This is a genomic window from Undibacterium sp. RTI2.2, assembly GCF_035018705.1.
In the GTDB taxonomy this organism is placed as follows: Bacteria; Pseudomonadota; Gammaproteobacteria; order Burkholderiales; family Burkholderiaceae_D; genus Undibacterium.
This window is the reverse complement of sequence record NZ_JASJXN010000022.1, coordinates 1-57,671: the sequence shown is the minus strand read 5'-3', so window position 1 is coordinate 57,671 and position 57,671 is coordinate 1. Positions and strand designations below refer to the sequence as shown.

Below are 57,671 nucleotides of genomic sequence, written 5' to 3'. Positions count from 1 at the left end.
TACACTGATCTGAGAGACAGAAACCGCCAATACGGCCGGTCCCATTTGCCGCAAGATACGACGCACACCAGGGTCGCGCAAACCAAACAAAGGATTTAAATGAAAACGTGGCAACATCCCGATCCGCACCAGGGACGGTACTTGTATCGCCAGTTGCATTACACCGCCGACAAATACCGCAATTGCTAAAGCATAAATCGGCTGCGCTAATAAAGGTGCCAGATACAATGAACCTAGAATCGATGAGACGTTCAATAGCACTGGAGTAAAAGCTGGGATTTTAAATTCGCGCCACGTATTTAAAATCCCGCTCGCTAATGCCACTAAGGACATAAACCCAATGTAAGGGAACATGATGCGCGTCATCATCACCGTGACATTAAATTTAACAGGATTGTCAGCAAATCCCGAGGCAAACAAATAGACTAAAACTGGCGCTCCGACCACGCCAATGATGCAAGTCAAAAGCAATGCCCACGTCAAGACAGTAGCGACATCATCCACCAACTCTTTAGTCGCCTCATCCCCTTTTTGATTCTTATATTCGGCCAGAATTGGCACAAAGGCTTGCGAGAACGCACCCTCAGCAAATAAGCGCCTGAAAAAATTAGGAATACGAAACGCAGCGTTGTAAGCGTCAGTCAAAGCATCTGCACCAAAAGCACTATTAATCAGTACCTCACGAAGCAAGCCAGTGATCCGCGATAGCATGGTTATGCCACTAATAGTGGCGAGCGTTTTGAGTAAGTTCATGGAGCGGCATTATAACGGTAGCCTCAGCAAGAGGCGCATCTACTTGGCATAGAAATAATTTAGCAATCGGAATCTGACAATAATCATAAAAAAACAAGCGTGGAGCACGCCAGCTAAAGTTGCCTCCCTATGACAGAGGGCGCCAGAACAAAACATTTGCTGCCAAAACTTTATCTGCTATAATTGCGAGCTTCGCAAATGAGCAACAATGCGAAATCCGGAGAGATGGATGAGTGGTTTAAGTCACACGCCTGGAAAGCGTGCGTAGGTTCATAGCCTACCCGGGGTTCGAATCCCCGTTTCTCCGCCAGCATAGATAAAATAAGGCTCTCCTCGTGAGAGCCTTATTTTTTGCCGTTCAAACTGAATGTGCTATTCAATTCAATTTCCACAGTCCGCACTAAATTTTACTTTTAGAGTAAATTGAGTGATCAACAGCTTACCTACCACCTTAGGTCAGTTGCCTTTTGACCTCTGAAGTCTTCAACCAATTTGACTAAATCCTTGAGAGAATTTGTTAATTCCTCATGACCATTATCTGAGGAGTATTCCATAAATTTTAACCGCATAGATTCCGACGCAACTTCTAGCACGGCGGGATGAACTTCGTCTCTCGGTAAAGTCATGTAATGGAATGGCATGCGCCCATGAGCAAACTGAACATCTTCAAACAAAAGACGTATATCTGGATCGTCAGTACCACAGCCAACAAACAAAAAAGTATGTGTTAACACTAATGATTTAAGAATTTCATAAAAAAGTACGTATTTTGTACGAGCTTTCGCATAATCATTTCTTGTAAAAATTATCTCCTGGGGAGTGTTCGCAGATCCATGGGTTTTAAGAAGCAATCGTACGTCGCCCCCCAACAAATAATTCGCAATGTCCTGACTAGTGTGATCTTTTATTATGATTGTGCTCTTGGATGTGTTTGAGGCATAAGTATCATAAATATTGTCAAAATTTGGACTCGCCACTATTGACGCGTCTAAATTGAATATATGTTCATGGATAGCTGCGTGGCCGTATCCTTGACCTTGATATTCTTTTTGCACTAGGTCAATAAATTGGTCTGGCTTAAGCCTTTTTTTGATTAGTTCACAAGCCGTTAGGAAGTCTTTCCTATTGATTAATTCATCGATATGCTCTGTATTGTCAAGAGTTTGAGAGCATCCTTTTAAAAATTGCTCCCACGTTGCGGGTCTTTTTCCAGCTATGTTTTGTGAATTTCTCGAAACACCTGCACCAATGACTATTACGCAACGTCTTCTACCTATTGCTTGCACTAATTCAATTGGCCAATGAATCATTGAGAAATTCTTTCATAGAATTTTTGGGAAATACTATGAAAAAATTCACCTGCCTCTGTAACCCGTGAATATTGAGAACCAACAATTCCGTCTTTAGATCCAAGATCAAAAATCGGTGCATGCGCTTGTTGCGATAACGGGACTACACTACTTAATGTTGGTATCACACCTAAATCAACCATTTCTGGATTCACATTGAAAAATAAGCAAAGATTATTAATTTCTTTTGTCTGCTTTTCGATTATTCGCTCGAATGCCATGACGGGTTGGCGAGTTCCACCTTTGCTTTTCGCCTGATATTGCTGCATTACAAATCCTAAAAATTTTAAACTCCAACTGACATCATGATTTTGAATTTGAAATGCACAACCTTCTTGCTTTTGATGCCGTTCAATTGCATCGTTTAAACCAGTCATCCAATTTTGAAATGATTTAATTATATTTTCTACTGCCATCAGACTAAAAATATCAACTGAAAGCGGCATGACGAAATAGTCTACGGCTAACAATACTGACCTGTTCAATGCACCTAAAGATGGTCCCATATCAACAAGCACGAGATCATAGTTTCCCAAGCGACTAATTAATTCTTTGATCGCGTATGTAGTTTGAAATCCTCTAGGATCTCCATTTTTTGTTGACGCCCAATCGGTAGCTAATAAATCCTCACGAATTGACAACTTAGGATCGCCAACGATTAAATCAACGCAGAATCTAGTACTTCTAACAATTGTAGGCAGTTCTGTTGGATATCCTTGCCCACGACGGACGGGTTCATAAAACGAATCTAAACTATAGTGGGTATCGTCTAATAAAATCCCCTCCAATTCATCATCATTAAGCAAATACGCCGAAGCATTACATTGTGGATCTGCATCAATAATTAATACCTTCTGATTTTTTACCTTTGACAATGATGCCGCCAAATTACATATCAAAGTAGTTTTACCAACTCCACCTTTGTTATTAAAAAATCCAATACTTTTCATGACGATCCTTCAAAAACGTTCTGATTGATTTGGTTTCTATTTTCAGAATCACCTACGAAAAACTCAGTAGAAATCGCGAAAAAAAGAATTGAGATAAATATATTTCATGAAATTATAGCAATGATTTTGATTTCGCCAGTAGATCCTTTTTGGCAAATCTCAGCTATGAGCTTACCAATACATATTTCTTAAACCGCAATAAAAATCTCAACAATCATATTTTTATTCCAGTGGTTCAACAAATTCTGATTTTTGCCTACAGACACTCCCAGTAATTTTGCTGTCAATATGAAATGAAAGAGTTGCAGTATGCTCCAAAGTTTTTGCGTCATTGGCACATTTAGGAGCATAAATCATGTTCCGTAAATAGTTCGATTACTTTGATTAAGCCCAGCACCCGGGTAAAAGTCGGTCTTCCAACGCAAATCCAAAGTTGCGTCGCGCATTGCGATGTGACATAGTAATCGGGACATAGTTAAACTATTTTGAGTAAGACGATCAATTGTCACTCCGGATATCAAATGGCTCTTTCCCGAATATCACTGCTCACCCTGTTCCTTCTCTTTGCTAAATTTGCCGCGCCTGCCTTTGGTGGCGAGTTGGTGGTCATTGAAAAAGAAGAGATCACCAAAAAAACAGCCGATGGTGCATTTGTCGGACGCTTTCAGACCGATCTTGGGAAGCTATTGGCAGAGCAAATGGGGCGTACTCTCATAGTTCTTGATCTGCCTCGTAAGCGATTTTCTCCTGCGTTAAAATCAGGTAGTGGTGATATTCTTTGCGGCTTTATTCCGCCTTGGATGCCGGGTGATTTTGATTGGAGTCAGTCATTTATTCCCATGGCGGACATCGTCATATCTGTCAGTAGTGTGCCTAAACCTGCTTCTATCCAAGATTTAAAAAATAAGCGTATAGGTACGGTATTAGGCTTTACTTACCCCGAACTAGAAAATGAATTAGGTAAAAATTTTTTACGTGATGATGCCCCGTCGATTGACTCATCTTTGCGCAAGTTAATGGCTGGTCGCTTTGATTATATGACGACGACCATGTCAAATTTAAATGAACATCTCAGGCTGGGCGATCTTTCTGTTACGCTCAATCCCCCTTTAATCATTAAGCAGTTCAACACAAAATGTGCTGTCTCTAAAAACGGTCGGGTCAAACTGAGTGAGCTTAATAAAGCGATTGATGCGATTGTGAAGAACGGGGAATTTGCTAAGCTGTTAGCACGCTACCGACCAGAACATTAATAAGAAAAATCTTAACTGGGATTAAATTCCGGTTAAAAAACTCCTCCTACAATGATAAAAATTACGCCACCATCAGGCACGGCCAATAGCAGCCATCACTTGCACCCACGGAATCGACATCAAGGTCACTATGACTTTGCCAGATTGACGCCATTGGATGCTGAGCTGGCAATGCTGGTGAGCACCAACGCGCATCAAAAAACACCGCAACAACCGCAACAGCAAACACATCAACAAACCACCATAGACTTTACTAATCCTGTCGCAGTAAAAGCCCTCAACCGAGCGTTGCTTAAGGATTATTACGGTATTCAGGGCTGGGATATTCCGGCACATAATTTATGTCCACCTATACCAGGGCGCGCGGATTATCTGCATTATCTTGCCGATCTGCTGGCATCTGGCAACGCTGGAAAAATACCAAAAGGGTCAGCGGTACAAGTGTTAGATATTGGTGTGGGCGCTAGCTGTATTTATCCGCTGATCGGCAATAAGGAATATGGCTGGCATTTTGTCGGTACTGATATCAACTCGGAATCAATCACCAATGCGCAGACGATTTTAGAGGCAAATCCTGCGATGAAATCAACAATACAATTGCGCTTGCAAACCTCGGCCAATACGATTTTTAAAGGCGTCGTTAGCAATGATGATTGGTTTGATCTGAGCTTATGTAACCCACCTTTTCATAGCTCCGTCAAAGAAGCTAGCGCCGGGACGCAACGTAAATGGGAAAATCTTGGTAAAGAAGCTGCAAGTACGCCCACTATAACCTCAGTAAACATAGCAAACTCGCTAGCATCTACAACATCGCCATTACTCAATTTTGGTGGGCACGATGCCGAGCTCTGGTGCCCAGGTGGAGAACTGGTATTCATACAGCGTATGATTAAAGAAAGCGCTCAGATACCAACGCGCTGCTTTTGGTTTAGTAGTTTGGTGTCCAAATCAGCCAACCTGCCGGGTATTTATGCAGCACTAAAACAAGCTGGCGTACATGACAGTAAAACCATCGCGATGGTTCAGGGGCAAAAACAAAGTCGCTTTGTTGCATGGACTTTTCTTAACACTAGCCAACAGACGGCCTGGCGCAAATTACGTTGGTCAAAAGCGTGACTGATTTTTCTCTCCACAAATACCAGACGCTTGATGGCATACGCGGTGTTGCCGCCTTGCTGATTGTGTTATTTCATACTGCGGATTATTTTGGTCAGGTGTACTTCCCTGAGAGCTATCTGGCGGTAGATTTATTTTTTGTCTTAAGCGGTTTTGTCATCGCTAAAGCCTATTCGCAACGGCTGGCCGATGGTTTATCCGCCGGCGGGTTTATGCGATTGCGACTGATCCGGCTTTACCCTTTGTACGCGTTAGCCACTGTGCTGGGAATTGTGTCGTTCGCGGCTAGTGTGTTGGCAGGGAAGAATGCCGCACAGTGGAGTACCAGCGATTTAGTGATTAACTCGGGGTTGGCGATATTGCTGCTGCCCTCACCTTTTACACCCCAGTTATATGCGATCAATGCGCCATCCTGGTCGCTATTTTTTGAACTTATCGCCAATGCTTTGTATGCGGTCTTGCACCGTTTTTTGAACACGAGCATCTTGCTATTAACGATCGCCATTTCTGCCATCGCTTTGCTAGCTTGCACGGTACATTTTGGCAGCCTCGATGTAGGTTACAAGTGGACCCATGCGGTGGGCGGAATACCCCGAGTACTGTATTCATTTTGTATGGGTCTATTGATTGCGCGGCTGAGTGGTGTACAAGGCGGTGTGCAAGGTGGTGCGCAGGGTAACGATGCTCCTTTGCGCGATGCATCAAGGCGTGTATTGGCGGACTTTAAACTTCCATCATCCATACTACTTTTATTGACGCTGCTGACTCTGTCCGTGACACCGACTGACGCCATCCGTCCCTGGTATGACTTGGGTGCGGTGCTCATTTTATTTCCCTTGATTGTTGTGCTCGCCGCCAGATCCGAACCTCGCTCTCTTGGTCTGAAAAAAATCTGCGTTTTTCTCGGGGCAATCAGTTACGCGATATATGTTTTGCATGTGCCGATATTTATTTTAGTCACCATCGCTAGTAAAAAAATGGGGCTACATGATCTTGCCGACTTTGCGCCATTCTCTGGTGTGCTGTTGTTACTGGTGTTGGTCTGTTTTGCCCGGATCGCGGATCGAGTGTATGACCAGGCGATGCGGCGATGGCTGGGGCAATTTCTGACGAGAGACTAGATTAGAAAGCTAATTCAGAACTAGATTCAGCGATCAATCTGATCGTAAACATGATCAAGCATCTAGCGATTTATTAAACTTCAGCATTAACAACGCAACTCGCACAAATATATACTCCTATTAAGTATATTTAGATCGTCCATACAATTACTGGTCTGGCGGCTATTTTTAATAAAATTAATGGGGAGTATATTCTGCCTCATCTGCAAACATCACCTTTAAACTTCAGCTTTAAACTTGGCTTTATTAGCCGTCGGGATGATCCACATTAACGGCATACGGACTTTTCCCACCTTCTGCAATAAAGCGATCAATCCGTGCTTCCAATACCGGCAACGGCACCGAGCCAAGTTGTAATACCGTGTCGTGAAAAGCACGCAGATCAAACTTATCTTTTAAGGCCGCCTCTGCTTTGTGGCGAGCTTTCCAGATCGCCATCTCTCCCAAATAATATGACAGCGCCTGTGCTGGCCATGAGATATAACGATCAACTTCGGTTTCTATTTCATGTTCGGATAAGGCGGTGTTCTCATGCAAATAGCTTTGTGCCTGCGCCCGAGTCCAGGCTTTGGCATGGATACCCGTGTCCACCACCAAACGCGCGGCGCGCCAGGCTTGGTAGCTGAGCATGCCAAAGCTTTCGTAAGCAGTTTCATACATGCCCATCTCTGTACCTAAACGCTCGGCATATAAAGCCCAGCCCTCGCCATAGGCTGAGATATAGCCTTGCCGAAACTTTGGACGATGCTTTTGCTCCATCGCGATCGGCATTTGGAAGGCGTGGCCCGGAGCGGATTCATGCAAGGTCAGCGCCGGCAAACTATACAAAGCCCGCGACGGCAAGTCGTAGGTATTCACCAGATAAATGCCAGGGCCACCACGACCCGATGTATAAAACGGTGCCTGATCATCTGGTACGGGAGTAATTGCAAAACGCATACGCGGCAAATAACCGAAAAAATTAGCCGCTTTGCCGTCAAACTTTTTAGCGATATAGGCAGCGCGCATTAATAAGTCTTGCGGCGTCTTTGCATAAAACTGAGGGTCGGTACGTAAAAAAGTAAGGAACGCAGGCAAGTCACCTTTAAATCCTGTTTGTTGAATGACGGCTGACATTTCCTGGCGAATTTTTGCCATCTCGGTCAGTCCGATTTGATGTATCTGGTCTGGTGATAAATCCAGTGTGGTGAACTCTTGTATCTTTGCTTGGTAATACGCCTTGCCATCTGGCAGGCTCTCGGCACTCAGCTCATTACGCGCTTTGGGGAAATATTCTGTCTGCAAAAAAACTAGTAGCTCTTTATGGGCAGGAATCACCAAATCCTGAATCACCTTTATACCTTCAGCACGTAGCTGATTTTGCTGATCCGCGCTAAGTGTCGCAGGCATGTTCTTGAACGGCGTGTAGAACACCGTGTCTTGTACCGTCTTGGCGTCGATCACGGACGCAACCGAAGCATCGCGTCCCAGCAAAGTCACTTTAGGTGGCGTAAAGCCACGCTGCAATCCTGCCCGCATATTGCTAATATTTTCTGAAAAATAGCGGGGCACATCTTTTAACTGGGCGATGTAATTACGATAGTCAAGCAAGCTGAATAAAGGTTTTCTGGCGGCGTAGGTCAGGTCGGACCAAAAGGCAGAATCGGCGTTCAAGGGTTTTTGATATTCCATCAATATCTGGTCATTCAGCAAGGCTTTGATCTGGGCGCGATATACGGCGTAATTGATCTGATCTTCCGTCGATAAGGCTAGAGGATTGATCTTGTCTAACTGGCGTATAACATCCGACCAATACACCAACTTTGCGTGCTGTACCACAGCACCGACCTTGGGTAAACCTGAACTGACACCACGATCGTTATCTTCGTCAAACTCACCAGTCTGCGCCTGCCGCCACGCAGCTTCTTTTGTGTAGATTGCTTTGAATTGCTGTGCGATTTTAGAGTCGGGCTTAAGGTCAGGCTTGAAGTGAGGCTTGAGGTTGAGCGTGGTCAACTGATCTGCGGCAAACGATGGTAGTGATGTCGCTGATAATAGTGAAGTCGATACCAGATAAAAAAATGCAACTGAAAAACGGTTCATTATTTCTCTCAAAAAAGGTGCTACCGAGAATTAGCGCCCGGCAATATCAAAATAAAACAGGGTTGCGGAAAAATAGAGAGGGGAAGAAAACATACTCAGCATCTGTGTGTCTGTGTGTTCTTACATCCCCAGATATCTACACCTCTGAGGTAAGGTCTTTTTCTAAACTTGCACCAGATTTAGCATCATCAAATATCATATACTCCCCCGCGTTTTATGGAAAATACCTGAATTGACCAGTAATTACTTGGACAAATAAATATACTTACCATGAGTATATTAATATAAGCAGAATATAGCCGAATTAGCTAAGCAAATAAAATAGACGAATAAGCTGCCTGAAAAATGTGTGAAAGAGGTACGAGATGTGTGACTTAAAGATCAATCACTTCCGGCTCTACATCAGAGGACATCGCTGGTGCGGACAATGGCAGCAAGATAGTAAAGCTAGTTCCTTCACCGACTTTGCTATCGAGGTGGATAGAGCCACCCAGGACACCTGTCACCAGGTTGTACACAATATGCATACCAAGTCCTGATCCGCCCTGCCCTAATTTAGTGGTAAAAAACGGATCGAAAACGCGCTTTTGATCTAGCTCCGGAATACCAACGCCGTTATCAGCAAAAACAATTTCAACATGCTGATCGTCTACCAGCCGGCTGGTAATCTGTATTTCACCCTTAATTTCACCTTTATCTATTCCATCAAAGCCATGGTTGAGCGCATTGCTCATAAAATTAGTTAATATCTGTCCTAGTGGTCCGGGAAAACTATCCATAACAATGCCCGGACTAAACTCAGTCAGCAGACTCAGCTCCTGCTTATTAAACATCGGTGCCAGGGTTGTGATGACTTCATCCAAAGAAGTTTTTAGATCAAATAACCGTCGCTGATTACTCGCCTGATCAACTGCGACTTGCTTAAAGCTGCGTATAAGTTCGCGCGCGATACCAAGGGTTTTCATTAGCAGTGCAGTGCCCGTGGTTGCGCTTTGCAAATACTCGTCCAAACCAGAGCGCCGCAATTTTCCTGCCACTACCTCATTCAATAGTTCTTTAGTTTTATCCTGTAAGGTGCTGGCGACAGTGACGCTATTACCGATAGGCGTGTTGAGTTCATGCGCGACACCGGCAACTAGAGAACCCAGGGCGGCCATTTTCTCAGAGCGTATCAATTCATCTTGCGCATATCGTAATGATTCCATAGCTTCCGCCAATTCGATATTGGCTTGCTCAAGCTTCAAGGTTCGCAACCGGACGCGGGCCTCTAACTGCACGGTCATGTCACGTATCTCTTGCTCTGCCTGATACTGTCTGGTAACGTCCAGTAAACTAAAGATGAAGACTTTATTACCCGCCATATCAAACAAGCGCGCAGATAACAGGCAAGTCAACACTCGACCATCGTAACGCCGGTGCAACATCTCAAAACTATCTACCCGACCCTCATTTAACAAAAGCTGCATCATTACAGTACGTTGCTCAGGCTTATCCCAAAATGATAATTCAACTGCAGTGCGTCCGATCACCAAATCGCGCGGGAACCCAAACTGCTTGAGCCAGATATCATTCACCTCAATCACTGTCTTAGCCTCAACATCGACCAAGCCAAGAGGGATTGGTGACAACTGAAAAATCGTCGAATATTTATGTTCGTTTTCACGTAATAAGCGTTCGGCATCAGCTCGTGCATGTTCGGTTGCGAGTTCCTGCTCAATATTTTGTGAGGCTATTAATAAATAGGTTTCATTTTCAGATTCAAATTTAGCACCAGAAACGCGGCATTGAAAAATGTGCCCATCCTGATGACGAAAGGATATGTGCATATTCCTTACTTCACCATCTCGATTAATCAGCTCTACTAATTTATTCCTTTGCTCAATCTCTGCCCATAAATTGATATCGGCAGACGTTACACCGATGACTTCATCTCTGGACCAGCCGGAAAGCGACTTCCAATTACGATTGACGTCAATGTAATAACCATCTCTCATCCTAGTCACGGTCAAGGTCACAGGTACCAGTTGGAATACTTTCTCAAACAGCGCCTTGCGTTCTTGCAAAACACTTTCTGCATGCTTGCGCACATCCATTTCTATTTGCATCGCGTGCAGGGCTGCTTCAGTATTTTTTTGCTGATCGACAATTGCGGCGATCAGCAACATCATCCCAATACTGAGATCGATCAAACTGGTCGCAGCAAGATCCCAAAAGATAAAAATATCTTCCATCGAAAAAACAGGAAAACCAATAAATAGAGTACCTCTTATCAAGATCAGCAAAAAGAGAATAAGGTGACCCAAATTAGACCTAATCTGATGCATACGCAAAAAACTAAGTGCGGACGCAAAAAGTAATCCACCGCAATACAAATGCGTCAAAAAGTCAGGCCAGATCAATTCAGGAAAAACTAATTGGGTACCAATACTCCAGATCGAAACAACGCCAGAACAAACGATAATCCGCTTACTAAATATGGGCAGATCAATAAACAGACGGGTGCCCATCCAGAAAAAACTAGCGAACCCGATAAAGAAAAAATCGACACCGGTCGCGCTGATATAAGTTTGAATTACTGTGGGCTGGAATAAAGAGTCCTGAAACAAAGAGAGCTTAAATACAGCAGGTTGAAATACCGCAATCAGTCCGAGAAAATATCTAACGCCGACACATGCATAAGCAATCATCCAAAAACGAGTCGCACGCTTACAAACTCCAATATGCTGCAAGTACATCAGTACCAGCACCATCAATGCACTGATACTGACTGATAGAAAGCTAGTAACTGTTAAAAGAGAGAGTGGCATAAAAATTCTGCGAAGAGAAATATTAACCAGAAAAAAATGAATGCCATCAATAAAGATTGATAGTCAGATATTGATCGAACAAGTACGGCGCCTTCTAGTAGCAAACTTAACTGAGTCTAAACGGGTGAAGAGGTAGAAGCAAGTCGCACCGCAATGCAACAGTCGCTGGCGACAACATATGTTCGGATCCTATCGATCAATCTTCAGCTGAATTATCACGACTGACGCTTTAATAAGATAAATCATATTTTTACACCTGCGTCACAGCTGGTTTAAGTACCTCAGCTATGTCAGTACCATGTTCGTTACCCTATCGCCGCTCCTCGCAGCTCCATTGATAATGTTGAATCAATGCTAAAAATTTGATGCTAAACGCGAAATTTAGTTGTCATTTTAAAAAAAAATGTACTTACTCTTGATTATCGTCATTGCTTCACATAAGATGAAGTAAGAAAAAAATTTAACCCAAGCAACAGGGAGAAAACTGATGAAGTCTCAACACAGTAAGATGCCCGGCTTGTTGGCTCAAATGCATGTTCAACCCCACATGCAAACGCCAATACCTTATCAGTGGCTGGTCTCTGGTATTGGATTAGAAGAAGTAAAAAAAACAGATGTCGGCGCTTACTTGTTGGATGATTTGATATCTAGCTGCTCTGTGAGCAAAAGCGATGATGACTTGATCGACTTCCTTGATGAAGATAGCGACGTCGAAGACCCCAAATTGGGAGCGATTCCCTGGAAAATTCTAATCGCCGATGATGACAGCAACGTGCATGACACAACCTTGCTCGCGCTGAGCGGAGTGCAAATACATGGTAGACCGCTAGAATTTTTACACGCGTATTCGGCAAGAGAAGCAAGACAAGTAATTGTTGATCACGGCGATATCGCGCTAGTGTTGCTTGATGTCGTAATGGAGACCGTGGATGCGGGTCTGAAGCTGGTGAGCGTTATCCGTAATGAGCTGGGAAGAGATAATCTGCGCATTGTGCTGCGAACCGGGCAACCAGGTTATGCGCCAGAAAAAGTAGTCAATCATGAATTGGCAATTGATGGCTATACCACCAAATCAAAACTGACCCGCTCTATTTTGATTTCGGTTCTGACAGATACCTTGGGAGTAGCCTTCCCCAAGCAAGACCTGCCAAATTAAGCTGTATAGATAACGGCCTCAATAAAAAAAGACTGCTGAGTAAATCAGCAGTCTTTTTTTATTTCCCGACCAATAACGAGCCAACCCAGACAGCCATGCTATTTAATAAAACTATTCAGCGTCTGGCTGCATCGCTGGTGATGCATCGATAAAAGCGGGGATACTGAGGCAATGCTGATTGATTTTTGTCAAAGTAGGCATTTGACTAAGATCGCAATTGAAACGCTGTGCATTAAAAATCTGCGGTATCAGACAACAATCTGCCAGCGTTGGCGTATCACCAAAACAGAACAACCCGGTACGCGGATCGCCTGCTAATTTTTTTTCTAAGACCATCAATCCAGGCTCGCACCAATGTTTGTACCAAGCCGTCTTTTGCTCATCGCTCACGCCTAAGTTTGCACTCAAATATTTTAGTACCCGCAAATTATTTACGGGGTGGATTTCACATGCGATTGCCAGCGCGAATGCACGTATATGGGCACGGGCTATAGCCTCTTTTGGTAATAGCGGAATCGCGGGATAAACCTCTTCCAGATATTCTATGATCGCCAATGACTGTGTAAGCGAGTTTGTCAGCGAGGATGCAGTGTCCCCGCTGTCGTCAGTCGATTGATCTGGCAAAAAAGCGGGTACTAAGGCATCGGGATTCAGCGAACGAAATTGTTCAGAAAATTGTTCACCACCGTTTTTTACCAAATGCACAGGTATCGATTGGTAATCGAGTCCCTTGAGATTCAATGCAATCCGCACCCGATAAGATGCAGAACTGCGAAAGTAGCCATATAGTTTCATGAGATATCGGATTGGATAATCAGTTTGATATTAAGGTTGATATTAAGGTTGATATGAAGGTTGAATATCAAGGTTGATATTGAGATCGATGTTCGTTTAGGCAGCTTACTCACCCTAATCAGCTTTAGCCATGCGTACTTTGAGGTCGCCCAGACCCTCAATACTTGCCTCCATCAAATCTCCAATCTTGACCGGACCGACGCCTTCAGGTGTGCCAGAGTAGATCAAGTCACCCTCTTGCAACTCATAAAACGTAGACAGTGTCGAAATCACTTCAGCGACATTCCAGATGAGTTTTTTGATATCGCTGTCTTGCTTTTGTACGCCATTTACATCCAGATGGATATTGCCCTGCTCAATCCAGCCAGTGTCGGCAATCGGATGCAACGGTGAGATTGGTGCAGAGAAATCAAATCCTTTTGCGGTATCCCAAGGGCGCCCTTGGTCTTTGGATTCTGCTTGCAAATCGCGTCTGGTCATATCCAAACCAACGGCGTAACCCCAGACATGTCCGGCAGCGGCTTCGACTGTAATATTTTTACCGCCTTTACCAATAGCGACCACCAGCTCAACTTCATAATGCAAATTATTGGTCATGCCGGGATAAGGCATCTCGCCGGTTTGTCCATAGGCGACTGGCAGCACGGCATCGGCTGGTTTCATAAAAAAGAATGGTGCTTCGCGACCAGTCCAGCCCATTTCTTTGGCATGCTCAACATAGTTACGGCCAACACAGTAAATTCTATGAACAGGAAAAAGCAGCTCAGAATTAGCGACAGGTACGCTCACAACTTTAGGTGGAAATAAATAAGACATGATTTTTCTCACTAATAATTAATCAGGCAATCTTAAATTAGGTAATCTCAAGTAAGGTTAAGCATCAACAGCTTATCCAGGCGCTGCCGTTGGGTTTGGTCTAACAGTACCGGCAAACTACACAAACGGTGCAACTGCTCTTTGGCAGCATCTGCGTTATTGCCAGACCTGAGCGCTGCTTGCAATACATCTACTTGAATTTGCAGGCGTGTTCTCGCCAGTTCTGGTGGGCTATCAATACTATTTAAAATCTCTAATTGCAAAATACTTTGTGCTGCCGAGTCCGCATTTTTTTGCAGCAGATTGGCATAGGAGGCGTCACTATGTTGTACTGCCTGACTAATCGCCGCAAACCGCTTATCTAATTCTGAATCTAATTTACCTGGTAACTTAGTTGATGGCTTTGCTGTCAGTGTTGCCTGAGATGATAATTGCTGCCATTCCGCCGAGAGTTGTGACATCAGCGTTTGTGCCTTACTCGTATCCTCTACAAAAGCTGCCTCTAGCTGCTGACACAAACGAAGCTTCACTTGTAGCAGCTTTTTACCAGCTTGACTTTTTTCATCATGTGCTTGCTGTAAAAGTCGTTTTAGTTGCGCGACGGCGTTCTCATAACGGCGGTCAATTTCATTCTCTTCACCACGCGGCACATACCCGATTGAGCGCCAGGTATTTGCCGCCTCTTGCAATAATTGTTTGATTGCTGATTCGGACAAAGCGTCTGCCGACGGCGCTTGCTCTAAGCTCGTACACAAAGTTTGTTTGGCTTGTAGATTAGCCTTACGTTCCGCATCTGCACTGTCAGACACCGCTTTGCGTTGCGCAAACAAGCCATCGCAGGCTGCGCGGAATTTCTCCCATAATGCTTGCTCATCTTTACGACGCAAAGGCAAAGCTTGCGCCTGCTCTTGCCAGCGCACTTGTAAGGCACGCAACTGATCAACCGATTCACGCTGCTGCGGATCGAGGGCGGAGACTTGCGCAATTAATTGCTCACGCGATGCGATTTCCGCTTTTCTTTGCTGCTCCAAGGGCTGTGATAAGGACTGATAAATTGCATAAAATTGTCCATCAACCCGAGCTTTATTTTTGCGATCAACCGCAGATAATGTTTGCCAGGTTTGCTTCATCTGCATCGCAGTTTGCGAGATGACTTTCCAATCTGGTGCTGTCTGTATTGTCTGCAATAAGGCATCAGCAGTAATGCGCCACTCGCTTAGTTGCAGTTCAGCCTTTTCCAAATTAACTTTGCGCTCTTCTGCTAATTGCTGAAAATAAGCAGCAGCCGGTGCATAGGCCAGATTGCAGGCGGTATCAAAGCGATCCCAGATTTCTCTAGCCGCACCGCCAGTGCTAGCTTCTAAAGACTTCCAGCGCTCACGTAAGCCGCTCACTTTTTTTGCCAGATCATCAGGTTCCAATTCTTTTGATGGCAATTCTTCTGCCGCTTTGATCAATTCATCGCGGGAGATACTGCCCCCCCATTTGGCCCATGACAGTAATCGTCCAAGCTCGCTCTGGACTTTGAATAAACGCTCTTTTTGCTCTGAATTTAAGCCAGTGTGTTTGAGATCAACGCCTCGCAACACCTCACGCTCCAATTTTTGCGCCAGCAATGCACTACCCTGCTCTAAGGCTGCCTCCATATCTTGGATTGCTGCCAAAATTTTCTCCGTACTGACCTGCACCAGCTTGACAGGTTTAGTCTTTGATGAAGGCATCGTAATTTGCCCAGGTTTTTCGGTCGATGTTGGATCAGTATGCATTGCATTAGCAGACGCTACCTCAACGCTGTCTGAAGTTTCAGCAGCGACAAATTCTGTGCTTGCTTCAATCGTCGTAGCCACAGGTGCTGACACTGGTGCTGATATGGTGGTTTTAGCCTCTGCTACTTTTTGCTTTTGCAGTTGCGTCCATTGCTCACGTGCGGCCTGCATTTTATACGTGAAGTCTGCCAGCAAATTTTTAGGTAAAGCCACAGCTTCTGGCTGTTGCAAGCATAAATCAAAGGCTTGCTGCCATACATCCAACTGAGCGCCATGGGCGTCGTCAGCAATCCCTTGGGATATGGTCAAATGCTGTACCAGATCCAGCACCTGTCTTTGCAGCGTCGTCTGTGCCTGCAAGCGTGTTTGCAATATCGTGTAGTGGGCATCAAATTCTGCTTTTAAAGCATCGGGAAAATGTTTGAGGCCTGCCACCAACTTATCCAGATCAGCAATTTGCTGCGGAATCAAACTAGCTTGCAAACCCAACTGCTGCGCTTGATTGATACAGCGCAAAGCTAACTGTTGCTGCTGATCTGCTTGCGCCAGCACATCCAAACGTGCCTGCATCAGTTTGGCAACACGCTTATCTGTATTGCGCATTGCGCTCAGTACTTTTTGCAGCGCGGCTGCGCTGTGTACGTAATTAGCCGCTTTAAAACGACCGTCAGCAAAATCACATGCTAATAACAAGCTAACGATTGCGTCTTCTGCACCGGGATTGCTTGCCAGGCTCTCTATCTTAGCCAAGGTAGCGGCACGCGCCTGGACAATTTGTTGCTGTTGATCTGCTTTGGCAACGCTCGCCAGGCTGGCAGCGTTAGCGGCGGCTAAATTGCTATTGGCAGAGGAAGATGTTGCTTTAGGTTTGCGCTTAAAAAGGAAATCGAACATGAGTGTTTGGATTGGTAGGTGGGCAAAAACTGCATGATAGCAAGATTCGGCCGAATTCGGCTAGATTCGACTGGGGGGCTTGGGGTTAGGCTAGATGAAGCACTCACTCTGCCAATTCAGTATTTTCAGCAATTAAGCTTGCACCAACATCTGTCAGTTGTTGTAGATATTCTCACCACGCACGAAAGAAGGGATTTAAACCATTTCTCTGCACATATTTGTAGCAAACAAATCCAAGCTTTTGGTCTATATGGTGTTGAGTAGCTAGTAGTGAACGTAGCGCACAAGCTGGCACATAAACTGCTATTTATTTTCATTGCGTACAAATAATTCCTACTTTTAGGAAGTCCGTCACCGTGATACTGCTACATAAAAATGGCAAAGTAATTATCGCAGCAAGTATTTGCAATGTCGTGGCTCAGTACGATGATGTTTTGCTGCGATTGTCTCTCAACCAAATAGGAATTAGTCACACACTTATACATACCCAAATAAATTAGTCATCAGGCTCTCAACTACGCTCATTACTACACGTCTATTACTTCAACACCAAGGAGAAATTATGTCACGTCGTACCGTACTAAAAGCGACCGCACTCGGCGCTATGGCTTTGACTGCATCAACCTGGATGGCACAGGCATTGGCAGCAGATACGATTAAAGTCGGAATTTTACATTCGCTGTCGGGCACGATGGCAATTTCCGAGACTTCCCTCAAAGACGTGGCATTAATGACAATCGACGAGATCAATGCTAAAGGTGGTGTGATGGGTAAAAAGCTGGAGCCGGTGATTGTCGATCCTGCTTCCAACTGGCCACTGTTTGCGGAAAAAGCACGACAACTGATTTCTCAGGATAAGGTATCTGTCGTATTTGGTTGCTGGACATCGGTATCCCGCAAATCGGTCTTACCGGTATTTAAAGAACTTAATAGCCTGCTGTTCTACCCTGTGCAGTACGAGGGTGAAGAACTAGAGAAAAACGTGTTTTACACTGGTGCCGCTCCAAATCAACAAGCGATACCAGCGGTGGAATATCTGATGTCAAAAGAAGGCGGCGGAGCCAAGCGCTTTGTTCTGCTAGGCACTGACTATGTTTATCCACGCACTACCAACAAAATCCTGCGGTCCTTTTTGCACAGCAAGGGCGTGAAGGATACTGACATCGATGAGGCCTACACTCCGTTTGGTCACTCTGATTATCAGACGATTGTTGCCAATATCAAGAAATTCTCCGCCGGTGGCAAAACAGCCGTCATCTCCACGATCAATGGCGACTCCAACGTACCGTTTTATAAAGAGTTGGGTAATGCAGGTCTGAAAGCAACTGACGTCCCAGTCGTCGCCTTCTCAGTCGGCGAGGAAGAACTACGCGGTGTTGATACCAAGCCCTTAGTCGGCCATCTGGCAGCCTGGAATTATTTTGAGTCGGTAAAAAATCCGGTCAACACCGAGTTCATTAAAAAATGGAAAGACTACGCAGTCGCCAAAAAATTACCGAATGCAGCTACCGCTGTGACCAACGATCCGATGGAAGCAACGTATGTCGGTATCTATATGTGGAAGCAAGCAGTAGAAAAAGCCAAATCCACCGACACCGACAAAGTAATTGCAGCCATGGGCGGACAAACCTTTAAAGCACCGTCCGGCTTTGTCTTAAGCATGGATGCAACCAATCACCACTTGCATAAGCCAGTGATGATTGGTGAAATCAAAGCGGATGGTCAGTTCAATGTCGTTTATAAAACGAAAGAAACCATTCGCGCACAACCTTGGAGTCCGTACATCCCTGGTAATGAGGCAAAGCAAAAAATGTAATAGCGCGATAGTGATAGCGGGGCTTCAAAAAAACTATCTGCTTGTCCGTCGCTCCTGCTAGGCAGAACTCAGAGACGTGTTGTGATTCACGTACGTCTCTGGATTCCTGCTAAAAGCACGCAGGAATGACGTGCATCGTTTTAAGTCTTTTTTAATTATTGTGTCGGGTTCTTAATTAAAAGGTTTTTAGAAGCTACCAATTTTTCAACGTCCAATGATTATTGGGCTCCCAGACCATAATTGGCCTGGGAGCCTCACAAATAATGGACATTCTTCTTTGGTAACTTCTACAAATCCCCTTTTGCACTTTTGTACCTTCAGATCACATCATATGTCTCTGGAAGTTTTGTAGTAGGCAAAATCGACCTCAAAATATCCTATGAAAATATTCAAATTCAGTATTTTGACTGTCCTGTTTTGTATGAGTTGCACGGCGCAGGCTGCGATTGACGCCAAACTTTTACAAGGCTTAACTAGCGACGATCCGGACGCCCGCATCGCTGCAGTCACAGAGATAGCAGCACTGGCAAATGACGATAGCAGCAAAGTCTTAAATGCGCTAAAAAGCGAATCGCTATACACCACAACCGATGGCTTAGTTTTAATCGTCGATGGCGACAATGCCTACAATCCCGCCACCGAGAAATCTAGCAAGTTGCCCGACGGTAGCGATGTGATCAGTATCAACAATCGCTTGCGCGGCGCTATCGATAATGCTCTCTCAGCCCTAAAGTTATTTTCCACGGACAAATCTGTGCGTCTGGCAGCTGCCACCACCTTGCAAACCGACGCCAGTCTGGAGCAACTACCATTGATCAGCAAAGCCTATGCAAAAGAATCAGACCCCGAGGTGAAATCACTTTTACAACTGGTGATTGCCACTGCTAATCTGCAATCCCCAGATGCAGCGCAGCGCAAAGCGGCTGTCACTTCCTTAGTTGGCAGCAGCAATGCCAAACTCAATCCGCTGTTGCAAAAGATGCTGGATAAGAATCTCGATGGGAGCTTTATCGAAGCCGACGCCAGCATCCGGACAGAGGTCCGTGCAACGCTCAAAGCCATTGACTCCCGGCTGGCACGTACCGAATTTATCGGCAATTTGTTCTATGGCGTATCGTTAGGCAGCGTCTTGCTGCTAACAGCGCTGGGATTGGCGATTACCTTTGGTTTAATGGGAATCATCAATATGGCGCATGGCGAGTTATTGATGATCGGTGCTTATACTACTTACGTAGTGCAAATGCTATTTCGCAAATTCATCCCTGGTGCGCTAGACGCCTATCTGATCATCGCACTACCTGCCGCTTTTATTGTCGCAGGTGCCGTGGGGATATTTTTAGAGCGTACCGTCATCCGTTGGTTATACGGTCGCCCATTAGAAACTTTGCTCTGCACCTGGGGCATTAGTCTGATGCTGATGCAAACAGTACGCACCATTTTTGGTGCACAAAATGTCGAAGTCGCCAATCCGTCCTGGATGTCTGGCGGCGTGACGGTATTAGGATCGCTGGTCTTATCCTACAACCGGATATTCATCATTGCCTTCGCCTTCATTTTGGTATTTGCGGTCTGGCTGATTTTAAATAAAACCAGAATGGGTTTATTCGTTAGGGCTGTAACCCAAAATCGACGTATGGCAGATTGTGTGGGTGTCGCAACCGGCAAAATTGATATGCTGACTTTTGGATTGGGCTCCGGCATTGCTGGTCTCGGAGGTGTCGCCTTGTCGCAATTGGGCAATGTTGGCCCAGACTTAGGCCAAAGCTATATCGTAGATTCATTTATGGTGGTGGTGCTTGGCGGCGTTGGCCAACTGGCAGGTACCGTCATTGCGGCCATTGGCTTGGGCGAAGTGAATAAGTTTTTAGAACCTTTTGCCGGAGCTGTGATGGCAAAAATCGTCATACTCGTATTCATCATTGTTTTCATCCAACGCCGGCCACAAGGCTTATTCGCGCTGAAAGGTAGGAGTGTCGAATGATCAGCGCCCCAACAATGAGCTATCACACCCCCTCTTTCTTCTCACGTCCAGCCTGGGTCGGCATCATCGTATGCGTCATCATCGCTGCCTTGTTACCAATACTTAATTTAAGTTTTCCTGCGAGTCATCCTCTACATATTTCGAGCTTTACCATCACTCTCGTTGGTAAGTTCATGTGCTACGCAATGGCAGCGTTGGCTCTGGATCTGGTCTGGGGGTACACCGGTATTTTATCGCTGGGGCACGGCGTCTTTTTTGCATTGGGCGGATATGCGCACGGCATGTATCTGATGCGAGCGATTGGTCGTGACGGTGTCTATCAAAGTAACTTGCCAGACTTTATGGTGTTTCTAGACTGGAAGACCTACCCGTGGTACTGGTCGATGACCGACAATTTTTGGTATTGCATGGCATTGGTGGTTCTGGTGCCGGGAACGTTGGCATTTGTGTTTGGTTTTTTTGCTTTCCGGTCACGAATAAAGGGAGTGTATTTCTCCATCATTACCCAAGCCATGACCTTTGCTTTTATGCTGCTGTTCTTCCGCAATAACACCGGGTTTGGTGGCAACAATGGCTTCACCGATTTCAAACGCATTCTCGGTTTTAACGTCACTGCGCCAGGTACCAAGGCTGCTTTATACCTGATTACGTTGGCCGCGTTGTTTGGGGCACTGATGTTATGTCGCTGGATCGTGACCTCGAAATTGGGTCGTGTGCTTCAGGCGGTAAGAGATTCAGAATCCCGTCTAATGTTTATAGGTTATAACCCGTTGTGGTTCAAACTGTTTGTCTGGACCTTATCAGCCGTGTTGTGCGGCATTGCCGGGGCCTTATATGTACCGCAGGTGGGCATCATCAATCCATCCGAAATGTCTCCTGGCAATTCAATAGAAATGGTGATCTGGGCCGCCGTCGGAGGACGGGGAACGTTGCTGGGACCGATCATTGGCGCCTTCACAGTGAATGGCTTAAAGAGCTGGTTCACCGGTGCCTTCCCCGACCTATGGCTATTTGCACTGGGACTCATCTTTATTCTTGTCACTCTGTTTATGCAACAAGGAATCTTAGGTTTAGCAAAACAGGTACGCACTAAATTGAATCATCATAAGGAGGCAGCATGAGCGAGCGTAGTAGTGTGCTGCAGCCAGGCCAAACTTATGATGGTGCAACTGGTGACGCTGCCGCATCATTCGGACGTGTTAAATCTAATCAGGTTGATACCAGCCATGGTGCAATATTGTATCTGGAAGATATCACCGTATCGTTTGACGGCTTTAAGGCAATCAACAATCTCAATCTCGATATTTCAGTCGGTGAATTACGCTGCATTATCGGCCCCAATGGCGCGGGAAAAACTACGATGATGGATATCATCACAGGAAAAACCAAACCGACATCAGGCAAAGTTTTTTTTGGTCAGACGATGGATCTGACCAAAATGACTGAGGTCGAAATCGCCCATGCGGGTATCGGTCGTAAATTTCAGCGCCCCACCGTTTTTGAGCAACACACCGTCTTCGACAATCTGGAACTAGCGATGAAGATGGACAAGCGGGTCAAGACCACGCTATTCGCTAAATTAAATAGCGAGCAGCGCGACAAGATTGACAGCATCTTGCAATTGATACGCCTGAACGGACAAGAAAACAGACTGGCAGGCCTGCTGTCTCACGGCCAAAAACAATGGCTAGAAATCGGCATGCTATTGATTCAAGAGCCACAATTGATTCTGCTCGATGAACCCGTCGCTGGGATGTCTGACGCTGAAACAGCCCGCACCGCGGAGCTGCTAAACGAGTTACGTGGTAAGCATTCAATTATGGTGGTCGAACACGATATGGGCTTCGTCACTGAGATTGCACAACAAGGCAAAGTCACCGTACTGCACGAGGGATCGGTACTGGCGCAGGGAACCATGCAACAAGTACAGGCGGACGAAAAAGTGATTGAAGTGTACTTGGGACGTTAAGTCTAAGGCCCTATATATCCGCTCAATTTCAAGTGTATTAATACCGGAATCAGACATGCTACAAGTCGAACAAGTACATCAACACTATGGCTCATCCCATACCTTGCGGGGCATTTCTCTCAGCGTCAAAAAAGGGGAATGTTTGTCGCTACTCGGACGCAATGGGGTTGGTAAAACGACGCTATTAAAATGTCTGATGGGTGTACTTCCATTGTCCCAAGGCAGCGTAAAACTGGACGGCAAAAATATCAGTAAATTATCTCCGCACGAAAGGGCAAAACTAGGCATCGCCTACGTGCCGCAAGGCCGTGAAATCTTTGCCCGGCTCACCGTCGAAGAAAATTTATTGATGGGCATGGCAACACTATCGAGTAAAAAAGCATCGATGATCAAAGGTGAGGTCTACGAGCTTTTCCCCGTTTTAAAAGAAATGCTGCAACGTCGTGGTGGTGATTTATCGGGCGGCCAACAACAACAGTTAGCGATAGCGCGGGCCTTGCTAGCAGAACCAAAATTGATCATTCTGGACGAACCGACCGAAGGCATTCAACCCTCCATCATCAAAGACATCGGCCGCGTCATCCGCCTGCTTCGCGAACGTGGCGATATCGGGATTTTATTATGTGAGCAATATTTTGATTTTGCCCGCGAACTGGCCGATCATTTTGTGATTTTAAATCGTGGCGAAGTAGTCGCCTCTGGTGATAAAAATTTAATGGATGGGGATGATGTCAAGCGGCACTTAGCGGTATAGTAAAGGCATGATACTTACTGACATATCTCCCTCCATTATTCACGATCATGCCCCTGCTAAAAAGCAACATTGGCAAGCCAAATTGCAAATTGCTTTTAGTGATGATCAAGGCGTTACCCGACTGACCGAGCGCGACCATACCGGTCCATTGCGAGTACAAAAGCCCCTGTATCCCGAAGGCCAAAAAATTTGCCACGCCATCATCATCCATCCGCCCGGCGGCGTTGTGGGTGGCGATGAGCTAAGCATTACGGCAAAACTGGGGACAGCCAGCCACGCGCTCATTACCACACCCGGTGCGGCAAAATGGTATCGCAGCAACGGCTACACATCGCAGCAGCATATTCATTTGTTGGCAGAGGCAGGTAGCAAGCTAGAATGGTTGCCACAAGAGACGATATTTTTTGACGACGCACAAGTCGATTTGCATCAGACAATTCAACTGGCGCAAGACGCCTGCTATATCGGTAGCGACATCCTGTGCTTTGGCCGCACCGCATCGGGCGAAAGCTATCGTAGCGGAAAAATAAAACAACACACTCGGATAGAACGCGCAGGCAAACTGATCTGGAATGAACAAGGCAGCATACGAGGCGGTAGCGCAGCGATGTCCAGCCGAATGGGCTTATCAGGCAACACCGTCTGCGCCACAGTGATAGCCAGCCCGGTACCTCTTCATGCGGCAGGATTGCAAGCAATGCGGGATCAAACTCACCAGTGGTTGCAACAAACCGAAGCAGGTGCACAATGTGGCGTGTCACAATTAAAATCTTTATTGGTGGCACGCTACCTCGGCAATTCGAGTGAAACTGCCAAACAATGGATGACCATGGTCTGGCAACATTTACGCCCTTCTCTGATGCAAGAAGACGCCATCGTGCCGCGTATCTGGAACACATGAAAAATCAATAGAGAATTCGCTAAAAAATTAGCGCGAACTACTCAAGCAGCAACCGAAAGGAAAATACATGGATCTCACTCCCCGCGAAAAAGATAAGCTGCTCATCTTTACCGCTGCATTGTTAGCAGAACGTCGCCAGGCACGCGGCCTCAAACTTAATTATCCAGAGGCTGTTGCACTGATCACTGCCGCCATCATGGAAGGTGCGCGCGATGGAAAAACCGTTGCGCAACTGATGTCTTATGGCACGCAAATCCTGACCCGAGCCGACGTCATGGACGGCATCCCCGAGATGATCCCCGATATTCAGGTAGAAGCGACCTTCCCTGACGGTACCAAACTGGTTACCGTGCATCACCCAATTCCATAGGAGCCCGACATGAACCCAGGCGAAATGCTGATAGAACCCGGCGAGATCGAACTCAACGTCGGACGGGCAACTGCCACGCTGGTCGTTTCGAACAGCGGTGACAGGCCGATACAGGTCGGCTCCCATTTTCATTTTTTTGAAACCAATCCAGCGTTGCAGTTTGAACGTCAGACGGCTTACGGTATGCGACTGAACATTGCCGCAGGTACTGCAGTCCGGTTTGAACCAGGTCAGCAACGCACTGTTGAACTGGTCGCGCTGGCGGGGGACCGCAAGGTGTATGGCTTCAACGGTAAAGTGATGGGGGCATTATGAAAATTTCCAGACAAGCCTATGCAGAAATGTTTGGCCCCACGACTGGCGACCGTATACGCCTGGCAGATACCGGTCTGTTTATTGAAATCGAAAAAGACTTCGCCATCTATGGTGAGGAAGTCAAATTTGGCGGCGGCAAAGTGATCCGCGACGGCATGGGGCAATCGCAGCGCCCGCATGCAGAGGTCATGGACACCGTCATCACCAACGCAGTGATTCTGGATCACTGGGGTATCGTCAAAGCGGACATCGGTTTAAAAAACGGCCTGATCGCCAAGATCGGTAAAGCAGGCAATCCGGATATCCAGTCTGGTGTTGATATGGCCATCGGTGGTGCGACTGAAATCATTGCGGGCGAAGGTATGATCGTCACCGCAGGCGGAATCGATTCGCATATCCATTTCATTTGTCCGCAACAAATTGAAGAAGCATTGATGAGCGGCGTGACCACGATGCTGGGCGGCGGTACTGGCCCAGCAGTCGGCACCGCAGCTACAACCTGTACGCCAGGACCGTGGCATTTACATTCGATGCTGATGGCAGCAGATGCCTTCCCGATGAACCTCGGTTTTTTGGGGAAAGGTAATGTCAGCCTCCCCTTGCCTCTGGAAGAACAAATCCTGGCAGGTGCAATCGGTCTGAAGTTACATGAAGACTGGGGAACTACGCCCGCGGCAATCGATAACTGTCTGAGCGTGGCAGACCGCATGGATGTACAAGTAGCGATCCATAGCGACACTTTGAATGAAGGTGGCTTTTTGGAACACACGCTGGCGGCGTTTAAAGACCGGACTATTCACACCTTTCACACAGAGGGTGCAGGCGGTGGTCACGCGCCCGACATCATTGCAGCAGTGGGAGAAAGCAACGTGCTCCCCTCCTCCACCAACCCGACGCGTCCTTACACGGTCAACACGCTGGACGAACATTTAGATATGCTGATGGTCTGCCATCATCTCGACCCTGCAATTGCAGAAGATATCGCCTTCGCCGAATCTCGCATCCGGCGCGAGACCATTGCCGCTGAGGACATTTTGCATGATATCGGCGCGATCTCTATGATGTCATCCGACTCGCAAGCCATGGGGCGTGTTGGCGAAGTCATTATGCGTACCTGGCAAACCGCCGACAAGATGAAGCAGCAACGTGGTTCTCTGCCAGAAGATAACGAGCGCAATGACAACTTCCGCGCCAAGCGCTATATCGCCAAATACACGATCAATCCCGCCATCACCCACGGGATTGCGCATGTAGTTGGTTCGCTGGAAGTCGGAAAAATCGCCGATATCGTACTCTGGAAACCCGCCTTCTTTGGCGTCAAACCATCGATGATCGTCAAGGGTGGCATGATCGCAGCAGCACAGATGGGTGACCCCAACGCGTCTATCCCGACACCACAACCGGTGCATTACCGCATGATGTTTGGTGCGTTTGGTGGCGGCTTAAAAAAATCCTTCACCTTTGTGTCACAAGCAGGATTTGATGCAGGTCTGGCAGAGCAACTCAAGCTCAACAAGACCTTAATTCCGGTTAAAAACACCCGCAATATCCGCAAAAAAGACATGATCCACAATGGCTTAACACCCAAAATGGAAGTCGATTCAGAAACTTATGAAGTCCGTGCCAATGGAGAATTGTTGGTCTGCGAACCGGCAAAAATTTTGCCAATGGCGCAGCGGTATTTCTTGTTTTAGGTTTGGTTTTGGTTTTAGTTTTAATTTGAGTTTGGTTTAGCGTTTGATAGCCTAGGTTGGACTGCGCCTTACCAGCCTAACAACTATAAAATTTCAAAAACACGATTATGCCATCCGCTGTAGAAGATGTAATACAACTAGTGCGACCTATTTCTTATTGTTATGAAATCACTTTTGCTATTGACTCTTTCAAGCTTATACCTAGGTATAGCTATACCTTGCCTTGCCCAAATTGATTATCAAACCAAATGGGTACATGGATCATGGGTAAATGTGCACTCAGGTTCTAGTGCGGATACGACAGTGATTTCCCATCTACCGGCGAATACGCTGGTGCAAATGGAAGTTACACAAAATCATAATACCTGGGGCAATGAATTCTGCCCAATACACTGGGCGAAAGATCAACATGGCTTTATCGTATGCAATTTACTGGGAGACCAAGCGCTACAGATTGACGATATAGGTGAGCTGTATTTGACGAACGTGCCCTCATCTGCTTCTCGACTCATTGAAAACCCGCGCTATTCAGCTACGCAAGCGTTTTGGTTGCAGCCTAGTTTTTTGCGATTACGCAACGCAGGAATGTTTTTTAACAATACTATGCTTAGTGAAAAAGAAAAGTCTTTAGAAAATGTAGATCAGAATTTTGTTTGGGAAAAACGTCCGTCATTACGTCGCTTTGCTATTCCTGAGTTTGAAGCTATGAAACAAGTGATGGAAAAGGGAGTTGTCGAACCGCAGAAATTACACAAGAATAAACTCGGCTCGTGGAAAGAGTTAAAAGCGCTTGCAGATGCTGATGCCACGGCGTCGGATAAGACTTTAAAATACGCCTCTGCAATTAATAATCGTCTCTTTTATCCTGGCGCTTTAAAAATGGTAAAGCAAATAAATCTGCCAGAAATTAAAACATCGTATTTCAAAAATACTAAGCAGCTATTGCGCCCTCAAGCCGAGGCAGAAGAGCTCAGCGCACACTTCCAAGTTCCTTATTTTTTACGATATCGTGGTGTGCCGTTTTGGAGGAAATCGGAAGCTGCCGGTATACAACTAGCGGGTTGGTGGGATATCGGGAATGTCGATATTGCTCTGCAAAAAAAAATCGGGAAAAATACAATTTATAGCGATGGCAAACTTGTGTCTATAGCCACAATAGAACAACGGTCTTTTTGGAGCGGGAACTGTAATGATGGTTTTCGTTTTAGTGGAGATAAAACACAAAATTTCCCGATTCTGAGTATCTCTGAAAAGCACCTTCAACCTGAAGCTATTCTAAATTTTTTCACACGTGATCCTATTCCGTCAGGCAAAGTAAAAATTACTAATCTGCCCGCACAAGATTTGCAATACGTAGCAAGCAAAATACAAAAGCATGAGCAATTTACACGCGGTGCACTACACACCATCGACATCGATCAAGATGGCATTCCTGATTTCGCCATTTGGGAGGCCTGGCATTACGTCATTATGTCTGATACCAACAAGCCAGAACCTGGGTTTAGAATGTACTTTAGCAATATAGCTGGTGAGTGGCGCTTACTCGATATCGATGAATTTTATGTTTGCGATGGCTAATAAGTTAATATCAAAAAATTAAAAGCAATATGGAACAGAAAATTGTTAAACGTAATCTTGTTTAACAGATACTTCCCTCATCAATCAAATCAAATTCAATCCCCAAAATGACAACTGATACAGACATCCATTTAAGTGGTTCGTTCAAAGCCACGGACTCCAGCGGCACCAATCACGAGATCAAAGCAATTCGTATTTTTGATGAAGGCTACGGCATCATCGATGTCTACATCGACTTTGCTGCACCGATAGAAAACGGTCTCTATAACGATAAAGCGCTGCTCAGCCAGATCATGGCTAAGTTGCGTGAGCTAGGTTATGTCGGCCCTGATTTTGGTCATGGCGATTTGGGTCTGCAAGAAAGAACTGTGATCGCACTGGAAGCGCCGGAAGAATTCTGTGCATTTGCCGCGCGTCATGGCTGGAAAAATCTGGCAGATGAATTTAACGACGAGGAGTAACAAACAATTTTATGTATGCATTAAGAAAATATCTCAACGTATCCAATACGTTGATCGCGATAAGTCTGCTGGTTGCTTTGCTGTCGCGACTGGGTGCATCTCGTGCGGTGTTGTCTCCGCTATGGATCGCCGCCCCGGGCAGTGATGGTATTAATAGTATCTTGCAGGGTGAAGTCTGGCGCCTGATCACTCCGATCTTTATTCATTTTGGCTGGATGCATCTGCTATTTAATATGTTAGCAATGTGGGATCTGGGAAGATTGATCGAGTCTCGACGGAGTAGCGGGTTTTATCTGCTCTTTCTTGTGGTGCTGGGAATCGGGTCGAATCTCGTGCAGTTCTTGCTGACTCAATCACCGTTCTTTGGCGGGATGTCGGGCGTGTTGTATGGCTTATTTGGGTACATCTGAATGCAAGGTCGGACTAACCCACGCTTTGGGATTATTTTGACGCAACAAACGATCGTGATGATGTTGGGCTGGTTTGCCCTTTGCTGGATTGGATTACTTGGTCCGATTGCGAACTGGGCACACACTGGCGGATTAGTTATTGGCGTTGTCTGGGGTTTTTTAGATAAACGATAGCAGTGAGATAGTGCTTCAATGATGCGTCATATCCCACGATGTGCCGCTTGAGTTAATTTCTGATCGTCGATTTAACACGTACTCTCATGATGAAAACCATTCCGTCTTCGATGGCCTTGCTCGCGGCAATCCTACTAACATCGGTCTGCCAGGCAGCGGACAAAGAACCCGGCGTCCTACTCAAATCTGGCGAGTGGGGTCAAGCGATGGGCAGTTATGGTGTACCAAAACCATTTGAGCATCTGGCTCCTGCCAAATGGCCTAAAGACCGGTGGTATAGCCTAGTCATTAAAGAAAATGACTTATTGGTTGAATCGCAATCTCCGCATGATAAAAATCAGAATGGCTAAAAAAAATTATTAGTCAGATTCCAGAAGAAAATGCGCCAGAGGCGAGCTCATCGCTAAATCTGGTGGAGCAAGAAACTGATGATATCTTGCACCTGCGTGTACCGGATTCGCCGATCAAAGAAGGCAAACATCCTTTATACGTATTTAAAAACGGCGGTCATACTCTTAACCCGGAGCTTGACTATCAATATCGTTTAAAACTCGACGATGTCGCTTTTGGCATGCGGGTTCAAAATGGACTAAAGGGAAAAAACGGCGCGCCGTATGGCGAAGGCGCGACATACTTTATTGAATACGACGGCAAGCAGTTTGAATATGCGCTTGGCTATTATGGCTGGGCATCACGCATCATTGGGATCACCGATATGGATGGCGACGGATTCCCCGATTTCATCATTGAAATTGACGGATCTAATAGCTCCGTGAAGATTATTTTACTGTCCTCAACGGCAAAGCCGGGAAAAAGTGCTCCCACGGCGAGCTTGCATTCCTGGGGCTGTTAAGTTTTAAATCCCGTTCACAACAATCCGTACAGATGCCACTGTACGGACCGTCCAAAAGCGATCCTAGATTGATAAATCGGCTCTACCACAGTCTGAGTAGTGTCCAAAAGAGGCGTCAATACAGACGCCCCTTTTTCATTCATGTCGAGAAACTATTCAAATGAATACTAAGGTGGTGAAAGCCCGTCGCCATCATCGGCGTCGCCTTGTTTATAGAGGCACTTGGTACCTCAGCAGCTTTACTATTACTGGACGAGATGGCCGTCACGATTGCGACGATGATCGCTATATAAGATGCTTTATTTCTGCAAAATGATGGCAAGTTCATGGTAATTCTCCTATCAAAAATAAGTTGTTACTTATGTGTGGCGCGGACTACCTATTTAAATCAATCGAATTTGTCTCTGCTTGAAGTCCTTCGTAAACTTAGTCAACGAAGAAAATTTTTTCAATCGGCTGTCCAAATAATTTACTGATCGTAAAAGCCAGTGGCAAGCTGGGATCGTAGCGTCCGGTTTCGATGGCGTTCACTGTCTGTCTCGATACGTCCAATAAATCAGCTAGTGCAGCCTGACTCAAGTCTCTCTGCGTGCGTAATTCTTTGACGATGTTTTTCATTTTTCACGCTCCAGAATTTTGCGGATTCCAATAATCAGACACCAGCTCCCCATAAAAATGCCGTAGGTAACAAATCCGCTCAACTTAGGAAAACCAATACCCTCCAGGAACCCGTAACTGAAGCTAAAGAACGCTGTGATTGCACCGGAGATCGCCACCACTTCAAGCAACCAGACGCGAACATAATCATCCATCCGCTTGAAATTACGTACAATCGCCCAGAGTGCCCCAAACGCAGGAATCACTGGCGTCATGACAATCAAAGTGCGGAGCAGACTGTCCGCCATCGGTTTTGCATAAGTGATTGAAACGAGTAAAACAATCACGTACAGCACGAAAGACAGACTTAATTCCTTGCGGTATTTCTTTGCGATTTCCTTGTCTCGTTTTGAATATGTTGCTTCGTTCATATTGATCTCCCCGATTAATGTAAAGCCTACTTGACACAGATATCGTTAAAGAAAGCAGGGTGAATGTTCACCTTGCTGACCTTATTTCTTACTGCGATGTTGCTCTAAACTGTAATTCCGTTTTTACTACTTTTGTTACCGATTCATACCTGCTTACATCTTTGATTATCCAGTCAAGGAAACTTGACATACACCGGTAAAAAATAAGCAGCGATTGGTCATATTTGCCGCTGCTTAACTTTTTTACATCTCTTTTTGATGTAAAGCATGTTTTACATATTAGATCTCAAAAAAGCAGATGTCAAGCTTGCTTTACAAAATATTTTGTCGATGTGTGTTTTTAGAAAAATCAAAGTCAAATGGTCTCACTGCGTCTGCCCAGTACTGTCCCGAGCTGCACTTGAGCCTATTTGCATACCTCGAATGAACCCCAAGAAAAAAGCCAGGCACGCATTCGTTGCCTGGCTTTTCATTCTTTATGCATCATTTTCAATGTGGCTTAAGCAACCTTAAAATTAGCAATCTCATGTTGCAATGTCTCCGCCTGTTGAGTCAATGCGCCAGATGCGGCTGTCGTTTGCTCTACCAGCGCTGCATTTTGTTGCGTATCCTCGTCTAAGGCATGCACCGCTGCCGCTACCTGCGTCACGCCCAGAGCTTGCTCACGGGAGGCAGAAGAAATATCGCTGAGATAGACATTAATTTGTTTGGCATTGGTCACCATCGTGGTCATTGTGGTGCCCGCTTGCTCAACCACTTTGGTACCGCTGGCAATTTGATCCACGCTATTGGAGATCAATGTTTTGATCTCGGTCGCGGCGGCGGCGCTGCGCTGTGCCAGATTGCGAACCTCGCTGGCAACGACCGCAAAGCCACGTCCGGCCTCACCTGCTCTGGCGGCTTCTACCGCCGCGTTCAGCGCCAGAATATTCGTCTGAAAAGCGATGCCGTTGATGACGCCGATGATGTCATTGATCTTGGAAGACGAAGTGTAGATCTCTTGCATCGTCGTAACTACGGTTGCGATCACCTTACCACCAGCTTCTGCAACCTTGGCATTATCGGCGGCAAATTTGGCAGCAAGGCTGGCCAGTTCTGCTGTGTTATCAACGGTCGAACCGATCTCTTCCATGGCCGCTGATTGTTCCTCCAATGACGCGGCAGCAGATTCTGTTCTGGACGAGAGATCAAAACTTGCTGAGGCAATCTCGGCGCTGGTGGCATGCAATGAGCGGGCAGAATGCCGAACCGTGCGAATTAGTCCATGCAAAGAATCATAGGCATGACGCAGATCGCCGATCACTTGCGCCGGTTCATCTTTACCCCAAGGTTTGGCTGGCGCGCGACGTAAATCACCGTCAGCCATTTCTTGCAGATGCTTACTGATCAAGCGTAAGCCCCCACTGGTGACCAAATAAAACGTATAGAAGAAATAAAATGCGAGCAAGATACCGACGCATAAAATGGCAGAGACTATGTAAAGAGTCGACTTCATTCCTGATACGCGCGTCGCTAGCAAACCGTCCAGCTCATTCATCAGGCGTTGCACCAGCTCATACTGCCCATGAACGGTCTTATTGGCAGCATCAAGATACGTGGCTTGCACTTCAGGCGCATAGTCCTGGCTATCGATCACGCTTTTTCGCGCCAGTGCGAAGAATGCGGTAGTGGCATCCAAGGTCGGCGCAACATTCAATTTATCAGACAAAGTTTTATCCGCAACGAACGCCTTGGCAAGCCCAGTGCGCATATTATTCGATTGAAATTCTGCAATCGGAATCAGCTCACTCAAGGTCTTTTGCTGCGCGGGAGTAATGCTGCCTACTTTTAAGACTGCCAGACCCAGGCCTCGCAGTTTTGCAGAGGACTCAATAATATCGGGGACTCGGGCAAACGCCGCATCCATCACGTAGAAACTGGCAATGTCAGGATCGAGCGTCAGATTGGAGTTGTCTGTCACTAAGTTCAACAAAGCAATCAGCGAATCCACATGCGCCGTATGGGCTTTAAAAACAGCATCTGTCGCCGTCGCCGCATTGGCTTGTGCAAATGCGGTCTGTACGTCAGCATAGGCCTTGGCTGTATCCAGATCGCCACCCAACCGTTTTTCAACTTCCGCTAATTTGGTTTGTGCTGCTTGCAGTTTGTCTTTCACGTCGGCCATCGTGGTTGGCGCAGTGCCGGAGATGGCGGCATTGGTCGCGTCGCGACGTAGCTGCTGAGCAAGCTCTAAGACGGGAAATATCTCGCGGTTGTATTCCACGCCCAGACGTTCTTTGGCGGAAAACTGAATACTCTCCATGGTGCTGGAATAATAAACCCAGCCCAGTACGATCATTGGCACCAGAAACATCAAACAAATGAGTAGCGCTTTCGCTTTAAATCGCAGATTGCGCATCAGCACTACACCCAGTGTCCAGAATCCGTGTACATCAAATGCACTTCCGGAAACTGGTTCGCTGTCTGGTGCGGCGAGAAATTTCTGCATCTCGGGACTGGCTCTTACAACTTTCGTCATGGTTGACTCCGTTTATTAATGTAGTTCTGGGCGCTGTAACTTGAACCGCGACGATTAGAAAAAATTTCCTTAGAGCAAAATATTAAGCGGCATTACCAAAAAAGATTGCAAAACATAGTCAAAGATATGCTTAAATTTTTAGCATGACCCGCTGTAGTTCTGAGCACAACTGCTCTACATCTATAGGCTTGCTGACATAGCCATCCGCCCCTGCTTTCTGCAGGCGAATCTTGTCTCTAGGCTCTGCATGACTTGTCACCATAATAATTGCTTGCCTGGTGCCAAACTGTTGTTCTGCTGCACGGATCGCCGCGAGTGCCTGCAAGCCATCCATCACCGGCATCATGACATCCATGAGCACCAGATCAAACTGTCTCTTCGCCAGACAGCTCAGTGCTTTTTGTCCGTCATCAACCACGACGCCAGAGTGCCCCAAGCTATCGAGCACCATGATCGCCATGCGCTGCATAAAATAATCATCGTCCACCACAAGGACGCTAAGTGGGTCACCGGCACGATAAGGACGAGGTCGTATCATGGTTAAACGATCGCTATGAAACCGCATGAAAAATCAATCGCAATCCATGAAAAACTGGCTTAAATCTATTGGTTGTTGCCAGATCAGAATGAACGCAGTTGGTAGAATGCAATCAAAAAAATTCAGATGACAGCATCACCTTTCGGTCTTGGAAATAAACATGTTGGAAGAGGGTTGGACAATTCAGTGTTGATCTGTAGCTGGCTTTTGTCAACCACTCAATTGATGAATAACGGAGCAAAAAAAATGCTGCCGTCAAAGTCGCACGCGAACGTATCGAATTCATTCGTATTGATGCGAGCTAAATGAATTCGGATTTACGACAATCGCGCCAACTGCGTTGCAGCACATTGCCGTACTGAAGTAATGTCGTCGTTGTTACACGTTACCATGACAATTTTGTATAGGTTCTAGGAATGTAGAAAATCTTCCACGACGGGAAGAGAGATGTGGGATGAGTACGCGAACAGGAACGAGCAATCAAATCGCCCTAAATGTCGATACTCCCCCCTTAATTAAGTAAAATAGGGGCGATCGTCCAATTATTCTCTGGGCAAAAAAATATACTCACGTAGAGTATATTTTTTTGATCGGAACGGTCTTCGTCGCTGCAGCCCGAAATCATCATCGGGCTACAGCGTCAATCTTGCCTTTCAACGCAACCAATGCACGACGAACACGGATGTGACGGCTTAATAGCGAACCTGGGCACGATAGACCAACTTGGTGCTACCTTCTGCCGGCACACTGATTTTCCAGACTGCGGTATTGCTAGCATCTTTGGAGTGAGGATGACTCTCGCTCATGATTTTCCAATCGCCCGGCATCGGCTCTTGAACGGTAACAACGACTGCTTCTTTTTTGGCATTTTTCAATACAATTTCAAACGCACTCTCGAAGTTGGAATTGTATTTACCAGTTCCAGAAATTTTCTTGAAGTCAGTCTGCTTTTTATCCGCAGTGACGTCGAAGGAATCACCCAATTTAATGCGGACTTTTTCGTTTTTCGGCGTGTGATCAATATTGTCTTCGCCGATGAACTGGGTATTACCTGAGCTGTCTTTTTTGTAGACGCGAATCGTGCCTTTAGGAATTGGCATGCCGAGATGCGAACTCTCTTTATTATCAAACTCGACAAAAGCGGCGACTTTGATTTTTTGACCAATATCACCGTAACTGCTTTGGTAATAATAATCGCTGCCGCTCAGCAACAACTCTTTGCGCGCTGGCACGGCACTGCCGGATAACAGAGCGACTTGCTTGGTTTGATTTTCGGCAATGGTCGTCGGGTGGTCTAAGGTGTAGAGATGATATTCAAACAGAGATTCCTCTACCATCGCCTTCCTCATCAACGGCGCGGCAGCAACTGCATTGCCAGTAATTTGTACTCTAGGAGATTGATCTGGAACCTGATGCACATCGCCAGCGACCAGTTGCAATTTAGCGTTGCGATAGGAGGCACCGCTGGTATTGGTCAGTGTGACCCAGCCAGAAATGTCCAGCTTATCTTCCGCCGGATTGAGTTCAACCACATAGTCTGCTTTCCATGCCAGTCCACTCGTAAGATAACTTAACTCTACTGCTTGTTGCTGCGCACCTTTGTTATCCAATGCCATGACCAGAGTTGGCCGGTCGCGCAGATTAGACGGCACATCGTTATACACAATACGGCCCGGCACACCGGTTTCTATCCGGTCACCAATTTTGAGTACGACGCCATTTTTCGCGGAGAGAACCAAAGCGGACTCTGTCGTTTCGGCACCGGTCGCGGTATTGGTGCGGATCACAGTGACATTACGTCCGACATATTTCTCTAATAATTTTTGCGGCGTCAGCAAATCAAAATCAAAATTCTGCTCTTGCACCGACAAGCTGCCTGGCGAGGTAATGCTGCGCAGCAAAGCGGTTTCTGGCCGCATATTGGCACTGACATCACGGAAGGCGAGCGAAGAGACACCACTCTTGAGTTGAATTTTGCGCTGATCTTTAATTAAGGCCAGATTATTGTTATAAATCGTGACGGCAACTTCTTGCTGATCGTTAAGCGTGCTGCGCTGTTCTTCTGTCTGTGCGTTGGCGCTAAGGTTGGTGCTGCCAATTAGCGTCAACAGAAGCAGTGTCGCGGAGAGTGGTGGTCGCATAGGAGTCCTCTTTTTGATCAATAGGAAATACGGTAGTCACTGTATGCCAAGGGCAAATGTGATGCAATGAGTATGACTTGCGCAAGGCCGTGAAGTTCAAAGCTGAAATCTGCACGCTGTCACGCTGTCATTAACCGGGAAGATTTTCGTGTGCTAAAACAGGGCTTCACACAAAGATACAGAGACAGAGACAGGCACACACATAGATATACAGAATTAATATACTCCTCATAATTTATTTAAAAAATGTCCTATTAACCAAATAATACATGGACACTTAATATATACATACAGGGAGTATATATTTAGAAAAAAAAAACAGGTGTCTTAAGACAACCTGAAATTAATCTGTGATGGCCGGCCGTCAAGTTGCAAACTGGCTTTGGCAGCAGGCATCTGGCTGATGACTTTGCCGCGTCGTATGACGGTTAATCTGGCGGCACGCAGGCGTATTGCTTCTATCGTATTGGCGGCGTCAAGTATCACGAGATCAGCATGACATCCGACTTGGATACCGTAGCCTTCTAAACCCAAGATGGTGGCTGGCGTCTCTGTGACGGCGCGGTAGCACGCGCGCATTGCCTCTTGCCCGGTCATCTGCGCTACATGCAATCCCATGTGTGCGACTTCTAACATGTCGCCAGAACCCAGGCTATACCACGGGTCCATCGCGCAATCCTGACCAAATGCGACATCAATCCCGGCAGCCAACATTTCTGGCACCCGCGTCATGCCACGTCTTTTTGGATACGCGTCGTGACGACCTTGCAGGGTGATATTAATGAGCGGATTAGCAATCGCTGCGACACCGGCCTCGCGTATCAACGGCAGCAACTTGCTGACATAGTAGTTATCCATGGAATGCATCGAGGTTAAGTGGGAGCCAGTCACTCTGCCTTGCATACCCAGCCGATGACTGTGATAGGCCAATGTTTCGATATGGCGCGACAAAGGATCGTCGGATTCATCACAATGCATGTCCACACGATATCCGTTGTCAGCAGCGTATTCGCACAGGATTTTGACGGACTCCGCACCATCGGCCATGGTGCGTTCAAAATGTGGAATACCACCGACCACATCAACGCCCATCGCCATCGCCCGCTTTAAATTAGTCAGCGCCGTCGCGCTGCGCAATATGCCATCTTGCGGGAAAGCGACCAATTGCAAATCGATATAAGCTGCGACCCGCTTTTTGACCTCCAGTAAAGCCTCAACTGCCAGCAAACGGTCATCGCAAATATCAACATGCGACCGTATCGCCAGCAAGCCACGCCCGACCGCCCAATCACAATACTGCATCGCTCTTTGCACTAACGCATCTTGCGTCAGCATCGGCTTCAGCTCGCCCCATAATGCAATCCCTTCTAGCAAAGTACCTGACTGATTGACTCGCGGCAGACCATAGCTAAGCGTTGCGTCCATATGGAAGTGCGCATCGACAAACGGTGGCGATACCAGATTGCCACCGGCATCTATTTCTTGCACCGCTCGTGCTGGCAACTTGTGATCTATCGCGACGATACGACCGGACTCAATCGCTATATCGATATTGGTACGACCATCAGGTAAATTGGCGTTACGAATAATCAGATCCATGAGCGTCCTTGCGGTTTGGAGTGGAGAGTTAGATAGAGATTATTATGCCCGATGCGCTTGATCATTGTGAGGAAACTATGGATTCAAATCAGGAATTTGAGAAGCAAGATAAATTGGCCGAGGCGTAGTTTTTGACGTTGGTTTTGAACTAGCTTTTGAAGTTGGAATTCCGCTGTGGCACTGCCGTTTTTATCCGTTAAAAATGGATAAGAAAGGTTCGTTGTCTGAGCAAAGCGAGTTTCGAACTTTTCCCATTTTTGACGGATAAAAACGGGAACCCCGAAGGGGCAGTGACTTCGCGGTCGCCTTTCTTTGCCTTCTTTCTTTGGCGAAGCAAAGAAAGAGGGTAGCCGCCGGTCTACCACCGGTCGGCAATCTCAAAATACCAAATGTCAGTCACAAAAATTACGACCTGATAATAGACGAATTGACTTGTATAAGCTCCGTGGATACCAGCCGGGAGTGACCCGGCAGCCACTTACTTTTCTTTGCTTCGCCAAAGACAAAAGTAACAGCAATCAATCTTTCACTAGAGTTCGGCAAAGGACAAAGACTAGCAATCTCTATGCGTGACATAGCAGACAAATTACTTCTCTGGATACATCACAAACTGTACATAATTATTCAAATTAAAATACCGGTTAGCAGCTTGTTTTATATCATCCAATGTCACTGCATTGACGCGCGCCTCATAACCTAACATCTCTGCCATATCAGTGCCATACAAGATAGAGTCTTGTAGATTACCAAGCCAATAAGTATTCGTACGCATCTGTATTTGTCGTTCTTTAAGCCAGTTCTGTTTTACTTTATTCAGATCCGCCAATAATGGTCCGTCCGTTTTTATTTGCTGTATTTCCGCAAACATAGCAGCGATCACTTTATCCACATTTTCTGGGCCGCATGGCAGAGTGACGCCGATACGATAATTTTGATCAGGGATACGATTGATAGAGCCACCCATGCCTCCACCGTAGATCAAGGTCAATTTCTCACGCAAAATATCCGTAATACGAAGATTCAGTACATCGAGCATGGCGTGAAAACGCATATTTTCTTCTTTAGAATAAGTAGCAGCGCCAGAGAAATTAAGGACGACTCTGCTGTTCTGCTCTGTACCAACTCGCACTTCTTTTTTTACTACGCCAGTAACAATATGCATCCCTAAATCTTTGTAAGTAGTGACAATCTCGGACGTGGGTAAATTTGCTAGATAAGCCGTAATCAGCGGTTTTATTTTATCGATCTCAAAACTACCTACAATGATAAAAGTCAGCCCTTTAGCGCTACTAAAACGGTCGTTAAAAATCGCCATGCTACGATCCAGATCAATCTGACTAAAATCTTCTGGCTTTGCGGAGCGAACTGAGCGCGGGTGATTGTTATACAGCGTCGTGATCAGCGCATCGTTGAATATAGATTCAGGACTTGCCATCGTATTTTTTGTCGCATCCTGTCCTTTTTTAATATACGACTTAAATAGCTCTTCGTCTTTGCGTGGGCTAGTCATTCGCAAAGATAGCAGTTGAAATAAAGTTTCAACATCCGCGCTGCCTGCAGAACCGCTAAAACCCTCAGTATAAAAACCACTACTGGTTTGTAAGTTAGCCGATTTTCCAGCTAAAATTTTTGGAATATCGGTAGATGAAAAAGTCTTTAGACCCATGCTTGAGACTATGCTACTGGCATAGCGGGCATTGAAATTATCTTTATTCTCATATAGGGATTGCCCACCAAAACGTGTGGTACTGATCAATACCTGATCATTTTTAAAATCAGTCGATTTGAGAACGACTTTGACACCGTTTGACAGCGTCAATTCGGTTAAATCCAGTTCCTTATTATATTTTTCAGAAATGATGCTGCCAGATTTTTGTGGGCGCTCCATTAAATTTGAAGCGACTTTTTTCTGCTCGTTAGCAACGACAGGCATTTTCTCAGCTGTGATCACCATTTGCAGCAATGCCGACTCTAAAGGTGCCGGCACATCTGTTTTGCTGGAACCCATATAGGCCACCAGTTTTTGGGTTGCTGCTGGTATGGATTTGCTGACGTACATATTTACCTCAGACAGGGTAATCCCTGGCATCAATTCTGTATTGTAGGCATATTCGTTAACGATTCCCGGGATAGTTTCTTGATCTAAAAAATTACGGATGTACTCTGCTGCATACATGCCGGAATTAGATTTATCGCGCTCGTTATAGCTATTTTCTAAATTACGAAGTTGCGTTTTTTTGGCACGATCTAACTCATCAGCGCTGAAACCAAATTGACGAGCGCGTTCATTTTCTTGTACTACTGCATTGATCGCTGGCTCAACTCCGCCACTTCCAAGAGCGGCAACAGAAGAGAATGATTCGTAACCATGGACTAATTGCCCCATCGAGCTGGACGCGCCTAAAAATGGCGGCGTTGCTTGCTGAGTCAATTCTTGCATACGTTGACCGAGCATTGATGCTGCTAATCTTTTGATCATGCTCTGGCGATAATCAGAAATTATCACGTTAGGCCTAGCAACGCGAACTGGATAACGTATTAGCACGATATTGCTAGTCGCCTCTTTATCAGTAATGACCAAGGCTTTGGATTCTGCCCGATCCGGAATCTTGGCGTAATCGCGCGGGCGTTCTTTGGCAGGATTTTTCAGTTGTGCGAAATGTGCTAGCACCATTTTCTCTGCCTGCTCTGGCTCTATATCACCGACCACAACTACCGCCATCAAATCAGGACGATACCAATCAGCATAAAATCGCTTGACCGCATCGTACTTAAAGTTTTTTATAATGTCTTCTTTGCCGATGGGCAAGCGATCTGCATATTTTGATCCGTTAAAAATCCCGGGCAACAATACCTTGTTCATGCGGTCGTTAGCGCCTTTCCCTAAGCGCGCTTCTTCCAGGATAATATCGCGCTCTTTATCTATATCAGCGTCATTCATCTGCACGCCTTGCGCCCAATCCTCTAAGACCTGGAATCCAGTCTCTAAGTTTTCTTTTTTATCGGTTGGAATTTGCAGGATATAGACGGTTTCATCAAAGCTGGTATAGGCATTCAGATCAGCGCCAAATTTCACGCCAATAGACTGCAAGTAGGAAATCAATTCATGCTTTTTAAAATGGCGTGAACCGTTAAATGCCATATGCTCGGTAAAATGGGCGAGCCCTTGTTGATCATCGTCTTCCAGAATCGAACCTGCTTTAACGACTAAACGTAATTCAACTCGTTTTTCAGGCTTAGCATTTTTTTGGATGTAGTAAGTCAGTCCATTAGGGAGTTTGCCTACTTTAACTTGTGGCCCTACCGGAATTGGATCAGTCAGATTAATCGTGGCATGTGCTGACCAGGAGAGAGTGAGAAAAAATACACTGGCGACTGTGCGTCCCATCAACTTGATCATTGTGGTTTACTCGTAATAAATAGGGATTGCAATAATACAATGATAGCGATGTAAACATGATTTATTTACATTTGATGGCATCTTTAAATATAAAGGAACAGCGCGTGATAAGGTAAGTTTTAGTTTTGGTTTTGACTTTAGAATTCCGCTTTGGCACTGCCGTTTGTGCGGGATAAAAAATGGAAAAAGAAGTATCTGTTGTTTGAGCCGCAGGCGAGTTTCGGACATTTCCCATTTTTCATCCTGCACAAACGGGATCCCCGAACGTGCGGTGACTTCGCGGTCGCCTTTCTTTGACCTCTTTCTTTGGCGAAGCAAAGAAAGAGGGGAGTCGCCGATCTACCACCGGCCTGCAACATCAAAATAACAAACGCTAATAATGAAAAAGTATCCGAATTGACTTGCCTAAACTCCGTGGATACTAGCCGGGAGTGACCCGGCAGCCACTTAGGTTTCTTTGCTTCGCCAAAGAAAATGTAAGGGAAAAAAAGCAACCGCAGACTTGCCCTTCGGGTGCTTACGCTACGCTTCAGCACAATTTGTGCATGACAAAAAATGGGAAAACTTCGAAACTGGCTAAGGAACATCCGCTTACAAGCGGATGCCGTTACGCAGGCGAGATGCATACATCTCGAAATCCCTGCTACACCTCAAATAAAGAAGCTTTCTTATCCATTTTTCTGTCATATACAAATTGCAGCGTCCAAAGAGGTTTAAGATCAAAGTCAACAACAAAGCAATATTAGGCTCAGATATTTCGATATGCGGATACCCTCGACCCAATCCTCTTCCGAATGCGGGAAAGAAAGTAAAAACTCGTACTAGTAATGTACTAGCCCTACCGAACTTTTAAGTCGACACATCGGCTACGATTTTTGCCCGCTCTAACATCGCCAGCAACAACACATTACAACCCGCCTCCAGATGCTCCGATTTAGCGTCCTCAATTTCGTTATGACTAATTCCATCCTTACAGGGTACAAAAATCATCCCAGACGGTGCCAGGCGAGCCGTGTAAATTGCATCATGTCCCGCACCGGATACCACGTCCATGGTGGAATAACCCAGCTTGGCGGTTGCGCTGCGCACCGCATCAACGCAATCCGGATGGAAAGGACAAGGCGGGTAGTAGGAGACGCGTTCGATACTGATTTTCAAACCACTGTCACTCGCCGTTTTATCGACAAACGCCAGAATTTCCTGATGCATGGTGTTGAGCAATTCATCGTTCACATTGCGTAAATCAATACTGAATTTGACCTCGCCTGGAATGACGTTACGACTGTTCGGGAATACTTGCACCATACCGACAGTGCCGCGTCCATATGGCGGATAGCGGTTACCAATATTGACTACCTCTTGCATAATTTTTGTTGCGATTTGCAGAGCATCCTTACGCAGATGCATGGGGGTTGGGCCCGCATGCGCTTCCATCCCTGTGACAACGCAGTCGTACCAGGATAAGCCCATGACAGCTGGTACAACGCCGATTACTTTGTCGGCATCCTCTAGTACAGGACCTTGTTCGATGTGGGTTTCGAAATAGGCGCCAATCGGATGATCACCGGGAGTTTGCGTACCGAGATAACCGATGCGCTCCAGCTCATCCCTCACCGTTTTTCCATCTACATCTTTTGCCGCAAACGCATGCTCGAGAGTAAATGCACCACAAAAAACACCTGAGCCCATCATCACGGGAACGAAGCGAGAACCTTCTTCGTTCGTCCAGAACGCAACTTCAATCGGTGCCTCGGTCTTGATATTATTGTCGTTGAGCGTGCGTACAACTTCTAGCGCTGCTAGCACGCCATAATTGCCATCAAACTTACCGCCGGTTGGCTGGGTATCGATATGACTGCCGGATACAATCGGTGGCAAGCTATTATTAGTGCCATCCCGGCGCATAAAGACATTGCCGATTTTGTCGATGGTGACCGACATACCAGCTTGCTTCGCCCAGCCTGTCACTAAATCGCGGCCTTGCTTATCAAGATCGGTCAATGCCAGACGTTTGACGCCACCTTTAGGGGTTGCGCCGATTTGCGCCAGTTCCATTAAGGATTTCCATAGACGGTCGCCGTTGATTCTTACGCTAGTGATATCTGCACCCATTGTTTTGTCCTTTTTTTAATCTATTGATGTACCTGCTACCAGACGCAAATGATGACCATCATCGCTGCATTGCTTTAGGAGCAGTTTGACTCGCCATACGGCCTAATGCATCATAAATTGGAGAAAATGCGGGTCTGTCGATATGCTGTCCTGCCCCCTGAACCGCACGTAATTCACCCTGTTTAAATACTAGCTTGCCTGCGCTGATGGTATGGCTAGGAATACCGCGTACGGTGCGACCCTCAAATACGTTGAAGCCACCTTTAGCAAATTGGGTTTTAGCGGAAATCGCACGCGTGCCTTGCGGGTCCCACACCACGACATCGGCATCTGCGCCAACCACAACCGCTCCTTTACGTGGATAGATATTAAAAATTTGTGCGGCGTTAGTGGAAGTCACTTTGACAAATTCTGATGGCGTCAATTTACCGCTGTTGACACCGGCATCCCAGATCACTGCCATACGATCTTCAACGCCGCCGCAACCGTTAGGGATTTTGGTAAAGTCGCTTTTTCCTGCAGCTTTTTGCGTATCGCAAAAGGTGCAATGATCGGTTGCCGTTGTGTGCAGATTGCCTCCTTGCAGGCCTTGCCATAACGCAGCCTGATGCTCTTTTGAACGGAATGGGGGACTCATGACATGACCTGCCGCAAAATCAAAATCAGGATGGCGATATACACTGTCGTCTATCGTCAGATGCCCGGCAAGCACTTCACCAAATACCCTTTGGCCTTTACTTCTGGCGCGGGTAATTGCCTCCAACGATTCTATACAGGAGACATGCACGATATAAACCGGTGTATTGAGTACATTGGCAATTGCAATCGCCCGGTTGGCAGCCTCACCTTCTACCATCGGCGGACGTGATAAAGGATGTGCCTCTGGTCCGGTAATGCCTTTTTTTAATAACTCTTGTTGGAGTAAGAAAACCAGCTCGCCATTTTCTGCATGCACAGTAGGCATAGCTCCCAGCTCCAGCGCACGTGAGAAGCTTTTTACTAAAATTTCATCATCGGCCATGATGGCATTTTTATAGGCCATAAAATGTTTGAAGCTATTCACGCCATAGTCGCGCACCAGTGTGCCCATATCAGCATGTACGGTATCGTCCCACCAGGTTACTGCGACGTGAAAACTATAATCACCGGCTGACTTCTCTGCCCAGCCACGCCAGGTTTTATAGGCATCCATTAAAGGCTGTTTAGAGTCCGGAATAACGAAATCAATAATGGTAGTGGTTCCGCCGGCCAGACCTGCGGCAGTGCCGGTAAAAAAATCGTCTGCGGTCACTGTGCCCATAAAAGGCAGGTTCATATGTGTGTGTGGATCAATCCCACCGGGCATGACATATTGACCGCTGGCGTCAATAATTTCAGCATCCGCAGGAACGGATAAATGCTCACCTACTGCAATGATTTTGCCATCCTGGCACAGAACGTCAGCACGGAATTCACGGTCTGCATTAACGACAGTACCGCCGCGTATTAATATGCTCATATTTGTCTCCTGATTATTTAGTAGGTTGCAGCACACCCACTACCTGATCCGATTTACCCTGCATCATGACTAAATAGACTAAGCCTGATAACACCAGACCGATAAACCAAGCGTAGGTATAAATTGTTTTCAATATGCCCGGAACATCAGGGAAGGATGTGGGAAATGCTGCATTTAAAAATCCGGGAATATTGGGCACAACACCGATGACAAAGGCGACAATCGCTGCCATGTTCCAGCCGTTGCCGTAAGAATATTTACCGTTTTCTTGATAGAGCTGAGCTACATCCAGATTGGTTTTACGAATAAAGTAATAGTCGATTATTAATATACCTGCGATTGGTCCTAACAACGCCGAGTAGCCGATCAACCAGGTAAAAATATAACCTTGGGTTGATTCTAAAATCTTCCATGGCATCATGGCAATCGCGATAAACGCTGTGATGTAGCCACCCGTTTTATAAGAAATCAGTTTAGGGTTGAGTGCTGAAAAATCATATGCGGGACCAACCAGATTGGCGGCTAAATTAACGCTGACAGTATCAATCAACAAAATCAACAGAGCGATCAATACCGCAACACCTGTCATACGACTAGCAAGATCAACCGGATCCCAAATCGCTTTACCGTACAAAACTACTGTGGCAGAAGTCACAATCACCGCCAGCATAGCTAACAATGCCATCGGCACTGGCAAACCCACGCTTTGACCGATAAGCTGATCGCGCTGAGTTTTAGCAAAACGGGTGAAGTCGGGAATATTCAATGCCAGCGTCGCCCAAAACCCTATCATCGCAGTCAGCGAAGGCCAGAACGTAGTCCAGAATTGTCCGGCCTTTTTGCCTCCCTCAATAAATTGCGAAGGTTGATCCAGAATCGGCCCAAAGCCACCCGCTTTGTTATATACCCAACCGAGCAGGACAAAACAAATGACGATCTTCAAAGGCGCGGTATAAGTTTCTAATTTACGAATCGAATCCATACCGTGAAAAATGTACCAGAACTGGATCGCCCAAAACGCTAAAAAGCACGCGAACTGCGCCGCATTAATACCAAGGCCAGCGATCTTATCGCCACCCAGCGGATGACCGAGCAAGACACCTGCCAAGGTGTAAATCATCATGCCACCAAACCAGGTTTGAATCCCGTACCAGCCACATGCCACAATCGCGCGCATCAATGCTGGCAAGCGTGCACCTTTGGTACCGAACGAAGAACGAGCCAGCACCGCATAAGGAATACCGTACTTGGTACCAGCATGTCCGATCAGCAGCATAGGCACCAGCACAATGGCATTAGCAAGAAAAACCGTTACCACCGCTTGCGATGCAGACATACCACCTTCAATCAAACTAGCCGCCAACGTATAGGCGGGTATGCACATGACCATGCCAACCCAGAGTGCGGCAAAGTGATACCAGCGCCAGGTGCGCTGGCTCTCGCTCGTCGGTGCCAAATCTTCGTTCCAGAGTGCGCTGCTTGCGGTGGTCTTGTTCACGTTTACCTCTCCTTCAGTTGGACTTACTTAAAATCTTGAGGATGCCTGTTAATGCAAAAGGATTGCGCCTTTAAAGAGCGCAATCCATATGTTAAGACCTGTGTATTTAAACGCTGTATTAAAAAGCTGTATCTAAGAGCTACATCTAAGAGCTATATTTAAAATCAATAAGTGAGAACAGCTTGATTTATGCCTTGACCAGATTCTCCGCTCTAGGATTGCGCGGGTCCTGCATCCAGTTCATATAGGGTTTGCCTGTCTCTTCCGCGACCATCGTAATGCAATTCTCAACGGGGCAAGTAATCTGACATAAGTTACAGCCAACACACTCGTCTTTGATGACTTCGTATTTACGCTGTCCGTTGTCTGCAATCAGTTGTGAAATGGATTGATGTGAAGTGTCTTCGCAAGCGATATAACAGCGACCGCATTGGATACAACTATCCTGGTCGATCTGAGCAATGCTCTTGAAGTTCATGTTCAGATATTTCCAATCCGTCGTATTGGCAACAGCTTTACCGCGAAAATCTTCTATCGTGGCATAACCTTTTTCATCCATCCAGCGAGACAGGCCATCTTTCATGTCTTCAACAATACGAAAGCCATGCAGCATTGCGGCAGTACAGACTTGTACAGAACCAGCGCCGAGGGCTATAAATTCTGCCGCATCACGCCAGTTACCGATGCCGCCGATACCAGAAATCGGCAAACCCTGAGTAGCAGGATCACGTGCGATTTCTGCGACCATATTGAGTGCAATTGGTTTGACAGCTGATCCACAGTAACCGCCGTGTGTACTTTTACCACCCACAATCGGACGTGCCACCATATTGTCCAGATCAATTGAAGTAATGGAATTGATCGTATTGATCAAAGACACAGCATCGGCACCACCGTTGTGTGCAGCGCGCGCAGGCATGCGGACATCAGTGATATTCGGGGTGAGCTTGACGATAACAGGCAAAGAACAATATTGCTTGCACCAGCGCGTGACCATTTCGACATACTCCGGTACTTGACCGACGGCAGCGCCCATGCCGCGTTCTGGCATGCCATGTGGACAGCCAAAATTGAGTTCAATTGCATCGGCACCAGTCGCCTCGACTAATGGCAAAACTGCTTTCCAGATCGCCTCTTCGCATGGATACATCATGGAAACAATCATTGCGCGATCCGGCCAGTCTTTTTTGACTTGGGTAATTTCACGCAGGTTGATGTCCAGACTACGATCAGTAATCAGTTCAATATTATTGAAGCCAATGACTTCGCGATTTTTACCAAAGTGGGCGGAATAACGTGAGGAGACATTCACTGGCGCCGGATCTTCACCCAAAGTTTTCCAGACGACTCCGCCCCAACCTGCTTCAAAAGCACGGATCACGTTATATGCTTTGTCAGTAGGTGGCGCAGATGCGAGCCAAAATGGGTTGGGAGATTTAATACCGGCGAAATTAATGCTGAGATCGGCCATTATGTAGCCTCTTTTTTAGAAAGTGAGTTGGACAATAAGTCTTGATGAATTGCAGCTGCGGCGAGCTTACCGTGCTGTACCGCCTGCACCGTCAAGTCTTGTCCCGGCGCGACACAATCACCCCCTGCATAGACGCCCGAAACTGAGGTGCGGAAGCGATCGTCCACCTGAACTTTATCGCCTCGCTTTTCTAATTCCACAGCCAGGGCATCATTGATCGATACTGCATCTAATGCTTGTCCAATCGCTTTAAAAATCGCATCGGCAGCGATATCAAAGCTTTCTCCTGTACCGACCAGGCGAGCACCATCCATACGGGTTTTTTCAAACCGCACACCGCGTACGCGACCCGTTTCATCCAATAAGATTTGTTGCGGCTGAGCCCATGTCTTCAAACGCACTTGATGTGCCTTGGCGATATCTTGCTCATGTCCGGTAGCGGACATGGACTCCGCACCGCGTCGATAAACTACGGTCACGTCATCGGCACCTAGCCGCGCCATCTGCACCGCCATATCAATTGCGGTATTACCTGCTCCAATCACCAGGCAACGGGAGGCCAGTGGCAATTTACTCAAATCATCGACTTGACGGAGTTCAGCGATATAGTCCACTGCGGAGAGTAAGCCTGCGGCATCTTCGCCTGTCAAACCAAGCTCTCGGCTTGCACCAAGTCCTAGCGCTAAAAATACAGCATCATATTGTTGGCGTAAATCAGAGAGCTTTAAATTACCGCCCAGAGTTTGTCCGTATTGAATCGTGATACCGCCGATTTCCAATAAAAATTCGACTTCGCGCTGAGCAAAATCCTCTGGCAACTTGTATTTAGCAATACCGTATTCGTTCAAACCACCGGCCTTGGCACGTGACTCGAACACCACAACATCGTTACCCAACATTGCTAGTCTGTGCGCACAGGACAGACCCGCCGGTCCGGCGCCCACGACAGCAACCGTGCGTCCCGTTGCGGTTGCACGTTCAAAAGGATGTTCGCCAAACTGCATGTTGTCGATGGCATGACGTTGTAAAAGACCAATTTTGACTGGCTGCCCTTCCGCATCATGATTACGCACACAGGATTGCTCGCACAAAATCTCGGTAGGGCAAACACGCGAACAGCTACCACCAAAGATATTCTCTTGCAAAATAGTTTTTGCCGCGCCATTGATATTTTCATTAGCAATATTGCGGATAAAGCTAGCGACATCAATGTCTGACGGGCAGATACGCGTACAAGGGGCGTCATAACAATACAAGCAACGCTGGCTTTCTATCAGTGCCTGGCGCGCTGTTAGTGCTGGCACCAGATCGGTGAACCGGCCTGCTAACTCTTCTTTGCTCGCACTTGGATGTCCAAGATGTTCTAGCTTAGTCAACCTGCTTAAGACTTCAATCATGATTGCATTCCTAATTGTTTGTACCTAGGCTTTCACTTAGGTCTGTACTCGGTGTTTTCACACGCCATTTTTACTGCAAAAGAGCAGATCGTCGCATCCATCAACCCGCTCCTCATACTCTTTGGTAACGACGAACAAGGAACGTTACCCATCGCAGCAAAACTCTAGAATCAAGCAACTACATACAAGGCAGTGTTATGGTCCAGTTTTGCCAATGATGTTTTTTACAGTGTTAGACAAAGTGCAAGTAAGGTACATACAAAATCTGTTCACGTATCCCGATTTATATCAGATTACTAGCAAACCTCGTGCCAATATTTACCACTTGGTAAAAACAAATACTCTATCGTTTTTCCTCATTCTTACTAGTTTTTTGCTGGTTTTTTGCTTTATTTTGATACATAAACGTTTTTTCTTGCACCAACTGAGCACACTTCTTTTGCACTATTGCTGCACCGCTCATCTATGAACCCCTTGCTGCTTACCAGCTACTTGTCTGCTACTGAACTTCCAGTTACCTAAGATATTGCTGCGCCGCAGGATGATCACTTCATTTGCGGAAATGCAAATTCGGCACCGGCAGTCGCAATACCTTTGTTTGCATCCGGCCAGCGCTGCATAACGGCTTTAGAGCGTGTATAAAAACGCACACCTTCTGGGCCATACACATGATGATCGCCAAAAAGACTGCGCTTCCAACCGCCAAAACTGTGAAAAGCCATCGGTACCGGCAAAGGGACATTCACGCCAACCATACCTACTTGAATTTGACGCACAAACTCGCGCGCCACGCCACCATCACGCGTAAAAATGGCGACACCGTTGCCATACTCATGCCGATTAATCAGATCGATGGCACTGGCTATATCTGGCAACCGCAAAACGCATAAAACCGGCCCAAAAATTTCTTCCTGATAGATAGTCATCGTGGAAGTCACATGATCAAACAGCGTGCCGCCGACGAAAAAGCCATTTTCACGCCCGCTGACTTGGTAACCACGGCCATCCACCACTAGCGTGGCACCCTCCTCCACACCTTGTCCGATCAGTTTTTCTATCCGCTGCTTGGCGGCAAGACTGACGACCGGCCCCATTTCCGCCCCCTCTGCCATACCGTCGTTAATCTTTAAGGCTCGAGTGCGCTCGGCTAGGGCAGCGACCAACTGGTCGGCAGCATTACCAACCGCAACCGCGACAGAAATCGCCATGCAGCGCTCGCCCGCGGAGCCATAGGCGGCACCGATTAGAGCATCGACTGCCATGTCTATATCTGCATCAGGCATGACGACCATATGATTTTTTGCGCCTCCCAACGCCTGTACGCGTTTGCCTTCAGCGCTACCCCGCGTATAAATATATTCCGCAATAAGAGTCGATCCAACGAAGCTAATCGCTTGCACTTGCGGGTGATCCAGCAAAGCATCTACCGCCAGCTTGTCGCCTTGTACAACATTGAATACGCCATCGGGCAAACCGGCTTGTTTCAATAGTTCTGCCTGCAAAATGGATGCAGAAGGATCGCGCTCAGAGGGTTTTAGAACAAATGTATTTCCGCAGGCTAGCGCGATAGGAAACATCCACATAGGCACCATGGCCGGAAAATTAAACGGCGTAATTCCAGCTACAACACCCAATGGTTGACGGAATGAACAAGCATCGATCCCACGTGCAATCTGATCGCTGAATTCCCCCTTCAACATATGTGGAATGCCGCAGGCAAATTCGACCACTTCAATACCGCGAGCCACCTCGCCCTGCGCGTCAGCAAAGGTTTTGCCATGCTCACGAGTGAGTATCCCGGCAAAGCGGTCTGCATTTTCTTGCATCAAGTGTAAAAAACGGAACAAGACGCGGGCACGGGTCAGCGGTGGTGTATTTGCCCATGCGGGAAAAGCCTTCGCTGCTGCGGCAACGGCTTTATCCACATCGGCGGAAGATGCCATCGCCACGCGCGCGATGGGTAATCCCAAAGCCGGGTTGTACACATCGGCATAACGACCGCTATCAGTATCCACACGTGCACCTGCGATGAAATGGGGAATGGTTTCAATACTTAATTCAGGATTCAATTCAGGACGCAATTCAGGACTCAATAATGGGTTCACAATCAGACACTCGCTTCATTAATCTAAGGTTTTTAAAATAGCGGCAAGCTTGCCAAACAACTCATCGATATGGGATTTCTCTAATACTAGTGGTGGTGATAAAGCGATAATGTCACCGGTGGTGCGGATCAAAATGCCATCGGCAAATGCCCGCTTAAAAGCATTAAAAGCACGTGCGCCGGGCTTGCCAGGGATAGACGCTAGCTCAATGCCAGCAATCAAACCCAGATTGCGCAGGTCAATCACATGCGGCAAACCTTTGAGGGAATGCACTGCATCAGCCCAGTAGTCAGTCAGGCTGCTGGCATGCTCCAGCACTTTTTGCTCTTCAAAAATATCTAGTGTTGCTAGTGCGGCAGCACATGCCAGAGGATGGCCAGAATAGGTATAGCCATGGAATAGCTCGATGCCATCCGGCCCTTGCATCATAGTGTCGTAGATATATTTTTTAGAAAATACCGCCCCCATCGGTACGACGCCATTGGTTAATCCCTTGGCGACTGTCAGCAGATCTGGTTCGACATCAAAATAATCAAATGCAAACGGCGTCGTCAGACGACCAAAGCCGGTAATCACTTCATCAAAAATCAGTAAAATGCCGTGCTTGGTACAGAGTTCGCGCAAGCGTTTGAGATAGCCTTTGGGTGGAACCAAGACACCTGTCGAACCGGCAAGCGGCTCAACAATCACAGCGGCAATAGTGGAGGCATCATGCAAAGCGACAATGCGCTCCAACTCATCTGCCAAGTGCGCACCATATTCAGGTTCACCGCGAGTGAAGGCATTTTTTTCCAGATTGTGGGTGTGTGGTAAGTGATCTACCCCAGGCAACAGGCTGCCGAAAGTTTTGCGGTTATTCGCAATGCCGCCCACCGACATACCGCCAAATCCGACCCCGTGATAACCACGCTCACGTCCGATCAAGCGGGTGCGGGTGCTATCGCCACGAGCCCGGTGATAAGCCAGTGCCATCTTCAAGGCACTGTCCACTGCCTCGGAACCGGAATTGGTATAAAACACCTGCCCAAAGCGATGATTGGTATAAGTCATCAAGCGCTCTGCCAGCTCAAATGCGGAGGGATGCCCCATCTGGAAGGTCGGTGCAAAATCGAGTTGAGCGACCATATTTTGTACCGCTTTGACCAGTTTAGGCTGTGCATGTCCCAACGGTACGCACCACAAACCCGCCGTACCATCTAGTATCGTATTGCCATCGACATCACGGTAGTGCATGCCTTTAGCTGACACCATCAACCTAGGATTACTTTTAAAATCGCGGTTGGCTGTGAACGGCATCCAAAATGGATGCATATCATTAGGGCGGGATTCATACATAAGACACTCCTGAATTTGGAAAAACTATTTACCATGTGGTAAAACTATGGTGCAATAGTAGGCGGCAGGATGAGAATCCCGACAGATACAGCTTGCTCAAAAATCAGCAACCGTACAGGTTGACGTAGCACTACAGTTAAGTTCAGATATCACGACGTATTGCAGTGCGATGGTAACTGATTAGACCAAAATGGAGGCGAAAGATGGAAAATGCAGGATCGGCAAAGTCAGACAACCTGTCTACGCCATGTACCATCCGCAGTAGTGCATCAGCCTGGCCCATCCTGACTCTGGACCGGACCAGGCGCGGCAATTTGGTGGATCAAATTGTGGAGTCGATTACGCAGTTGGTGAACAGCGGCGAGCTGCGTGTTGGGACCAAAATGCCTTCTGTCCGGCAATTTGCTAAATCCAATAGCATCAGCACTTTTACGGTTGTGGAATCCTATGATCGTTTGCTGACAACGGGCCTATTGTCGTCGCGTCGCGGTTCTGGTTATTTTGTAGCGCGCAGTGAAATCCCTGCAGCACGGTCAATCTTGCCAGCACCACTGCTACTGAATATTGACGCGCTCAGTCCCGATTTATATACCGGTGTGTCGGATGCCCTACCTGCCGGTTCTGGCTGGCTGCCGCCAGAATGGTATGGCGAATCGACGATTCTGGACGCAATTCGTCACGCGATGCGTATTCCTGCTTCGCGCTTACGTGGCTATGGCAATCCTCTAGGATTTCCCAGCCTGCGACAACATCTGGCAAGCACCCTGGCGGATGAACTATTCGCCGTCGAGCCCGATCAGATTGTGCTGACGCATGGTGCGACCCATGGTTTTGATCTGATCTTGCGCACCCTGACCAAACCGGGTGACTGCGTCTTTGTTGAAGATCCCGGCTATAGCAATTTATTGTCACTGATACGTCATCATGGATGCATCCCCGTTGGTGTTCCGCGTGGCGAACACGGTTTGGATTTTGATGTACTGCAAGAGAAAGCGACCCGCCATCAGCCCAAACTGATGTTCGTCAATACCGTGCTACAAAATCCCCTCGGGACTTCTCTCAGTCATGCGCAGGCGCATCGTCTGCTGGGACTGGCAGAGCGTTTTGATTTTTGGGTGGTGGAAGATGATATATACCGCGACCTAAGTGCGCGCAGCGATCCTTCTCTGGCAGCGATGGATGGCTTACGGCGGGTTATCCGCGTTGGTAGTTTTTCTAAAACACTGTCACCGACCTTGCGGGTTGGCTCGATTGCAGCCTCGGCATCACTCATTTCTGAATTGGTCCGCGTCAAGATGTTGACGGGTTTGACCACATCAGAGATCAATGAGCGCGCTGTGCTGCACGCCATCACTGCGCGTCCCTACCGGCGCATGCTGGAAAAGCTGATCAGCCAACTGGATACCGCACGCGAAAGCAGCATTAGCAACTTACAAAAAGCCGGCATGACGGTGTTGGCTAAACCTCGCGGCGGGATGTTTATTAGTGCCGGCTGGGAGACGACACCCACACTCAGCTTCAATGGCAAACTGATTGCCGATCAGGCACTCAAAGCGGGAATCCTGTTGTCGCCCGGTGAATTTTTTACGCTAGATGCGTGCAATACGATCTGGTTTCGCTTCAACGTGGCTTATACCCAATCCGAACAACTCAGTACTTTTCTAACTAATTGCCATGACACTCTTGGACACTGAAAAATCTATCGCCGGAAAATCCAAAACCGCCACGACTAAAGTCAACCGGCGCCTGATCAACCGGGACAAATTAGAAACAGAAATCCTGGAACAGGCCGTACGGCTATTCGCTGAGTGCGGCTACGAAGGCACCTCAATTGCGACCATTGCCGAACAAGTTGGCCTCTCCAAACAAAATCTGCTGTACTACTTTCCAAGCAAGCCTGTGTTGTATCAGCGGGTACTGGATGATGTTTTGAATGTATGGTTAGAGCGCATGAATAGCCTGGCCCATGATAGCCGCGAGCCAGAAGAATTGCTGCGTAGTTACATCGTCGCCAAGCTGCAATTTTCACGCGAGCAGCCCTGGGGTTCGCGCGTGTATGCCATGGAAGTGATAGGCGGAGCAAAAATATACGGCGCAGATATCCGTAAAAAAGTCGTGCCGCTGCTGCGTAAAGACATAGAGATTTTTGAGAAGTGGATAGCGCAAGGCAAAATTGCCGCGGTCAATCCTACCCATTTACTCTTCGCCATCTGGGCCATGACGCAATCCTATGCAGACTTTGCGACTCAAATGAACCTGGTCATGAATCGCAAGCAGCTCAGTCGCAAGGATTTTGATGATGCAGAAAAACTGATCGTTGATATGGTGCTGGCGGGGTTGGCGATTACTCCCGCGACCAAATAATTCCAGAAAGTTGGAGAAGGTGTTATCGATGCTCGTCACATAACCTGGTCTTTGCTGTCCGATTTTGCATGGCAATTCTTAGCTGAAATCAACGAGTACAAAGTGCAGATAACTTATGGCGCATAAATATACTCCCTTACTGTATATATTAGTTGTCCAGAGAATGATTGGACAATACGGCATTTTCTAATATTTTTATGGGGAGTATATTTTAATCATCCTTGCAAGACTAAGTTAAATCAAATTAGCTCAGGTAAAAAATCAAGCTGCTTGCCATCATTTGCGTACCAGATCCAGTAACACATGCCGAACGACATCGGCAATATTGGCGTAGTGATGAGATCAAATTTCCACTCTTCCACTAACACATCTGCAATGCACTTATTGTTGATTATAAGACTAACGCAAAACCGCCCGAGCTGCGTTGTAGCTCCTAGCTGTATAAAATTACTATCGTCGTCGCTAAGCCTTGCTGGGACAATTCTGCCTAAGTCCTAGATTAAAATAAAATTGCCATTTTTTTAAAAGTACCCTTTTCTGTAATTCATGCGTCATAATTCATATAGAGAAAGGATCTAATTTTATGGCAACAATGAAGCAGGTCGCAGAGAAAGCCAGAGTCTCCACCACTACGGTTTCTCACGTCATCAACAACACCCGGGTCGTCAGTGAAGATGCGCGCGAACGCGTGCTTTCGGTAATCCAGGAGCTACGTTATATTCCCAGTGCTGTGGCACGCAGTCTTAAGAACGATAAGACGCAAACCCTGGGAATGATGATCCCCAACAATTCCAATCCCTACTTCGCCGAGGTCATCCAAGGCATAGAGGACGAGTCTTTTCGCCTGGGCTACAACATCATCCTGTGCAACTCTTACGATGATCCGAAAAAGCAAGCCGCCTACACCCGCGTGCTGATGGAAAAACGAATAGACGGATTGATTCTGGTCTCTTCAGGCATTGACCTGGAACTGACGCAATTACTCGCAGATGAAGCCATCCCCAAAGTATTAGTCGATAGAGAAGTACCCGGTGTTGCCGCAGACTTTATTGAAGCAGATCATGAGCAAGGCGGTTATCTGGCAACGAAATATTTGCTCGATCTGGGCCATCGCCGCATTGCCTGCGTGTCTGGCCCTAAGACTTTGTTGCCAAGTGGTGATCGGGTATCGGGCTATCTGCGCGCCTTGAAAGAGGCGGGAGTTGATTACAACAGCGATTACCTTGCGCATAGTGACTTCACCAGCCAGGGCGGCTTTAGCGCGTTTCAGCAATTGCTGGCGCTGCCTAATCGTCCCACCGCGATTTTTGCCAGTAATGATTTAATGGCGATTGGCGGCTTATGTGCGGCGCAGCAAGCTGGAATGCGTATTCCCGATGAATTATCGGTGGTTGGTTATGATGATATTGCGCTGGCCTCGTTTAGCACACCGCCATTGACCACCATCGCGCAGCCCAAATATGAAATCGGTGTTTTGACAGCACGGGTGTTAGTCAACCGGATTCTGAATGCAGAGTTACCATTCCGAAGAGAAATGCTGCAAACAGAACTAATCATGCGCCAGTCAACCGGACAAGCGCCGGCTTGAGTTGCAAATATCTTTGGATTAAAGCAATAAGATTCTTGGCAATAATTCGCTCAATAATCGATTCAGCACCTGCAACAAGATCAGCGCAACCATGGGTGAAAAATCAATGCCTCCCAAAGGGGGCAATAATTTTCGTAGGGGCGATAATATCGGTGTATTCAGCGCTCGAATAAACGGTGCAAACGGTGCGTTGGGATTGACCCAGCTAAAGACCGCTTCCAGCACCAGTAAGGCCATCAAACCATACAATATCCATTGCAGCATTCTGAACAAGGCCAGCAAACCCAGTGCTGGCAAAGAGAGCTGAAACGCTGGCAGAACATCGATTAATACCGATACCAAGGCGACTAAAAAAGTCGCAATCACGCTAGCCCAGTCGTAACCTGCAAACCCTGGGATCACGCGGCGAATCGGATGCACCAGCCAATCTGTCAGTTGAAAAATGGATTGTGCCAACCCCATAGGCGGCCTGACTCGCTGTGCCTGCATCCAGAACCGCAGTAATAGAAAACCTGCGAACAAACCAGCAATCGTATCAACGACAAAACTTACTATTCCATACAACACTGTTCTAACCCCTAAAAAAAACCCACTGGGTGGATATCACGCAGTGGGTATTGTGCCTGAAATTCAGGCGTACAAGCGATCCGATTACGCTGGACGTGTGCCTGTAGGGAATGGCCATGCTGCTGTCGGGCTTACGACCGTTTTAGCATCTGGCGTTGCTGGCTTAGCTGCTGCTTTCGCTGCTGGCTTGGCCGCTGCTTTTTTTACTGCAGGCTTAGCTACAACTTTAGCAGCTGGCTTGGCCGCAACTTTTGCCGCTGGCTTCGCTGCTGCTTTTGCTGCTGGCTTTGCTACCGCTTTTTTAGCGACTGGCTTCGCTGCTGCTTTCGCTGCTGGCTTTGCTACCGCTTTTTTAGCGACTGGCTTCGCTGCTGCTTT

44 protein-coding genes, 1 tRNA gene and 2 pseudogenes (1 of these 47 running past the window's edge) are annotated in these 57,671 nt (G+C 46.8%); 22 read left to right on the top strand and 25 right to left on the bottom strand.

All coding sequences use genetic code 11. The features are described from left to right. Positions 1 to 753, bottom strand: the 5' end (the start) of a protein-coding gene (murJ, locus tag QN395_RS13395) for a murein biosynthesis integral membrane protein MurJ (RefSeq protein WP_322121503.1). The gene continues 798 nt to the left of window position 1, outside the view; only the first 753 of its 1,551 coding nucleotides appear in the window; it begins with the start codon at positions 751 to 753; its stop codon lies beyond the left edge, outside the window. A 219-nt stretch (positions 754 to 972) separates the two neighbouring features. On the opposite strand from murJ, the gene QN395_RS13390 reads away from it, so the two are divergent. Next, a tRNA-Ser gene (locus QN395_RS13390) sits at positions 973 to 1,063 on the top strand. 133 nt (positions 1,064 to 1,196) lie between these two features. Here QN395_RS13390 and QN395_RS13385 read toward each other — a convergent pair. Both QN395_RS13385 and QN395_RS13380 read right to left on the bottom strand, forming a co-directional pair. Further along, a complete protein-coding gene (locus QN395_RS13385; RefSeq protein ID WP_323491830.1) occupies positions 1,197 to 2,063 on the bottom strand; it encodes an SIR2 family protein in 867 nt (288 codons plus the stop codon). Next, complete coding sequence (locus QN395_RS13380) at positions 2,060 to 3,052, bottom strand: ParA family protein (RefSeq protein ID WP_322121500.1); 993 nt, start codon at positions 3,050 to 3,052, stop codon at positions 2,060 to 2,062. Before QN395_RS13380 ends, QN395_RS13385 begins: the two co-directional genes overlap by 4 nt. A 485-nt stretch (positions 3,053 to 3,537) precedes the next feature. Between QN395_RS13380 and QN395_RS13375 the strand changes: the two genes are divergently transcribed. The 3 genes from QN395_RS13375 to QN395_RS13365 are packed head-to-tail and all read left to right on the top strand — an operon-like array spanning position 3,538 to position 6,542. Further along, positions 3,538 to 4,305, top strand: a complete 768-nt coding sequence (locus QN395_RS13375) for a transporter substrate-binding domain-containing protein (protein ID WP_323491831.1) — start codon at positions 3,538 to 3,540, stop codon at positions 4,303 to 4,305. A gap of 51 nt (positions 4,306 to 4,356) precedes the next feature. Beyond that, the gene (rlmF, locus tag QN395_RS13370) at positions 4,357 to 5,421 is read left to right on the top strand and encodes a 23S rRNA (adenine(1618)-N(6))-methyltransferase RlmF (RefSeq protein WP_322121498.1); all 1,065 of its coding nucleotides are present in this window, start codon (positions 4,357 to 4,359) and stop codon (positions 5,419 to 5,421) included. Further along, positions 5,418 to 6,542 (top strand): acyltransferase, encoded by a 1,125-nt coding sequence (locus tag QN395_RS13365; protein WP_322121497.1) that lies wholly within the window; start codon positions 5,418 to 5,420, stop codon positions 6,540 to 6,542. The genes rlmF and QN395_RS13365 overlap by 4 nt, the downstream gene beginning before the upstream one ends. A 246-nt stretch (positions 6,543 to 6,788) precedes the next feature. On the opposite strand, the gene QN395_RS13360 is transcribed toward QN395_RS13365, so the two are convergent. Together QN395_RS13360 and QN395_RS13355 are read right to left on the bottom strand one after the other, a co-directional pair. Continuing rightward, the gene (locus QN395_RS13360) at positions 6,789 to 8,624 is read right to left on the bottom strand and encodes a DUF885 domain-containing protein (protein WP_322121496.1); all 1,836 of its coding nucleotides are present in this window, start codon (positions 8,622 to 8,624) and stop codon (positions 6,789 to 6,791) included. Positions 8,625 to 8,998: 374 nt separating this feature from the next. Further along, positions 8,999 to 11,431 (bottom strand): PAS domain-containing sensor histidine kinase, encoded by a 2,433-nt coding sequence (locus QN395_RS13355; protein WP_322121495.1) that lies wholly within the window; start codon positions 11,429 to 11,431, stop codon positions 8,999 to 9,001. A 487-nt stretch (positions 11,432 to 11,918) separates the two neighbouring features. On the opposite strand from QN395_RS13355, the gene QN395_RS13350 reads away from it, so the two are divergent. Beyond that, entirely contained in the window at positions 11,919 to 12,587 is a 669-nt protein-coding gene (locus tag QN395_RS13350; protein WP_322121494.1) for a hypothetical protein, read from the top strand. Positions 12,588 to 12,698: 111 nt separating this feature from the next. On the opposite strand, the gene maiA is transcribed toward QN395_RS13350, so the two are convergent. The 3 genes from maiA to QN395_RS13335 form a co-directional block, all read right to left on the bottom strand. Further along, positions 12,699 to 13,382 carry a maleylacetoacetate isomerase gene (gene maiA, locus QN395_RS13345; protein WP_322121493.1) on the bottom strand — a complete coding sequence of 228 codons (684 nt, stop codon included), beginning with the start codon at positions 13,380 to 13,382 and terminating at the stop codon, positions 12,699 to 12,701. Between the two features lie 114 nt (positions 13,383 to 13,496). Beyond that, on the bottom strand, positions 13,497 to 14,198 hold the full coding sequence (locus tag QN395_RS13340) for a fumarylacetoacetate hydrolase family protein (RefSeq protein ID WP_322121492.1): 702 nt from the start codon (positions 14,196 to 14,198) through the stop codon (positions 13,497 to 13,499). Positions 14,199 to 14,245: 47 nt separating this feature from the next. After that, the gene (locus QN395_RS13335) at positions 14,246 to 16,858 is read right to left on the bottom strand and encodes a DUF349 domain-containing protein (protein WP_323491832.1); all 2,613 of its coding nucleotides are present in this window, start codon (positions 16,856 to 16,858) and stop codon (positions 14,246 to 14,248) included. 562 nt (positions 16,859 to 17,420) lie between these two features. On the opposite strand from QN395_RS13335, the gene urtA reads away from it, so the two are divergent. From urtA to QN395_RS13265, 14 genes and pseudogenes are all read left to right on the top strand, one after another. Beyond that, positions 17,421 to 18,674, top strand: coding sequence for an urea ABC transporter substrate-binding protein (urtA, locus tag QN395_RS13330; protein WP_322121489.1), 1,254 nt, complete (start codon positions 17,421 to 17,423; stop codon positions 18,672 to 18,674). Positions 18,675 to 19,053: 379 nt separating this feature from the next. Further along, entirely contained in the window at positions 19,054 to 20,655 is a 1,602-nt protein-coding gene (gene urtB, locus QN395_RS13325; RefSeq protein ID WP_322121488.1) for an urea ABC transporter permease subunit UrtB, read from the top strand. Further along, the gene (gene urtC, locus QN395_RS13320; RefSeq protein WP_322121487.1) at positions 20,652 to 21,776 is read left to right on the top strand and encodes an urea ABC transporter permease subunit UrtC; all 1,125 of its coding nucleotides are present in this window, start codon (positions 20,652 to 20,654) and stop codon (positions 21,774 to 21,776) included. The genes urtB and urtC overlap by 4 nt, the downstream gene beginning before the upstream one ends. Next, complete coding sequence (gene urtD, locus QN395_RS13315; protein ID WP_322121486.1) at positions 21,773 to 22,624, top strand: urea ABC transporter ATP-binding protein UrtD; 852 nt, start codon at positions 21,773 to 21,775, stop codon at positions 22,622 to 22,624. Before urtC ends, urtD begins: the two co-directional genes overlap by 4 nt. A gap of 55 nt (positions 22,625 to 22,679) precedes the next feature. Then, positions 22,680 to 23,378, top strand: a complete 699-nt coding sequence (gene urtE / locus QN395_RS13310) for an urea ABC transporter ATP-binding subunit UrtE (protein WP_322121485.1) — start codon at positions 22,680 to 22,682, stop codon at positions 23,376 to 23,378. A gap of 7 nt (positions 23,379 to 23,385) precedes the next feature. Next, on the top strand, positions 23,386 to 24,279 hold the full coding sequence (locus QN395_RS13305) for an urease accessory protein UreD (protein ID WP_323491833.1): 894 nt from the start codon (positions 23,386 to 23,388) through the stop codon (positions 24,277 to 24,279). A 67-nt stretch (positions 24,280 to 24,346) separates the two neighbouring features. Then, positions 24,347 to 24,649 carry an urease subunit gamma gene (locus tag QN395_RS13300; RefSeq protein WP_322121483.1) on the top strand — a complete coding sequence of 101 codons (303 nt, stop codon included), beginning with the start codon at positions 24,347 to 24,349 and terminating at the stop codon, positions 24,647 to 24,649. Between the two features lie 9 nt (positions 24,650 to 24,658). Beyond that, positions 24,659 to 24,964, top strand: coding sequence for an urease subunit beta (locus tag QN395_RS13295; protein ID WP_322121482.1), 306 nt, complete (start codon positions 24,659 to 24,661; stop codon positions 24,962 to 24,964). Continuing rightward, entirely contained in the window at positions 24,958 to 26,658 is a 1,701-nt protein-coding gene (gene ureC / locus QN395_RS13290; RefSeq protein WP_322121705.1) for an urease subunit alpha, read from the top strand. Before QN395_RS13295 ends, ureC begins: the two co-directional genes overlap by 7 nt. A gap of 303 nt (positions 26,659 to 26,961) precedes the next feature. After that, positions 26,962 to 28,236, top strand: coding sequence for a hypothetical protein (locus QN395_RS13285; RefSeq protein WP_323491834.1), 1,275 nt, complete (start codon positions 26,962 to 26,964; stop codon positions 28,234 to 28,236). A gap of 107 nt (positions 28,237 to 28,343) precedes the next feature. Continuing rightward, positions 28,344 to 28,697, top strand: a complete 354-nt coding sequence (locus tag QN395_RS13280) for a hypothetical protein (RefSeq protein ID WP_322121480.1) — start codon at positions 28,344 to 28,346, stop codon at positions 28,695 to 28,697. Positions 28,698 to 28,708: 11 nt separating this feature from the next. Then, positions 28,709 to 29,281, top strand: a pseudogene (locus QN395_RS13275) (rhomboid family intramembrane serine protease). Between the two features lie 86 nt (positions 29,282 to 29,367). Further along, complete coding sequence (locus QN395_RS13270) at positions 29,368 to 29,631, top strand: hypothetical protein (protein ID WP_322121479.1); 264 nt, start codon at positions 29,368 to 29,370, stop codon at positions 29,629 to 29,631. A 62-nt stretch (positions 29,632 to 29,693) separates the two neighbouring features. Continuing rightward, positions 29,694 to 30,134 (top strand): hypothetical protein, encoded by a 441-nt coding sequence (locus tag QN395_RS13265; RefSeq protein WP_322121478.1) that lies wholly within the window; start codon positions 29,694 to 29,696, stop codon positions 30,132 to 30,134. A gap of 139 nt (positions 30,135 to 30,273) precedes the next feature. Here the strand turns inward: QN395_RS13265 and QN395_RS13260 are convergent, their stop codons facing one another. The 15 genes from QN395_RS13260 to QN395_RS13190 form a co-directional block, all read right to left on the bottom strand. Further along, on the bottom strand, positions 30,274 to 30,462 hold the full coding sequence (locus QN395_RS13260) for a hypothetical protein (protein ID WP_322121477.1): 189 nt from the start codon (positions 30,460 to 30,462) through the stop codon (positions 30,274 to 30,276). 98 nt (positions 30,463 to 30,560) lie between these two features. Beyond that, on the bottom strand, positions 30,561 to 30,752 hold the full coding sequence (locus QN395_RS13255) for a helix-turn-helix transcriptional regulator (protein ID WP_322121476.1): 192 nt from the start codon (positions 30,750 to 30,752) through the stop codon (positions 30,561 to 30,563). Further along, on the bottom strand, positions 30,749 to 31,162 hold the full coding sequence (locus QN395_RS13250; protein ID WP_322121475.1) for a hypothetical protein: 414 nt from the start codon (positions 31,160 to 31,162) through the stop codon (positions 30,749 to 30,751). The genes QN395_RS13255 and QN395_RS13250 overlap by 4 nt, the downstream gene beginning before the upstream one ends. A gap of 499 nt (positions 31,163 to 31,661) precedes the next feature. Beyond that, positions 31,662 to 33,680 carry a methyl-accepting chemotaxis protein gene (locus QN395_RS13245; protein WP_322121474.1) on the bottom strand — a complete coding sequence of 673 codons (2,019 nt, stop codon included), beginning with the start codon at positions 33,678 to 33,680 and terminating at the stop codon, positions 31,662 to 31,664. 130 nt (positions 33,681 to 33,810) lie between these two features. Next, positions 33,811 to 34,245, bottom strand: a complete 435-nt coding sequence (locus tag QN395_RS13240) for a response regulator (RefSeq protein WP_322121473.1) — start codon at positions 34,243 to 34,245, stop codon at positions 33,811 to 33,813. Positions 34,246 to 34,910: 665 nt separating this feature from the next. Next, positions 34,911 to 36,359, bottom strand: a complete 1,449-nt coding sequence (locus QN395_RS13235; RefSeq protein ID WP_322121472.1) for a DUF4139 domain-containing protein — start codon at positions 36,357 to 36,359, stop codon at positions 34,911 to 34,913. A gap of 327 nt (positions 36,360 to 36,686) precedes the next feature. Further along, complete coding sequence (locus tag QN395_RS13230) at positions 36,687 to 37,958, bottom strand: amidohydrolase family protein (protein WP_323491835.1); 1,272 nt, start codon at positions 37,956 to 37,958, stop codon at positions 36,687 to 36,689. Positions 37,959 to 38,544: 586 nt separating this feature from the next. Continuing rightward, complete coding sequence (locus QN395_RS13225; RefSeq protein ID WP_322121470.1) at positions 38,545 to 41,358, bottom strand: M16 family metallopeptidase; 2,814 nt, start codon at positions 41,356 to 41,358, stop codon at positions 38,545 to 38,547. Positions 41,359 to 42,207: 849 nt separating this feature from the next. After that, complete coding sequence (locus QN395_RS13220; protein ID WP_322121469.1) at positions 42,208 to 43,470, bottom strand: Zn-dependent hydrolase; 1,263 nt, start codon at positions 43,468 to 43,470, stop codon at positions 42,208 to 42,210. A gap of 58 nt (positions 43,471 to 43,528) precedes the next feature. Further along, a complete protein-coding gene (gene hydA / locus QN395_RS13215) occupies positions 43,529 to 44,968 on the bottom strand; it encodes a dihydropyrimidinase (RefSeq protein WP_322121468.1) in 1,440 nt (479 codons plus the stop codon). Positions 44,969 to 44,981: 13 nt separating this feature from the next. Next, positions 44,982 to 46,466, bottom strand: a complete 1,485-nt coding sequence (locus QN395_RS13210; RefSeq protein WP_322121467.1) for an NCS1 family nucleobase:cation symporter-1 — start codon at positions 46,464 to 46,466, stop codon at positions 44,982 to 44,984. A gap of 187 nt (positions 46,467 to 46,653) precedes the next feature. Further along, positions 46,654 to 47,937, bottom strand: a complete 1,284-nt coding sequence (gene preA / locus QN395_RS13205; protein ID WP_322121466.1) for an NAD-dependent dihydropyrimidine dehydrogenase subunit PreA — start codon at positions 47,935 to 47,937, stop codon at positions 46,654 to 46,656. Beyond that, on the bottom strand, positions 47,937 to 49,334 hold the full coding sequence (locus tag QN395_RS13200; RefSeq protein ID WP_322121465.1) for an NAD(P)-dependent oxidoreductase: 1,398 nt from the start codon (positions 49,332 to 49,334) through the stop codon (positions 47,937 to 47,939). Before QN395_RS13200 ends, preA begins: the two co-directional genes overlap by 1 nt. A gap of 545 nt (positions 49,335 to 49,879) precedes the next feature. Beyond that, positions 49,880 to 51,385 carry a CoA-acylating methylmalonate-semialdehyde dehydrogenase gene (locus tag QN395_RS13195; protein WP_322121704.1) on the bottom strand — a complete coding sequence of 502 codons (1,506 nt, stop codon included), beginning with the start codon at positions 51,383 to 51,385 and terminating at the stop codon, positions 49,880 to 49,882. A gap of 72 nt (positions 51,386 to 51,457) precedes the next feature. Then, complete coding sequence (locus QN395_RS13190; RefSeq protein WP_322121464.1) at positions 51,458 to 52,774, bottom strand: aspartate aminotransferase family protein; 1,317 nt, start codon at positions 52,772 to 52,774, stop codon at positions 51,458 to 51,460. Positions 52,775 to 52,977: 203 nt separating this feature from the next. On the opposite strand from QN395_RS13190, the gene QN395_RS13185 reads away from it, so the two are divergent. From QN395_RS13185 to QN395_RS13175, 3 genes are all read left to right on the top strand, one after another. Beyond that, positions 52,978 to 54,468 carry a PLP-dependent aminotransferase family protein gene (locus QN395_RS13185; protein WP_322121463.1) on the top strand — a complete coding sequence of 497 codons (1,491 nt, stop codon included), beginning with the start codon at positions 52,978 to 52,980 and terminating at the stop codon, positions 54,466 to 54,468. Continuing rightward, positions 54,449 to 55,138, top strand: a complete 690-nt coding sequence (locus tag QN395_RS13180) for a TetR/AcrR family transcriptional regulator (protein ID WP_322121462.1) — start codon at positions 54,449 to 54,451, stop codon at positions 55,136 to 55,138. The genes QN395_RS13185 and QN395_RS13180 overlap by 20 nt, the downstream gene beginning before the upstream one ends. Positions 55,139 to 55,721: 583 nt before the next feature. After that, positions 55,722 to 56,726 (top strand): LacI family DNA-binding transcriptional regulator, encoded by a 1,005-nt coding sequence (locus QN395_RS13175; RefSeq protein ID WP_322121461.1) that lies wholly within the window; start codon positions 55,722 to 55,724, stop codon positions 56,724 to 56,726. A gap of 18 nt (positions 56,727 to 56,744) precedes the next feature. On the opposite strand, the gene QN395_RS13170 is transcribed toward QN395_RS13175, so the two are convergent. Beyond that, a complete protein-coding gene (locus QN395_RS13170) occupies positions 56,745 to 57,293 on the bottom strand; it encodes a YggT family protein (protein WP_323491836.1) in 549 nt (182 codons plus the stop codon). A gap of 84 nt (positions 57,294 to 57,377) precedes the next feature. Next, positions 57,378 to 57,671, bottom strand: a pseudogene (locus tag QN395_RS13165) (histone); the annotation flags it as partial.

Bases quoted from the DNA above. Each gene is read 5' to 3' on its own strand.
- QN395_RS13385 (WP_323491830.1), bottom strand. From the start codon at position 2,063: ATGATTCATTGGCCAATTGAATTAGTGCAAGCAATAGGTAGAAGACGT.
- QN395_RS13380 (WP_322121500.1), bottom strand. From the start codon at position 3,052: ATGAAAAGTATTGGATTTTTTAATAACAAAGGTGGAGTTGGTAAAACT.
- rlmF (WP_322121498.1), top strand. From the start codon at position 4,357: ATGATAAAAATTACGCCACCATCAGGCACGGCCAATAGCAGCCATCAC.
- QN395_RS13360 (WP_322121496.1), bottom strand. From the start codon at position 8,624: ATGAACCGTTTTTCAGTTGCATTTTTTTATCTGGTATCGACTTCACTA.
- QN395_RS13355 (WP_322121495.1), bottom strand. From the start codon at position 11,431: ATGCCACTCTCTCTTTTAACAGTTACTAGCTTTCTATCAGTCAGTATC.
- QN395_RS13350 (WP_322121494.1), top strand. From the start codon at position 11,919: ATGAAGTCTCAACACAGTAAGATGCCCGGCTTGTTGGCTCAAATGCAT.
- maiA (WP_322121493.1), bottom strand. From the start codon at position 13,382: ATGAAACTATATGGCTACTTTCGCAGTTCTGCATCTTATCGGGTGCGG.
- QN395_RS13340 (WP_322121492.1), bottom strand. From the start codon at position 14,198: ATGTCTTATTTATTTCCACCTAAAGTTGTGAGCGTACCTGTCGCTAAT.
- QN395_RS13335 (WP_323491832.1), bottom strand. From the start codon at position 16,858: ATGTTCGATTTCCTTTTTAAGCGCAAACCTAAAGCAACATCTTCCTCT.
- urtA (WP_322121489.1), top strand. From the start codon at position 17,421: ATGTCACGTCGTACCGTACTAAAAGCGACCGCACTCGGCGCTATGGCT.
- urtB (WP_322121488.1), top strand. From the start codon at position 19,054: ATGAAAATATTCAAATTCAGTATTTTGACTGTCCTGTTTTGTATGAGT.
- urtC (WP_322121487.1), top strand. From the start codon at position 20,652: ATGATCAGCGCCCCAACAATGAGCTATCACACCCCCTCTTTCTTCTCA.
- urtD (WP_322121486.1), top strand. From the start codon at position 21,773: ATGAGCGAGCGTAGTAGTGTGCTGCAGCCAGGCCAAACTTATGATGGT.
- urtE (WP_322121485.1), top strand. From the start codon at position 22,680: ATGCTACAAGTCGAACAAGTACATCAACACTATGGCTCATCCCATACC.
- QN395_RS13305 (WP_323491833.1), top strand. From the start codon at position 23,386: ATGATACTTACTGACATATCTCCCTCCATTATTCACGATCATGCCCCT.
- QN395_RS13300 (WP_322121483.1), top strand. From the start codon at position 24,347: ATGGATCTCACTCCCCGCGAAAAAGATAAGCTGCTCATCTTTACCGCT.
- QN395_RS13295 (WP_322121482.1), top strand. From the start codon at position 24,659: ATGAACCCAGGCGAAATGCTGATAGAACCCGGCGAGATCGAACTCAAC.
- QN395_RS13280 (WP_322121480.1), top strand. From the start codon at position 28,344: ATGACAACTGATACAGACATCCATTTAAGTGGTTCGTTCAAAGCCACG.
- QN395_RS13270 (WP_322121479.1), top strand. From the start codon at position 29,368: ATGATGAAAACCATTCCGTCTTCGATGGCCTTGCTCGCGGCAATCCTA.
- QN395_RS13260 (WP_322121477.1), bottom strand. From the start codon at position 30,462: ATGAACTTGCCATCATTTTGCAGAAATAAAGCATCTTATATAGCGATC.
- QN395_RS13255 (WP_322121476.1), bottom strand. From the start codon at position 30,752: ATGAAAAACATCGTCAAAGAATTACGCACGCAGAGAGACTTGAGTCAG.
- QN395_RS13250 (WP_322121475.1), bottom strand. From the start codon at position 31,162: ATGAACGAAGCAACATATTCAAAACGAGACAAGGAAATCGCAAAGAAA.
- QN395_RS13245 (WP_322121474.1), bottom strand. From the start codon at position 33,680: ATGACGAAAGTTGTAAGAGCCAGTCCCGAGATGCAGAAATTTCTCGCC.
- QN395_RS13240 (WP_322121473.1), bottom strand. From the start codon at position 34,245: ATGCGGTTTCATAGCGATCGTTTAACCATGATACGACCTCGTCCTTAT.
- QN395_RS13235 (WP_322121472.1), bottom strand. From the start codon at position 36,359: ATGCGACCACCACTCTCCGCGACACTGCTTCTGTTGACGCTAATTGGC.
- QN395_RS13230 (WP_323491835.1), bottom strand. From the start codon at position 37,958: ATGGATCTGATTATTCGTAACGCCAATTTACCTGATGGTCGTACCAAT.
- QN395_RS13225 (WP_322121470.1), bottom strand. From the start codon at position 41,358: ATGATCAAGTTGATGGGACGCACAGTCGCCAGTGTATTTTTTCTCACT.
- QN395_RS13220 (WP_322121469.1), bottom strand. From the start codon at position 43,470: ATGGGTGCAGATATCACTAGCGTAAGAATCAACGGCGACCGTCTATGG.
- hydA (WP_322121468.1), bottom strand. From the start codon at position 44,968: ATGAGCATATTAATACGCGGCGGTACTGTCGTTAATGCAGACCGTGAA.
- preA (WP_322121466.1), bottom strand. From the start codon at position 47,937: ATGGCCGATCTCAGCATTAATTTCGCCGGTATTAAATCTCCCAACCCA.
- QN395_RS13200 (WP_322121465.1), bottom strand. From the start codon at position 49,334: ATGATTGAAGTCTTAAGCAGGTTGACTAAGCTAGAACATCTTGGACAT.
- QN395_RS13190 (WP_322121464.1), bottom strand. From the start codon at position 52,774: ATGTATGAATCCCGCCCTAATGATATGCATCCATTTTGGATGCCGTTC.
- QN395_RS13185 (WP_322121463.1), top strand. From the start codon at position 52,978: ATGGAAAATGCAGGATCGGCAAAGTCAGACAACCTGTCTACGCCATGT.
- QN395_RS13180 (WP_322121462.1), top strand. From the start codon at position 54,449: ATGACACTCTTGGACACTGAAAAATCTATCGCCGGAAAATCCAAAACC.
- QN395_RS13175 (WP_322121461.1), top strand. From the start codon at position 55,722: ATGGCAACAATGAAGCAGGTCGCAGAGAAAGCCAGAGTCTCCACCACT.